The organism is Lascolabacillus sp., from assembly GCF_028696275.1.
GTDB lineage: Bacteria > Bacteroidota > Bacteroidia > Bacteroidales > Dysgonomonadaceae > Proteiniphilum > Proteiniphilum massiliensis.
This window is the reverse complement of the sequence record NZ_JAQVHI010000016.1, coordinates 1-43995: the sequence shown is the minus strand read 5'-3', so window position 1 is coordinate 43995 and position 43995 is coordinate 1. Positions and strand designations below refer to the sequence as shown.

Sequence of the window (43995 nt, the reverse complement as noted above, 5' to 3'; positions counted from 1 at the left end):
AATTCAACTTCAAAAATAAGGTTTGAGAAAGGTTTTATTGAACCTCTGTCCGAAGAACCGTAAGCTAAGTCATAAGGAATATAAAGTTTCCATTTTGAACCTACAGGCATAAGCTGAAGAGCTTCGGTCCATCCTGCAATAACCTGAGTTACTCCGAAAGTTGCAGGCTCACCTCTTTCAACGCTGCTGTCAAAAACAGTACCGTCGATAAGTGTTCCGTGATAATGAACTTTCACTCTGTCGGTATCTGTTGGGATTGCACCTTTTCCTTCTGTAAGAATTTCATACTGCAATCCGCTGGGCAGAGTAACCACTCCTTCTCTTGATCCATTTTCCGACATAAATGCATCACCCTGAGCAATTTCATCCTGATACTGTTCTTTAAGCTCTTCTTCCTGACGCTTCGTCTGTGCTTCCTGAGCTTTCTCCATTTCTGTCTGTATCAAATTATTTGCATCAAGTTTATTGATTGCAAGTTCCTGATTCTTCAATGTTGAGATCAGACCAGCAAGTAACTGATCACTATTTGCTTTTTGATCCGAGTTTTCACCATAGACCATAGAGTTAAACTGTGGCAGAAGCTGCTGTGAAAACTGTACACCTATACTTAATCCATGTGCATAGGGAGATTTTTCATCAAGACTAATAGCCTCTTTCATACCTTTGATGAATTCATTTAATCTTGGTCCGTTAACTTTATTAATTGAATCAATTTTTGCTGCCTTCTCTGCAAGTAAAGCAGCTTTTTCTGTTGAATCTGCCGCAGCGATCCTCAATTGATAATCATACTCAATGTCTGATGTACTTAAAAGAACACCAGCCTGCTCAAGAAATTGTGCTAATCCCTGATCAGCCATTGTAACTCCATAAGCATAAGAAACACTGTCAACAGAATTTTTCAAGGAGGTCTTTGGAGTAGATGCTCCTCCGCAGGAGATCATCATAACCGCCAAAACTGCTAATGCACTAAAAGTGCCTAAAATTGTTTTCTTCATTTTACTTAATATTATTATATGTATTCTTTTTACTATACAATTCCCAATAATTCCACGTCAAATATCAGAGTTGTATTTGGCTCAATTGAACCACCCGCTCCCTGCTTTCCATAGGCAAGATCTGAAGGAATATATAATCTCCATTTTGAGCCAACGGACATAAGCTGAAGTGCTTCAACCCATCCTTTTATGACCTGATTTACTCCAAAAACAGCCGGCTGACCACGCTGTACTGAGCTATCAAATACTGTACCATCAATAAGTGTACCATGGTAGTGGCATTTAACCTTGTCTGTAGCTTTGGGAATTGCACCATCACCTTCGTTAATTACTTCATATTGTAACCCGCTTGGTAATGTTACAACACCTTCTCGCTTTTTATTTTCTTCCAGGAAAGCTTTTCCTGCTTCCAGATTCTTATTCAGCATCTCGTCTTGTTGTTTGGTGAAATAGTCCTGTAATATCTGATTTGCTTCTTGTGGAGACATTGAAGGAGTTTTGTTATCCATGATCTCTGTGAAGGCTTTTACAAAGGAATCAACATCTATATTTTTGAGTCCTGAATTCATTAGGTTTGAGGCCATACTCATACCCAATGCATAACTTAATTTGTCCATTAATATATTTACTTTTCGAATTATCGTACAAAAGTACGATTTAAATTATAAATAGAGTATGTTTAACTCGTAAAATGTTTTGATCTTGGTATAAAAAGCTATATTTGAGGTAAAAAGAGGTAAAAAACTATGAAAAAGAGATTGGTGGTTCTAACTGGTGCAGGTATGAGCGCAGAAAGTGGTATCTCTACTTTCAGAGATTCTGGGGGACTGTGGGATAAATATCCAGTGGAACAGGTTGCAACTCCCGAAGGTTTCAGGGCAAATCCTGAATTGGTACTTAACTTTTATAATATCAGGAGACGTGAACTTCTTTCTGTGAAACCTAATGAGGGACATTATGGACTGGTGGACCTGGAAAAACATTTTGAAGTTAATATTATTACTCAAAACATTGATAATCTGCATGAACAGGCAGGTAGCTCATCTGTTATTCATCTTCATGGCGAATTGATGAAATCACGCTCTACGGCTGATGAGTCGCTAGTCTATGATATTGACCCTGAAAAATGTGAAATTCTTTTAGGTGATACATGCGAGAAGGGTTCTCAGTTACGTCCTCACATAGTTTGGTTTGGAGAGATGGTCCCTATGATGTCAGTCGCTGAAGAAATCACCCGTAAAGCTGATATATTTGTAATTATTGGCACTTCAATGAATGTTTATCCGGCAGCCGGTCTGCTTCATGACGTAAAGTATGACACCCCTGTTTATCTTATTGACCCTAAAGATGTAAATACCGGAAGAAGAGACATACATCATATCAGAATGGGAGCTTCAGAAGGTGTGAAGGAATTAAAGAAAATTCTGTTAACATAAATTGTACTTTAATGTTTCTTTCAACACTCTTTGTTCTTGGATTCTTTTATTTTAAAAGAAGATCATAAGAGCGAAGTAAGTATGAGGTGTGAGTAAGTACTTTTTGAGAGTGCTGTTTTTTTTGTATTTTTGATTTGAAATAGCGGCAACTAAGCCTGCTTAAATTAACTTGATTTGTAGCTTGTGGCAAAAAAAATAGCAGAAACACCAATGATGAAGCAGTTTGTTGAGATAAAGAGTCAACATCCCGACGCTATACTGCTTTTCAGAGTTGGTGATTTTTATGAGACTTTTTCGGATGATGCGATAACAGCATCTGAGATTTTAGGAATAACTCTAACCAGAAGAGCCAATGGTGCTGCACAGTTTGTAGAATTGGCCGGCTTCCCTCATCATGCTCTTGATACTTACTTGCCCAAACTTGTCAGGGCAGGGAAAAGGGTAGCAATTTGTGACCAGCTGGAGGACCCAAAGACAACTAAAAAACTGGTAAAACGGGGTATAACTGAACTGGTTACGCCGGGTGTATCGATAAATGACAATGTTCTAAACCATAAGGAGAATAATTTTCTCTGTGCGATTCACTTTACAAACAATCTTTTAGGTATATCATTCCTTGATATATCAACAGGAGAGTTTCTTACTACTGAAGGTAAAAAGGACAATATTGACAAACTGTTATCAAACTTCTCTCCTAAGGAAATTTTGATTGAGCATTCAAAAAAAAGGAAATTTGAGGAGATATTTGGTTCGGGATGGATGACCTCGGTTCTGGATGACTGGATTTTTACTGAAAATGCAGCTCGTGACAGACTATTGGCGCATTTTAAATCTGCGAGCCTTAAAGGTTTTGGTGTTGAGCAGCTTGAACAAGGTATCATAGCATCTGGAGCTATTTTACATTATATGGATATCACTCAGCATCCAAATATTGAACATATAACATCATTAACCAGAATTGAAGAGGAGAGATTTGTACGTCTTGATAAATTCACGGTAAGAAACCTGGAGCTGCTTTCTCCAATGAATGAAGGTGGTAAAAGTTTGCTGGATATCCTTGACAAGACTATATCTCCAATGGGATCGCGTCTTATGAGACGTTGGGTTGTTTTTCCACTAAAAGATGTTTTGCCAATTAATGATCGTTTAAATATAGTTGAGTACTTTTTTCGTGATCCTGAGTTGAAAAAGTTTCTTGCTCAACAGCTTTCTCTTATTGGAGATCTGGAAAGAATTATCTCTAAAGCGGCTGTTGGCAGAATTAATCCAAGAGAGGTGGTTCAGCTAAAAGTTGCACTGAATGCAATTGATCCTATCCAGCAGGCTTTTGCTGATTCTGACAATAGCAATCTAAGGGAGATGGGTGAATTATTGAATCCATGTCCGGTATTGAGAGAAAAGATAGAAAAGGAGATTGTTTCTGATCCTCCGGCTCTGATCAATAAGGGTGGATTTATAAGAAAAGGGATAAATAAGGATCTTGATGAACTCAGGGATATTGCTTTTTCGGGAAAGGATTATCTTCTGAAATTGCAGCAACGGGAGAGTGAAAGAACGGGAATACCTTCTCTTAAAATTGCATTTAATAATGTATTCGGATATTATATAGAGGTGCGAAATACTCATAAAAGTAAAGTGCCTGCAGATTGGACCAGAAAACAGACATTGGTTAGCGCTGAAAGATATATTACCGAGGAACTGAAAGTGTATGAGGAGAAGATTCTTGGTGCTGAAGAGAAGATAATAGCTCTGGAGAACAAAATATATACAGAGCTGGTTGAAAGTCTGATAGGTTATATTCCTGTTATTCAAAATAATGCAAATATAATTGCTCGTGCTGACTGCCTCCTTTCGTTTGCAAATGTGGCCGAGAGGTATAACTATATTCGTCCTGAGATTAATGAGAGCCTTGTTATTGATATAAAAAAAGGAAGACACCCTGTAATTGAAAGACAGCTTCCTGCAGATGAGCCTTATGTCTCTAATGATGTTTATCTGGATAATGATAATCAACAGATATTAATTATTACAGGACCAAACATGTCTGGTAAATCAGCTTTGCTCCGTCAAACTGCTCTGATTACTCTGATGGCTCAGATAGGATCGTTTGTACCTGCTGAGTCAGCAAAGATAGGTCTGGTTGATAAAATATTTACAAGGGTTGGCGCATCTGACAATATCTCGCTAGGAGAATCTACATTTATGGTGGAAATGAACGAGGCTGCCAATATTATGAATAATCTTTCTGACAGAAGCCTTGTACTTTTTGATGAGCTTGGCAGGGGTACAAGTACTTATGATGGGATATCAATTGCCTGGGCTATTGTAGAGTATATTCACGAGAATCCTAAAGCAAGAGCGAAGACTCTGTTTGCAACACATTATCATGAACTTAATGAGATGGAGAAGTCTTTTAAACGTATCAGGAATTTCAATGTATCGGTAAAAGAGATTGATAATAAAGTTATATTTCTTCGTAAACTGAAGTCCGGGGGAAGTGAGCACAGCTTTGGTATTCATGTTGCCAGGATGGCCGGTATGCCGCAAAGTATTACTAAAAGGGCAGATGCTATACTATCTCAGATGGAGAACTCAAACCGTAAAGGTGATATTAAAAAACCTATAAAGGATTTTGTGGAAAAACAGGAGGGGTATCAACTTAGTTTTTTCCAGCTTGACGACCCGATATTAAGTCAGGTAAGAGATGAGATAATCAATTTGGATGTGAACAATTTAACTCCAATCGATGCACTTAATAAGCTTAATGAAATAAAGAAGATTGTTAAAGGTAAATAAACATTATCTTGAAAGTATTTATAAATTTCATTAATCAATCACAAACAAAATGTAAAGTAATTTGTTTGAATTGTGAAAGAACCAGAACTAAAACTATTTTTTAACGAAAAAATTGACTTATGAAACTAAAAAAATTAATCTTTGCGGGACTGCTTATAGCAGCATTCACAACTACAACATTACAAGCCCAGAGTTATAATACGGCATTTGGTGTGCGTTTGGGATATGACAGCGGATTATCACTAAAACACTTCTTTGCACCTTCTAATGCAGGTGAGTTCATCCTTTCAGCTTCACCACGATGGTTTCAGCTGACAGGTCTTTATGAATATCAACAGCCTGTACCTAATGCACCGGGATTGGACTGGTATGTGGGTCTGGGTGCTCATATTGGAGGTATACACAAACATAAAGACAGTTATAATAGTGCGTTTTTGGTTGGAGCTGATCTGATTGGAGGTTTGGAATATATTTTCCCGAGTGCTCCTTTTAATATTTCTCTCGACTGGAAGCCATCTTTTAACTTCACAAACGATTATAATGATTACTGGTATAGCGGTTTTGCATTGAGTTTGCGATACACTTTCAGATAAAAGTCCTTTTAATGATTATAAAACCGCTTTCAGTTGAGAGCGGTTTTTTTTGTACTTTTGTGTATATGCATAAGACAGAAATAAACAACGAATTTAGTTTATTGGATCAGTTAAACCGGGCACAGCGAGCGGCCGTGGAGTTTTGTGATGGTCCTTCACTGGTGATAGCTGGAGCGGGATCGGGTAAGACACGTGTACTCACTCACAAAATTGCCTATCTGCTTGAATTGGGCTTACCTCCTTACTATATACTTGCACTTACTTTTACCAATAAAGCTGCACGGGAAATGAAATCACGTATTGCTGAACTTGTTGGAGAGAAAAAAGCAAGAAGCCTGTGGATGGGTACCTTTCATTCTATTTTCGCACGTATACTCCGCAAAGAAGCTGATTCAATAGGCTTTCAATCCAATTTCACTATTTTCGACTCGTCTGATTCACATAATCTGGTTAAGCTTATTATTAAAGATATGAATCTTGATGATAAGCAATACAGGCCAGGCCATGTTCACGGACAGATATCAAGAGCAAAGAACAGTTTGATTACTCCAACCATGTATGCAGCAAATACTGAAATTATTCAGTATGACAACAGAGCAAGACAGCCTCAGATTTTTGAGATATATAAGAGATACCAAAATCGCCTGCGCGCTGCCAACAGTATGGATTTTGATGATCTGCTGATGTATACTAACATACTGTTTCGTGATCATAAGGAAATTCTTGATAAATATCGTAATCAGTTTCAGTATATACTTGTAGATGAGTACCAGGACACCAATTTTGCTCAGCACCTGATAGTTAAACAACTTGCTGATGAGCATCATCGTGTGTGCGTAGTGGGTGATGATGCTCAAAGTATTTATTCGTTCCGTGGAGCAAATATTGATAATATATTAAATTTCAAATCCACCTTCCCTGAAACAAAGGTCTTTAAGCTTGAACAGAACTACCGTTCTACTCAAAATATAGTAAATGCAGCAAATAGCCTGATTAAGAAAAACACTGAGCAGATTGCCAAAGATGTGTTTTCTGAAAATGAGGTTGGCGAGAAAATGGAGGTAATCAGCACTTTTTCTGATTTTGAGGAGGGACTTGTTGTTGCAAACAAGATTGCAAGGATGCGGCTGGAGAACCATTCTGCATATAGTGATTTTGCTATTCTCTATCGAACTAATGCTCAATCGAGAATATTTGAAGATTCATTGAGAAAGAAAAATATTCCTTACAGGATTTATGGTGGCAAATCGTTCTATCAACGTAAAGAGATAAAAGATGTGATTGCCTATTTCAGGCTTATAGTAAATCCTTCTGATGAGGAGGCATTTCGTAGAATTATCAACTATCCTGCCAGGGGAATTGGGGATGTTACGGTTGGCAAAGTATCGTCTGCTGCGACACTTCATCAGAAAAGTTTATGGGAGATAATATCTACTCCTATTGATTATAATCTGAATGTGAATTCAGGAACACAGAAAAGACTTAAAGCTTTCTATGACCTCATATGTGAATTTATTGATAAAAATGAATCACTCAATGCATTTGAACTTGCTCAGGAGGTATTAAAAAAGTCAGGCATAGCACATGAAGCATATCAGGACCTTACACCTGAGGGAATGAGCCGCTCACAAAATATCCAAGAACTTCTTAATGCCATTAATGAGTTTGTATCTACAAGGCAGGAGCAAGGAGAAGAGGAGATCGGGTTAGTTGATTTCTTGTCAGAAGTTTCTCTGCTTACTGATCAGGATACTGATAAAGAAGAGGAGGCTGAAAAGGTTACTTTAATGACTGTTCACTCGGCAAAGGGTCTTGAGTTTAATAATGTGTTTGTAGTTGGTATGGAAGAAGATCTTTTCCCATCATCCATGACAAAATCAGAAATTAGAGGACTGGAAGAAGAGCGACGTCTTTTTTATGTTGCTATCACCCGTGCTAGAAAAACCTGCACAATTACATATGCCAGAAGCAGATTCAAAAATGGTCAGACAACTTCGGCTGTCGAAAGCAGGTTTCTGAGAGAGATTGATCCTGCTTATATCTATATGGAATCAAACAGCTCATTTAGTACCGCAACAACAGATAAGGCTGTTGATTTCTGGGGTACGATGCGTGAACAAAGACTGCAACGAGAGAGCAGGACTGATAAAAACATATACTCAGAAAGATCTGACAGGAGCTCATTCAAAGCCGGCCCTAGTACAGGGAGACTAGTTTCTGTACATAACAGCTCATCTTCTATGCCATTATCAAAAGAGGCAAAGGAGCTTGAGGAGGGAGATATAATTGAACATGAAAGATTCGGTCAAGGGGAAGTTACATCTATCGAGATGAGTGGAAATGACCGCCGGGCGATAGTTGAGTTTGAGTCTGCAGGCAGAAAACAGCTGCTGCTTAAGTTCGCAAAATTTAAAATAATAGGGAAAAAGTGAAATAGTCACCTTTTCCCCCCAAATAAAGAAAAACCTAATATCAATAAAGTAGATTAAAGTTCCAAGAGAGCTTTCTCACTATTGCTTCCCCCGAATAGAATATCAGTTGGATTCTCCAGAAGCTCTTTAATTCTTAATAAAAAGCCTACCGAGTCTTTTCCATCAATAACTCTATGGTCATAAGACAATGCAACATACATCATTGGGCGTATAACAACTTGTCCGTCGATCGCTACTGGTCGTTCTATTATATTATGCATACCTAGTATAGCCGACTGTGGCGGATTGATCAGAGGTGTTGACATCATGGATCCAAAAACTCCTCCATTTGTTATTGTAAAAGTACCTCCTGTCATTTCAGGAATAGATAGTTTGCCACTTCGGGCTTTTCCGGCCAGATCAGCGATTGCTTTCTCAATCTCAGCTAAACCAAGACTTTCCACATTGCGTACTACAGGAACCATTAAGCCTTTTGGTGCACTTACTGCAACTGAGATGTCAGTATAATCAAATGTTATAAGATTCTCTCCATCTAACATACTGTTTACATTTGGATGTTCAAGAAGTGCTACCGATGCTGCTTTCATGAAAAAAGACATGATACCAAGTTTTATACCATATTTATCTGTAAACTTGGCCTGATTTCTCTTCCTGATATCCATTATAGGCTTCATATCCACCTCATTGAAGGTGGTTAGCATTGCAGTCTCATTCTTTACTGAAACCAAACGTTCGCTTAGTTTTCTGCGTAAAGAACTTAACCTTTCTGTTTTTGACTCTCTGCTTGCTTGCCTCTTTAACCCGGATGTTAGGGGCTGAGATGTAGCTTCTGTATTATCTTTTGCATTTAATACAGCTTCAACATCTTCTCTTTTTAAACGTTTAAGTCCATTTATTACATCCTCAACCGACAACTCATACTTATCCATTACCTTTTGTGCCAAAGGAGTAATTTTCACCTTTCCTAAATCAGATTGATCAGGAGCTTCACTTTTTTTCGTTTCCGGTTCGGAAGAAATTGCACTCACAGTTAATTTATCCTTTTCGGGAGTTTCTCCAGTCTCTTTGGATTTTACTACTTTAGATGAATCTTCCGTAACAACCGCTTTTACTGAATCAGAAGTCGCTTTTGTACTACCCGGTTCAGGAGAAACAGAGGCTGCAGCAGAGGGTTGTATTGAAGTGTCAATTGTACATGCAACTGAACCTACTTCGAGCATATCCCCTTCCTTTGCTTTAAATGATATCTTACCTGATTCATATGCAACAAGCATAAGAGTTGCTTTGTCTGATTCAAGTTCCGCGATTTCGGTATCTTTTGCAACAATAGCACCATCTTCAACAAGCCAATGGAAAAGCTCTACATGTGTGATTGATTCACCGGGACTGGGGATTTTAACTTCTATAATTGCCATTATTTGGTTTTAGTTTAAATGAGACTAAATATTCTAATGATTTTAATTTAACTCATTATCATGTTACTTTGTTTAAAATTTAAATATTCGCTCCATAATTTATTCAAAAACCTTATCAATGATTTTTGCCTGATTGATTTTATGAAGTGCTGTTAATCCTTCAGCTGTAACCCCGCTTGCAGGCCTGCTTATCACCTGGATATTCTTATCCTCCAGCCTCTGTTTAACATAAAGAGATGCTCCCATGTTTAACGGCTCCTCTTGTACCCATACAAGCTCTGTATCTTCTGGATAGCTATTGATCAGATCTCTAATCTGTTTTTCCGGAAATGGATACAGCTGCTCCAGACGTATAATTGATACATCTCCTGAATTCTTTTCACGACGGGCGTCCTTTAGTTCATAGTAGATTTTGCCGGTACAGAGAATGAGTCTCTTGATTTCAGACTTAGATTGTAACTCTGTATCCTCTATTACTTCCATAAATCGACCTTCTGTGAAGTCTGAAATTGAAGATGTACACTCAGGATGTCTCAACAAGCTCTTTGGAGTAAATACTATAAGAGGAATTCTGAAATCACGATACATTTGCCGGCGTATTACATGAAATAGATTTGCAGGAGTGGTGCAATTGACCACCTGCATATTATTATTACCGCAAAGTGCGAGGAAACGCTCCATTCTTCCGCTTGAGTGCTCTGCCCCCTGCCCTTCATAACCATGAGGTAAAAACATTACCAGTCCTGATTTTAGACCCCATTTTTCCTGTGCTGAACATATATACTGATCTACTATAACCTGTCCGACATTATAAAAATCTCCAAATTGAGCTTCCCATATAGTCAGACCATCCGGAAATGCAAGTGAGTAGCCATATTCAAATCCAAGTATACCATATTCACTTAACATAGAGTTGTATACTCTTACAGGAGCCTGCTCGCCACCCAGGTTTTTCAATGGAAAATATTTTTCTGTACCCTCATCTTCAGTAACTATTTCTGCATGACGATGAGAAAATGTGCCTCTTTCTGAGTCCTGACCACTTAAGCGAACCGGAATCATCTCTTTTGCAAGTGTAGCATAAGCCATTAACTCACCCATTGCCCAATCATAAGAATTGGCCTCTATCATGGAGGCACGTTGAGAAAAGAGTCTGGTTGTCTTATTGAAAAACTGTCTGTCGCCTGGTAAAGTTGTAATGCGTTTTGCCAGATCCAGGAATAGTTCACGTGACACTTTTGTGTTTACCTCTTTTTCGAAGTCTTGTGGTGCCGGTAGACGTAAATGACTGTTTTTATCTGACAAAAAAGGTTGGAAATTTAACTTGTTCGACTTTAAAGAGTCTTCATAAGATTTATCGAGTTTTCTGTGAAAGTCGGATACCATTTTGTCAAAAACTGCTCCTTCAACTACTTTTTCTGATATAAGCCTATCTGCATAGATATCTCTGGGATTCTTATGTTTGGCTATAATATCATATAACTCAGGTTGAGTGAAACGTGGCTCATCCCCCTCATTATGACCATATTTTCTGTATGATAGCAGATCGATAAAAACATCTGTATTGAACTCCTGGCGAAATTCAAGAGCTAATTTAGCTACAAAAACCATTGCTTCAGGATCATCTCCATTAACATGAAATACAGGCGATTGTGTAACTTTTGCAACGTCTGTACAGTATGTACTTGATCTTGCCTGCAGGTAGCTGGTTGTAAACCCTACCTGGTTATTAATAACAATATGAATTGTACCTCCAGTTTTATAACCTCCAAGCCTTGAAAATTGTATAGTTTCATAAACTACACCTTGTCCTGCAATTGCAGCATCTCCGTGAACTACAATTGGCAATACCTCATCATAGTTCAAATTATGATCGTTCTCAAGTTTAGCACGTGCTATTCCCTGAACAACCGGACCAACTGCTTCAAGATGTGAGGGGTTTGGAGCAAGGTTCATAGAGATTTTACGTCCTTCATAATCAATAGTATTACTATATCCAAGATGATATTTAACATCACCATATTTTATCTCTTCATCATAATTTTGTGCATTGAATTCACGAAATACCTGTGAGTATGGCTTTTTCATAATATTGGTAAGCACATTTAATCTTCCACGATGTGCCATCCCAATTACAATGTCATTTACATTATAGTCTCCTCCTCTGGAAATAATAGCTTCAAGTGCAGGTATAATGGATTCTGATCCTTCAAGAGAAAAACGCTTTTGTCCAACAAACTTTTTGTGCATATAATCCTCAAAGCCTGAAGCCTCTATCAGTAAACTAAGGATATGCAATTTCTTTTCATTAGGCAAATCCTCCCTGTTCCTTGAGCTCTCCATCTTCTCCTGAAGCCATTTCACTTTATCAGGATTAGTCATGTATCGATACTCTACACCTATAGAGGCACAATAGGTCTCTTCAAGTAGAGTAATTATATCACGTAGGGTTGCTCTGCCAAGACCAACTTCTTTACCTGCTTCAAAGACTAAATCCAGATCTTTCTCAGAAAGATCAAAGTTTTCTATTGCAAGTGTAGGAGTGTAGCTCCTTCTGGCTCTAACAGGATTGGTTTTGGTAAACAGATGTCCTCTTCTTCGGTAAGCTGTAATAAGACGCATTACATTCAACTCTTTGGGGGAATGCTCTATACCACCATTTTTTTCATTTGGTATTAAAGGGAAGCGGTTTGTAGCTAAGTCAAAGCCTTGAAAAAAATAACGAAAACTTTCATCAACACTTTCAGGCGCTTCTTTGTATTTTTTGTACAAATCTTCTATTGCTTCGATCTCCATAGAATCGAATTCATTTCCGGTATTCATTGGTAAATAAATATTTATTTATATATAAATAGTAAAGGAGGTGAAATTGTTCATTAAAAACAACTAATAGATATAAATTCAATGATAGTTAGATAAATTCAATGATTATTAGACGAAAAAATCGTATATTTGACATTCCAAATAAACTTATCAGTTAAGTAATTAACAAGACAATTAATAAATTTCAAATTTCATGACTAAAAGCGCTTTACAAATTGCGAGGACTAATTATGTCCCTAAAATGCCTGAGGGTCTTAAAGGCAATGTAAAAATAGCAGAAGGTGCTGCTACTGAGTCTGTGGCTGACCAGAAAGAGATAAAGGAGTTATTCCCTAACACATACGGTCTACCAATTGTAACTTTTAAACAGGCAGAGGGCGAAATCGGCGCTTCGGATCCTGTTAATGTAGGTGTTATACTATCGGGAGGACAAGCTCCGGGAGGACATAATGTTATTGCCGGAATTTTTGATGGAATAAAACGTATACACAAAGACAGCAAATTATATGGTTTTATTCTTGGACCTTCCGGTTTAATAGATCATCAGTATAAGGAATTGACAAGCGAGATAATAGATGAATACAGGAATACAGGAGGTTTTGACATTATTGGATCCGGACGTACTAAGCTTGAAACAAAAGAACAGTTCGACAAGGGTCTGATAATTCTTAAGAAACTTGACATAAAAGCACTTGTGATTATTGGAGGAGATGACTCTAATACTAATGCATGTGTATTAGCTGAATACTACAAATCTATTAATGCAGGTGTTCAAGTGCTTGGATGCCCAAAAACAATTGATGGTGACCTGAAAAATGATCAGATTGAAACATCTTTCGGTTTTGATACTGCTTGTAAAGTATATTCTGAATTAATTGGGAATATTCAGCGCGACTGTAACTCAGCACGAAAATATTGGCACTTCATTAAAGTAATGGGGCGATCTGCGTCTCATATCGCATTAGAATGTGCACTTCAGACTCACCCTAATGTTTGTATTATTTCAGAAGAAGTTGAGCAGAAAGGCTTGTCTCTTGATGATATTATTGAATATATAGCCGGTGTCATCGCAAAAAGAGCAGAGAATGGCTTAAACTTCGGTACTGTTATTATTCCTGAAGGTTTAATTGAATTCATCCCGGCGATGAAAAACCTTATTAGCGAACTTAATGATTTCCTCGCTCATAATCAGGAAGAGTTCGACCTTGTACGTCGTTCAGGTAAGCGTGAATATATTATCAGTAAATTATCTCCTGAAAACTCAGAGATATATGCAAGTCTGCCGGAAACTGTAGCTCGTCAGCTTACACTTGACCGCGACCCACATGGTAATGTACAGGTATCTCTTATTGAAACAGAGAAACTGCTTACTGAGATGGTTAGTAAAAAACTTAGCGATTGGGCAAAAGAAGGTAAATATAAAGGTAAATTTGCCAGCATCACTCATTTCTTTGGATATGAAGGCCGTTGCGCAGCTCCTTCAAACTATGATGCCGACTATTGCTATTCATTAGGATATACAGCATCAATGCTTGTAGCATCTGGTAAAACAGGTTATATGTCATCTGTGAAAAATACTACAGCACCTGCAGCTGAATGGGTAGCCGGTGGTGTTCCAATCACTATGATGCTTAATCTTGAACGTCGTCATGGAGAAATGAAGCCTGTAATTCAAAAAGCTTTAGTGAAGCTTGATGGCGCTCCTTTCTTATATTATAAAGAAAAGCGTGAAGAGTGGGCAATTCATACTGATTACGTATATCCTGGTCCAATACAGTACTTTGGTCCTACAGAAGTATGTGATCAACCAAGTAAAACATTACAATTGGAACAGACAGGAAAAATTACTTTCTAATATATATATATAAGTATATTTAAATAATTAGGGCCGCCCCTCACGGGACGGCCCTTTTATTTATTCACTTTGAAAATTTATTCCACATAAATATCGAATCAGAAGAACCTATATCTGTTATCCTCAACTCCCAGCTTACTCTTAAGAGTTTCTAATGCCTGCATTTGTAATCTGTAAGCATTATTATTCAACAGTGATTCTTTCTGCTCTTTGTCGTTATATTCCGCACTTCCTTCAGAACGATCAATAACTTTCGTAACAAATACACCCATATTACCTTCCATAGGTCCTACAACTGTATTAAGAGGCGCAAATGATGACACAGCGTTGATAACAGGCTCATATCCCAAACCAACTATATTCTGTGTTGTAAAGTTTACAAATCTAACTGAATCAACTCTTGAATTCATAGCTTCAGCATAATCTTCTATAGACGCAATGTTCTGCTGTTCTAAATCAGCTATTATTTTGTCAGCCTTTTTCTTATTGATTAACTGCGTTCTGATAATGTCAGCAACTTCTGAAATTGGAGTAGTACCTGACGGAATAACTTCATCTACTCTTGCAACTATTCTTAAATTTGTAAGATCAAATTTTCTGACTGCACCAATCTCCTTCTGATTAACAGCCCATGAAATTACCTGGCGAGAACCTGATATTTGTCCCAAAGAAAAATCATTAGCAGAGAACGACATATTCGGAATGACCATATATCCTGCTTCAGTTGCCAATTGATTGAAGTTTTGTTTAATATCTTCTTTTGAGACAAATTGATTTAACTCGTTATCTATATTATTTGATGTTTTCTCACTAGGCAATACAGGCATATTTATTACTGCAAGCTTGAATTTATTCACAGGTTTTGTTTTTTGTTCTACCTGGAAGATTACTTGCTGTCCTGGCAATGATATCCTAACAGGCTCACCTACCGGTGCATTGAACGCGGCATCAACCATCTCTTTACCAAAAGGAAGAAGATCAATTTCTCTTGCCCATCCCACATCACCTCCGTTAGAACCGGGATTCAGACTATTAGCCACATTTGCAAACGATTCGCCGTTTTTAATAGAGTTATAAATACTATCAACAAATTGTGTTATCACTGAATCTTGTCCTACCATTGTAGATGTTGGTACAGCCATCATACTTAGATATACTGAGTCAGGTGCAACAGTTTTATCAACAAGCTTATAAAGCTGGAATGAATCACCCTCACGTACTGGTCCATATATATCAGAAATATTTGCTGTTCTGGCAAAGTCAAGTTGAGAAGGTGTAAGCAATCTTTCACCCATAAATACATCGCGATATGGGATATCTGAATAATCAGCAACAACAGTTGCAGGATTTACAGCTGATTGTAACTGTTCAAAAGCAGTATGTGACTGTTGCTCTATTGCAGCAAAATCCTCATCACTTGGAACAATCTCTTTAGTAAAATATGATATCTTTACAATTGGAGCTTCAAGCTTAAACGATTTCTTATTTTTATTATAGAAATCTCTAATTTCCTTATCAGTTACTGTTACACTAGAATCAGGTACAGTAAAATAGCTCTTCATAACATATTCGATCTCAGCATTCTGTTGTGATAAATCGAATGTTCTCTTAGCCTCTAAATCATTAACTATAACTGAATTGGAAAGCAGAGAGATATACTTTTCTTCAAGACGTTGTGTTTTAATCATATTCTCAATGAACAGCCATAATGATTTATACTGATCCACTAAAGCTTGTTCCTGAGGATTTGGGTTTGGAGTATTGATAACATTTAAAAACTCGACTAATGCTGTACGGCTGAATATTCCAGTCTGGGGATCCACGAAAAATGGTAACTGTTGTAAAATAGGTGAAACAGACTGACCATATACAAGATCATTTATCTCTTCCTTTGTTACTACTAATCCAAGATCATCAGCCTGATCTTTAAGCAATCTGTCGCGAACCATTTGCTGATAAACTGCCTCACGAATCTGTAATGAAATGTTTTCATCTAGTGAAGATTGTCCGCTGATCATTTTTTGGAATTCCTCAAATTCAGTTATCTTGTTTGAGTATTCTTGTGTTGTTATAACTTCTCCATTAACAACAAAAGCTCTATCCCTTGCTTTTCCTACAAGCAATGATCCGGAACTGAAAAGGTCTCCTAACACAAAGGCTAGCAGTGCTACACCTATAACAATGACCAGCAGCGGTCCTTTATTTCTGATGTTTTGTAAAGTTGCCATCTAAAATCTATTAGTCTGTTTCAATTAACGTTAAAAAATATTTTTATTCAAATCAGGGCACGAAGTTAGTAAAAATAAAGTAGATAACTATATTATTTTTGTCTAAAAAACCACATTTTATTAATTATACTGAAGTTTCAATCTCTTTGCTATTGTCAGTTATCAGGCGGACTACCTCAATTTTACGATCTGTAACTTTCAATATCTTGAAATTATAATCACCTATAACTACATTTTCATAAGTTTTAGGAAAACGCTGAGTATGGTGAAGAAGGTATCCTGCAACTGTTGAGTATTCATCTGACTCAGGTATCTCCAGTCCATAAACCTCGTTGAGATGGTCGATTTCTACGCGTCCCGAAAGTACATACTGACCTTTTGACTCCTTTTTAACAAATTTAGATTTAATGTCATATTCATCCTCGATTTCTCCAAAAATCTCTTCTACAAGATCTTCCATAGTTACAATACCTGAAGTACCCCCAAATTCGTCCACAACAACCGCAATACTTTTACGCTGTAGCATCAGTTCACTCATGAGTTTGCTAGCCTGCATACTTTCTGGAACAAATGAAATAGAAGCAATTTTTTTAGTCCAGTCTTTCGGATTTGTGAAAATCTCCCACATATGAATATACCCTGCAATATCATCAATATCCTCCTTAAATACCAGTATCCTGGAAATGCCGGTCTCAATAAACTTATCTTTTAGAGTATCAATATCTGTATCAATACTAACAGCTACTATATCAGCTCTTGGAACCATACAATCCCTCAGTTTCATCGAGCTGAAATCCAAGGCATTCCTGAATATCTTTACTTCTGAATCCATTTCGCTGATTCTGGAAGGATCATCTATATTTTTTTTCACGAAAGTGTCCAGATCCACTCTGCTGAATGTTTGATCAACAGGCTGAATAAATTTCAAACCAAACAATCTCAGTATTCCTTCAGAAATAAAAATAAAAATATATGCGATCGGAAAAAGCAAGATAAAGAAGAAAAATGATGGTATTGCAAAAGCCTTTATCCATGAACTTGGGTTAATCTTGAATAATGTTCTAGGTATAAGCTCATTAGATATAAGAATAATAAAAGTGGCAAATAAAATTATAAGAATAATACTGATCCAATCCTGAACAAAATAGTTTCTAAAAAAAATCCCGGTAATAAGTATTGTAAAATATACAAACAGGACTAGAGATATAACTTTACCAATTATCAATGTTGCTAAAAATTCTCGGGAATTTCCATAGATTGAATTTAGCATAAAATTATAAACCCCTTTATTTTTCCTGGTAATAGCAAACTGAAGCTTATCTGTTGCAACAAAAGCCATATCTATACCTGAAAAGAATATCGACAAGATAAGAAATGTAATCCACAATACTATTTCTAAAGATATTGTCATCTCTTTATTCCATTAATATAATTGCTTCCTGATCACCAATTTTATTAATATTTGCAGTAGAATCAGTTTTCTCAATTTCAAGAGAGTCTGTTGGTACTGAAGGTTTGTCAACAAAAGGAAGTTTTCCATCGTGAGGCCGAAAAATCCTATAATCAGTCATCTGTTCATTTGACTCAAATCCATAACCTTTAAGTTGTGAATCTTTTCGTTTAATCTCGATATAAGTATTAGAGTAAACCTTTCCATTCTCCATATCCCAAAAGAGTTCTTCACTATTAAACTCTTCACCCTGCATATTCTGAACATGAACGTTACTTCTCAATCTCCATAACTTTTTATCATCAAAGTACCAGGCAGTATCCGCCTCTACTGTAGCTTCAGTAGTAAAATCGGGAGTAAACCTTTCTAAGTATAGACCTTTTGGAAAAAACTGATACGGCTCCTTAGCCTTATCAAATACCATCCATACATCGTAAGAGATTTTATAGCGAGTTACACCTGAGTCTGAAAGCAACTGATATGCAGAGTCAGTAATCATTGTAGGTATTACCTCAGGATCATACTTAAAATCAACAAGATTGTCATTACCATTCTTACAGGAGACGAAATAAAGCAGCATAACAACCAGCCAAAGGGTGGTTGTTATGCGCCTAAATTTTGATATGTTGTGTTGTAACTTCAACACTATATAGATATTTATCTAAGTCTTACTGTAGTATTTTCTCCAATCCAACCAGGAATGAATACTGTTTCACCAGTTTTATAACCCATCATAAATGCAGTCTCAGTATCCAGGAACCTTGCAGAGTAGCTGCTGATAAGGCTATTTGCTTTACTTGCTACACTTGGATCAACTGATCTTGCTTTTTGCAGTTTGTCTACAGCTGCACAGTATACCAAGCCTGCTTTTTCGGTCTCGGGGAAAATATTATTTGCTGAACTTGCATACAACTGAGCTACCAGTATATAAGCATCTCCATTGTTTGGATTATATTCCAGTGCATCATATGCAGCCTGTCTTGCTCTTGCAAAATTGCGCTGGTTTGAGAAGATACTTGCAAGTTGCAACATATACTCTGAAGCTCTAACTTTGTCAGTTTCCAAATTTGCTGCCTCACTGTAATATTTAACTGCTGTTTCGTAGTCTTTATCTCTCAGACTCTTGTTTGCAAGACCTAAAGCAGCATTAGCTGATGGCTCCAGCTTATGCAGATATTCTGAAACAGTAAAATACAAATCAGAATCATTACAACCGATAGAACCCAAAGCATTTACAACTTCACTGAGAAATTCTTTATTAGTTTTGTTAGGTTCCACTTTATCTGCATAATATTCAGTAAGTGTTTTGCAATCTCCTGCTCCACTATTAACAAACGCAGTTTGTATACCTTCCTGAACTATTCCTAAATAGTCAGCACTTCCCTGATCATTAGCAGCTTTTGCATTAGCAATAGCTTTTTCTATATAATCCATTACATTAAAGTAGTCAGAAATATACTGATCCTTTAAAGAATTATCGTTCAGATAAAGACTCAAAGAAGAAAGCATATAATATGAGTAAGCATCAAGAGGATACATTTTATCTTTCAACCCATTTACAGATTCATTTAACCATTCATAAATCTGTTTCTGATCTGCCTGATCACCCATTAATTCCATATAATCATATGTTTTATATGCAATTATTGTCTCTTTCGGATCATCTTTACCAAAATAGGTTATCCTCTTATCATATATTTCCAGAGTCTTATCGAGGTACTCTTTTTTCTTTGCAGCATCAGTCTCTTTCTCATAAAGAGCTTTGAAAATTCTGGGACCGTAAATAAATGTATTCTTACTTGCGGCTGGACAGTTTTCGTAAACTGATGACCATGGTATCAAAGCAGATTCATAAGCTTCAGCTTTAGCTGCAGTTTGCATCAAACTTAGATTAACACGACAATTTACGCTGTCCTCTCCATGACCAAAAGGCGCGTTCACAGGATCGTATCCCGCTTTTTGGGCAATTGCTCCGGCTATTACTGCTATAGCCAAAAAACCAGTTAATAATAATTTTCTCATATTGTTTGATATTTATTGTTGTTGTTTTATTACTGCAACTTGGACAAAATGTTAAAAGAATGGTTTAATATGATTCTTTTTGTCATTTTCCCATTTAATATTCAGTTAATTATATTTTAAACAGTTGCCGAAGTTAAAAAAATAATTCTAAAAACCTGGCAATTTTAATTATTCAAACTGTCGTTTGAAGAACCAAAGTTCATTAACATTCATATTTACAGATATTTTGAACATATCCTGACCCACCATAAATTGGCTATTTGGATCCTGTCTGGAATATCCGAAACCTATATTTAACATAGATAAATGTCCAGTTCTTAAATCGTGAAATGGTAATCCAAGTCCAATATTTATGCCATATTCATTATAACTACCCATTCCTATATTCTGACTGCTTTCGGGATTACTTACACTTACATTAATATAAGAGTTTGAGTATGATATACCTCCCCTGAAGCGTATACGGTTAAAAAAGTTCTGACTATAGGGATCTATCACATACTCTGCACCGGCATTTATACGATAAAGATCGTTATACCTGTTATTGTCCGTCAATCCATCGAGCTGACTTGAATACGCTGAATTCTTCCATAATTGGTATGTTCCATCTACTCCAACTAAAAAATTCTCAGTCTGATAGGTCAACCCTGCTCCAAAAGTCTGTGGAATTTGAAAACCCTCTCCACTCAATGTATCACTACTGATAATTTGAACAGGCTCTAGATCTGGACTTTGATAAGGATCAGAAGTATAGTTCATTACTGAAGAATAGACATCAGCTTTTGTTGTTATTTGAGGAGAATAAACAGCCCCAAAGGTAATCGATTTAGTATTGCTGATATTATAGGAGTATTGAAGTCCCAAATCATATTTCAATTCACGAATCGAGAATCTGTTTTTACCTTCACTGATTAGTGCATTACTCGTAACAGGAGTACTTATCCTGCTATGCGAAAAATTACCAAAAAGATATGATACATTTGCTCCTATTGATAAACTTTTGAAAGGTTCCCATGCAGCACCGAAGTAAACCTGGCTTAGGCCGCCTGTTCCTCTGTATGTTTCTAAGTATTGAATATCAGACAATGAACGTCTGTTTCCAAAATTATATCCCACCTTTGAGTATGGCAGTAAACCCACACTTCCCCCCATATTACGGAATAACGGGAATTGGAGTGCTATATAATCAAGATTTCCATTATAGAAATCGCGACTGTTTACCCCATCGCTCATACTGGATAGTTGAGCTGATACCCCTAAATCGAAAATAAAAGTTAAAGAGTCAAGTTCTGAGTAAGAAGCAGGATTTCCTGGATTAACCTGCTGGCTTCTGCGCAAACCATAGCTGATACCACCCATTGCTTCTGAAGCACCCAAAGCTGGGTTAGACAGAACACCAAATCCATATCTCCCATATGGGGAATTGGAACCTACCTGTTGTGCTAAAATCACTGTGGTAATCGTAAGAAAAGCGATCAGTAAAGGGAAACGTTTTTTCTTAATATTCATTTGTTTAGGTATATCAACCAGCCTCGGTCACTTAGTTTCATAAAAAAATTTGTGGTTACAAAGATGACATATTTTTATGATGTCACCAACAAAACCTTAACAACATCCTGTTAAAAAGATTAAAGTTTAATGATTATAAACTTTTTACACTCAAGTATGATATGATTTTTCGCTATAGGATTAACCCTTTTTATATCCGTTATATGATACTATCTCATTAATTTGCTTTCTCTTTTTTTCTCTTAAGGACTGAGTGCTATATCCAATTGTTATATCCAGCCAAACTCTTTTTGAGTCTGGAATTGAAAGTATCTCACGCATTGCTGGCTCGTTAAACCATCCAAGAATACATGAGCCCAATCCTTCTGCATGAGCTGCTAAAACTATATGTGCTGCAATAACACCCAAATCCATCTGTGCATAATCTTTCTGTTTCACCCATCCGCCAATGCCTGAAGATAGGTTTACTTTTTCCTCAACCAGTACTAAATGCACGGGAGCCTGTTTAGTAAAATGATTCATACCCAGAGCTCGGGCAGAAGTGGCATCAGCCACCCTGTTCTTTATTACCGGATCATCAACAACAATAATATGCCAAGGCTGAGCATTACAAGCAGAAGGAGACAATCTGGCCGTCTCTAAAATACGTTCAATTTTCTCCTTTTCTACCGGTCGGTTTGTGTCATATGCACGAACACTCTGACGTGAAGAGACAAATTCAAGAAAATCAATACTATCCATATTTGTCATTTTTCAACGCTAAGTTATTATTGCTCTATATTAAGATTGAGCAAACGGCTAATATACTTTCCAATTATATCAAATTCAAGATTCACTACACTTCCCACTTTAATTTGATGAAAATTTGTATGTTCGTAAGTGTATGGAATTATAGCAACTTTAAAACTGTTATCAGTAGGCTCAACCACAGTTAAACTTACACCATTTACAGTTACAGAACCTTTATCAACAGTCATATAACCCTTAGCGGCCTTCTCTTTATCAAACTCATATTCAAAAGTAAAGTACCAGCTTCCACCAACCTCTGTCACATCTTTACAAATAGCAGTCTGATCTACATGCCCCTGTACGATATGTCCATCAAGTCGGCCATTCATCATCATACTGCGCTCCAGGTTAACTTTACTACCAACTTCAAGCAGACCAAGGTTTGAAATATCTAAAGTCTCCTTTATAGCTGTCACAGTATAAACGTCACCATCAATAGAAACAACAGTCAGGCATACCCCATTATGAGATATGCTCTGATCAATTTTCAATTCATTTGTAAAAGAACATTTCAGAGATATATTAAGGTTAGATTGATCTTTTTCCAATGCAACAACAGTTGCAGCCTCTTCAACTATTCCAGAAAACATATTAAAAAACAGATTTATTTTATTAGTAAATTATCCCATATTTTTATCTACCAGATAGAAGCACGCTCTTCTGCCGGTACATACATAGGATCCTCAGAATCTATACCAAATGCTTCATACCATGCTTCAATATGAGGTAAAGCTCCATCAACCCTCCATTTTCCAAGAGAGTGCGGATCGATTTGAGTGAGCCTTAGAATCTCAGCATCGCGAACATTTCCTGCCCAAAGTCCGGCATAACTTAAAAAGAAACGTTGTGCTGGAGTGAAGCCATCAATATTTTCATCTTTTTTAGCCTGATCTGTTTTCTGAAAAGCATGATATGCAACCTGAAGACCACCATGGTCGGCAATATTCTCACCCAATGTAAATGTTCCATTAGCATGCACAGTGTCAAGTACCACAATATTATCGAAGAAATCTACCAACACCTTTGCTCTTTCATCAAATCTGGCAGCATCCTCCGCTGTCCACCAGTCGGTAAGATTACCATCTTTATCAAACTTCCTGCCCTGATCATCAAAGCCATGTGTCATTTCATGTCCAATAACAACACCAATTCCACCATAGTTTATAGCATCATCACCATCCATATAGAAAAATGGGGGCTGCAATATTCCCGCGGGGAAGCATATCTCATTTGATGAAGGACTATAATATGCATTTACTGTTTGTGGAGACATATACCATTTTGTACGGTCAACCGGTTTTCCAAGCTCATCCATCATTTCTTCCCATGCAAACTCAGAAGCACGCATAATATTCTGCCAGTATGAATCATCCTTAATCTCAAGTGATGAATAATCTTTCCATTTGTCGGGATACCCAATCTTTACGATAAATGTACCAAGTTTTTCCTGCGCTTTTTCCTTAGTAGCATCACTCATCCATTCCAGCTGACTAATACGTTCGCCAAGAGATATTTTCAGGTTCTCAACGAGATTAAGCATCCTCTCTTTTGCTTCAGCAGGAAAATACTTCTCAACATACAGTTGTCCAACTGCCTCACCCATTGCACCATTAACTGCATCTATGGTTCTTCTCCAACGAGGGCGTAGCTCTTTACTTCCACTCATTGTTCTACCATAAAACTCGAAATTGGCATTTACAAAATCATCACTCAAATAATTTGCAGCTGAATTTATAACTTTCCAGCTAAGATAATCTTTCAGCACCTCAATCGGTTCTCTTTCAATTATGGCAATTGCAGCTTTCACCGGTTCAATCTGAGAAACATTTAGGCTATCAATACCGGCAGCGCCTAGTTCATCAAAATATATATTCCATGCAAATGGTGCAACCTGATTATCAAGTTCTGAGACCAATAGCTTATGGTAATTAAGTTCCGGTAAGCGACGCATCTCTTTTGTCACATGCGCACCTGCAAGCTCAGTTTCAATTTTCATCACATTAGCAGCTGCTTTTTTAGCGTCTGCTTCACTATAACCTGTATTCTGGAATTGTGTCTCCATCAACTTTATATAAGCTGCACGAAGATTTTGTGAATGCTCATTCTGCAAAAGATAGTAATCCCTGTCGCCCATTCCAATACCGGATTGATATATATGAACAATATTCATACTGCTGTTTTTATCGTCCGGACCAACAGAAAAGCCGAAGAATGGATTTGAAACCACTTTTGAAAGTTGCGCAGACACTCTTATTATATCCTCTTTACTCACTACATCTGCAATTTTCTGTAACAATGGTCTAATTGGCTCAGCACCATCGCTATTCAATTTTACACTATCCATTCCTATAGAATATAAGTCTCCCACCTTCTGAGCATTGGTGCCATTCTCATAATCCTGTCCACTCAAGTCCTGAATCAGGGCCTGAATCTGGTGTTGATTCTCTTCACGTAGTTTGTCAAAAGATCCGTAACGCGCATACTCATCGGGTATAGGATTTGCTTTTTGCCATCCTCCTGTAGCATATTGATAAAAACTTTCACCCGGGCTAACTGTTGTGTCCATATCAGAGATATTAAGACCTTGAGTCATACCGGTTTTACCTTGTTCAGTGCAGCCTATTGTAGTCATTATAAAAAAAACTGTAATTGGGAATAATAATCGTTTCATGTGATGAATATTTGAATTCAATTATTTAATGTGCAAAAATACAAAATATATTTCAATTACTGTCAGATGGTTAGAACCAGCACAGTAATGTACCTCAAATCAGAAGATATTCAGGATTGTCAAAGATATTTAGCTTTACTCAAAGCCTCTTTTATCATTAAAGCAGTCTTATCGCTAACCGGTACAAGTGGTAATCGCAATCTGTTTTTAATTATACCTTTTTGACTCAGAATTGATTTCACACCTGCTGGATTTCCTTCTATAAAAATAAGGTGAAAAAGCTCATTAAAATCCTCCTCCATTTTATTTCTGGCATTAATAGAATCACCTTTAAGTGCACAATCCACTAGCCATGACATTTCCTTTGGAAAAGCATTCCCGAAAACAGAAATAACACCTATCCCTCCCATATCAATTACTGCAGTTGTTACAGCATCATCTCCTGAAATTACAGAAAAACCTTTAGGGGACCCTTTTAAAATTTCTTCAATCTGATCCAGTTTACCAGATGCCTCTTTTATTGCGATCACTTTACTACAATCATTTGCAATTCTTAGAGTAGTTTCAGAAGTCATATTCACACCTGTTCTGCCAGGCACATTATATAAGATCAGAGGCAGAGGTGATGCTTCCGAGAGGGCTTTATAATGCTGATAAAGTCCCTCTTGTGTAGGTTTATTATAATAAGGAGTTACCGAAAGTATTGCACTAATACCACTAAAGTCAGACCTTTTCAGTTCCTCAACAAGTGCTAAAGTATTATTACCTCCTACACCCAAAACAATCGGGACTCTTCCGTCAACTTTTTTAACTATGAATCTAGATACCTCTTTTTTCTCATCTTTAGAGAGTGTGGGAGTTTCAGCAGTTGTGCCAAGAGCCACAATATAATCTGTTCCATTATCCAACTGATAATCAATTAAGCGGGATAAAGCTTCATAATCGATCGAACCATCATCATTAAAAGGAGTGATCATGGCTACTCCCAAGCCTTTCAAGTTTACTTCTGTCATGAAATGATAGATTTTACTTACAGTTTTATTACGTATCACCTGTTTTAAAAACAAAATGATCCAGAAATACAAAGGTACACAATTTTCAAAACGCACACTAAAAACAGATCGATTTTGTTGTCACTATTACAATTACATATATGAATTCACATATTTAAGTTTAATCCTGTATTGTCCTAATTTTTGTTTACATAAATCTCAATAATGAATAAGCCTAATTAAGGCTATAAATACACTTAGTCCAAAGATCACTTATAGATACCTTATACATAGCTTATCTGCACATAAGGTATGTATAAGGAATCTTCGGCTGAAGTATACCCGATATTACTCTAAATTTTGAGTCATAGTAATATTATATATCAACCTATTAATGTTATCTTTGTGATAACCTGTAACTACTATATTATGCAATTTACTCCTGAAAAATACCGTGTTCCTGATATTCCAATGCAGCCGTTTATTGATGCGGAGGAGATATGGCAATACCTGAATAATACTTCTTGTTCGGCTGATAAGGTAAAGGATATAATTGATAAGTCACTGTCAAAAGAAAGATTAAACCTGGAGGAAGTCGCAACTCTTATTAATGCAACTGATACTGACTTAATAGAGCAAATTAAAGAGGGAGCCAAACTGCTGAAGCAAAATATATATGGAAACAGAATAGTTCTATTTGCTCCTCTTTATGTTGGAAACAGATGTTCAAATAACTGCGACTATTGTGGGTTCAGAGCCTCCAATAAGGCTCAGGTACGAAAAACTCTAACTAATGATGAACTAATAAAAGAGGTTGAAGCACTTGAGGATGAGGGTCAGAAGAGACTAATCCTTGTTTTCGGTGAACATGCTGAATACTCTCCGGAGTTTATAGCAGATTCGGTTAGGACTGCGTACAGTGTGAAAAAAGGAAATGGGGAAATCCGACGCCTGAATATTAATGCAGCACCTCTGGATATTGAGGGATATAAAATAGTAAAAAAGTCCGGAATTGGGACATATCAGGTTTTTCAGGAAACATATCATCCCGAAATATATAAAAAGCACCACACATCAGGCAGAAAGGCTGATTATAACTGGCGTTTGACTGCCTTAGACCGGGCACAAGAGGCTGGAATTGATGATGTGGGAATAGGAGCCTTGATAGGTTTGTACGATTGGCGTTTTGAGGTTATGGGACTTGTGAGGCATACTAATCACCTTGAGGCCTGTTATAATATTGGTCCTCATACTATCTCATTTCCTAGGATTAAGGATGCATCAAACTTAAATATTGAGTCCAATTATTTTATCTCTGATGAGGACTTTGTCAGGTTGGTTGCTATTCTCAGATTAGCTGTTCCATATACCGGTATGATACTTACCGCGAGAGAGCCTGCTATAGTAAGAGATGAGATTATACAATATGGTATTTCACAAATAGATGGTGGATCCAAAATAGAGCTAGGCAGCTATTCATTCAAAGGAAATAGTCATAACATTGATAGAAGTCAGTTCCAAATCAGTGATGATCGCCCATTAAATGATATAATAGATGAGCTGCTTGAACAAGATATGATCCCATCATTCTGCACTGCATGCTACAGGTTAGGAAGAACAGGAGAGCATTTTATGGAATTTTCTGTTCCAGGATTCATTAAAAGATTCTGCACACCTAATGCAATCTTAACCCTGGCCGAATATCTGTTTGATTATGCACCCGAGCAGACAAGATTAAAAGGCATGATGGTGATTGAAAACAATTTAAAATCATTGAGTGCAAATTTAGAAAAAGAGGTAAAAGAAAAAATTAGCAGAATTGAAATGGGAGAGAGAGACCTGTATTTTTAAAGGTTTTGACAATTTCCCTCTAAAATAATTATATGATATTTAAATGTTAAGGCATAAGGCATTATCTGAAAATTGTTAATTAAATCATGAGCGTAACAAATCTTCATTTAGGAATTTTCGGTCGCACAAACACAGGCAAGAGCTCATTAATAAATATGCTGACCGATCAGGATATCTCAATTGTTTCTGAAAAAAAGGGGACGACTACCGACCCAGTAAAAAAAACAGTAGAAATATTTGGAATTGGTCCGGCCACCATAATAGACACAGCAGGAGTTGATGATTTGGGTGAAATCGGGCATCTGAAGATTCAAAAATCACTAGAAGTTATCCGCAGGGTTGATTGCGCAATACTCCTGATTGCCGGGAATCAGTTCGGTGATTATGAGGTAAGACTGATTGATCAGTTTAAAGAGCATGATGTACCCTATATTATTGTTCATAATAAAAATGATATAAGCAAAATAGCAGCAATTACAAAAAATGCAATCAAATGGCACACAAATGCTGAAATTATAGATATAAGCACCCTCAATTCAACTGATAGAGACCTGTTGATCAATTCACTTAAGAAGATTATACCTGAAACAGTATACAAGAACTTAACACTTATAGGAGACCTTGTAAAGCCAAAAGATTTAATCCTGATCATTATAGCAATAGACAGTGAAGCTCCAGAAGGTCGTTTGATTTATCCACAGAATCTAACTATACGTGATGCTATTGATAATCATTGCATCACGGTAGTTTTACGAGAAGATGAAATTGAAGATTTCTTAAAGAGTGGATTAACACCTGCACTGGTAATCACGGATAGCCAGATTTTCAAATCTGTAACAGAGAAGCTGCCTGAAAACATCCCTTTAACCAGCTTCAGTATACTTTTTGCAAGATTAAAGGGGAACCTGATTGCTTATTTAAGGGGAACGCCTTGTATCTCAAACCTTAAGGATGGGGATAATGTCTTGATACTGGAGAGCTGCACACATCAGACAAGTTGTGATGATATCGGCAGAGTAAAAATACCAAAGAAACTAAAAGAATTCACAGGGAAGAGACTAAACTTCAAGATAATTTCGGGTCTGTCTCCTTTGCCTGAAAATATTGATGATTTTGCTCTGGTTATACAGTGCGGAGGATGTATGGTAACACGTAAACAGTTGTCAAACAGAATAAACCCCTTCATCAAAAGAGGAATTCCGGTTACCAATTATGGAATGGCTCTGGCATATGTAAACGGAGTGTTTGAGAGAGTAGTATCAATTTTCAGAAAGTTTTACGAGTATGATAGAAACAATCCTAAACTACCCTTTATCGAGGGATAGATTGATTGATCTTTTATCCTCTTCAGGTGAGGAAGAGAAAGCTTTGTTTGATTACTCCACTGCGACCAAACTTAAAAACGTTGGCAATGAAGTTTATTTGCGTGGATTAATTGAACTATCAAACATTTGCGATAAGGATTGTTTTTATTGTGGAATCAGAAAATCAAACAACAACATTACCCGGTTTACTCTAAAATATGAAGAGGTAATAGAGTCAGTCAAATATGCTTATGAAAAGGGTTACGGATCAATTGTCATTCAATCGGGAGAGAGATCATCAAGATCATTTTCAGATAAGATTGACAAGATAATCAGAGAATCAAAAAAAATCACCAATAACAATATAGGTATTACACTTTCCTGTGGTGAGCAGAGCGAGGAGACATACCTCAGGTGGTTTGAAAGTGGTGCTGACCGATACCTGCTGCGTATTGAGACCTCTTCTGAAGAGCTATATAAAAAGCTTCACCCTAAAGATACACTACATAATTATACAAATCGTAGAAATGCTCTGGAGCTATTACGAAAAACAGGTTATCAGCTGGGAACCGGAGTAATGATTGGTCTGCCGTTTCAAACAACAGAAATGCTTGCAGATGATCTTATTTTCATGAGGGATTTAAATATCGACATGTGTGGAATGGGGCCTTACATTGAACATACAAAAACTCCTTTATATGAATTCAGGGAACAATTACCTATTACTACTGTTCGATTGGGTCTTGCATTAAAAATGATTTCACTCTTAAGGATATTAATGCCAGATATTAATATTGCTGCAACCACTGCACTCAAAGTTTTAGACCAAAAGGCAACTGAAAAAGCTATAGCAATAGGAGCAAATGTAATAATGCCCAACATCACTCCTTTATTTTATAGAAAAGAATATCTCCTATACGAAAACAGATCAGAGCCTCTATTTAGTTTTGAAGATGAACTTGCCCTTCTGGAAAAAAGATTAGAGACTATTTCTCATAGGATAGGCTATAATAAACAGGGAAATTCAAAGCATTATACTAAAAACTGGTCAAGATGTATACCAGAATAGGATATCAGCTATTTCCTATACTCATCTAAAATTGCTTTAACTCCATCAGGAGAGACTCTGCCAAAAACTCTTTCCCCAACTAATACCACAGGCGAGAGTCCACAAGCTCCAACACATCGGAGACAGTTAATTGAAAACTTCCCATCAGAGGTTGTTTCACCTACTTTAATATTCAACTCTTTCTTGAACTCCTCAAGTACTTTTTCAGCACCGCGAACATAGCAGGCTGTACCTGTACATATTGATATTGGATGTTCTCCCTTAGGTATCATGGAGAAGAACGAATAAAATGTGACAACACCATACACCTGTGCTACAGAGATATGCAGATTATGTGCAATTACATCCTGCACCTCTGCCGGCAGGTAACCAAACTCATGCTGTGCCTCATGTAATATGTTTATTAATTCAAGTGGCTCGTTATCAAACATGTTACATATATTGTTTATCTTGTCGACCTTCTCCTTTGAGAGATTAACTCTAACCTCCACATTATCTGTTCCGGTCACTTTTTCCATGAAGCTGTATACTTCCGGATTAACTTTAATATTCTGACTCATAATATTTACATATTTTGTTTATATCTCACCATTCAAATGAAGAGTAACCTCATTACTTTTAGGAAAATATTCAGTGTGAAGCAAACTGTGTGCTTTGTGGCTGCCCGGTTCGCCCAGAAACTCATTATAAAGTTTGATTATTGAAGGATTCTCGTGCGATTTACGAATTATTTTCCTCTTATCCTCAGAGTAAATAGCTGCTGCACGTCTATTCAGAATTTCGCTTTTGCCATGATGATATGGCTGACCTCCGCCACCAATACACCCACCCGGGCAGGCCATGATCTCTATTGCATGATATTTGGATGTTCCTGCCCTAACCTCATTCAAAAGTTTGCGAGCATTACCCAAACCATGAGCAATACCTATATTAAGTTCAAGTCCGCCAAAATCAACCTTCGCAGAGCGTATCCCCTCCATGCCACGCAAATTATCAAATTCAACCTTCTCAAGTTTTTTCCCTGTATAAAGTTCATATGCAGTTCTGCAGGCAGCCTCAATTACTCCTCCTGTATTACCGAAAATGACCCCTGCACCGGTGGATTCACCCAGAGGATCATCAAAATCTGAATCAGGCAGATTCAGGAAATCTATATTAGCTTCCTTAATAAAAGCAGCCAGTTCACGGGTAGAGATTGAATAATCAACATCCTGATTTCCATCCACCTTAAACTCATCTCTCTGACACTCATATTTTTTAGCAATACATGGCATTATTGAAACCACTATAAGATCTTTTCTGCTTACACCTATCTTATCTGCGAAGTAGGTTTTGGCAATCGCTCCAAACATTTGTTGAGGAGATTTAGCAGTTGAAGGAACATCCAGCAGATCAGGAAAATTATGTTCAAAAAAGTTTACCCATCCGGGACAACAGGATGTAAGTATGGGTAAACGAACATTGGTATCTCCCGACATAAATGCCTTCAGGCGCTGTAACAGCTCTGTTCCCTCTTCCATTATGGTAAGATCAGCGCTAAAATCTGTATCAAATACATAATCAAAGCCAAGCTCTTTTAATGCTGACACCATCTTACCGGTAACCAAAGTGCCTGGCTTTAACCCAAACTCCTCTCCGAGAGCTGCTCTGACAGCAGGTGCAGTCTGCACAATTACTGTTTTTGATGAATCACTAAGAGCACGAATTATATCATTTGTATGATCAACCTCTGTAAGTGCACCTGTAGGGCAAACAGAAAGACACTGGCCACAATAAGTGCATGGTGAATCTTCCAGATTCATCTCGAAAGCTGGAGCTACAGCTGACATGAAACCACGGTTTACAGCTGAAAGTGCACCAACTGTTTGTATATCGTTGCACATCATTTCGCATCTGCGGCACATTATACATTTATCTATATCCCTGATAATTGAAGGTGATGTATCTTTTCTGTATCTGGATTGTTCTCCCTCATATGGCAGACTTCTGATATTGAATTGTGTAGCCAGGCTTTGCAGTTCACACTGTCCCGACTTTGCACATACAAGGCAGTCAAACGGGTGGTCTGAAATAATCAATTTTAAAACAGTAGTTCGGGCATTAAGCACTCTTATATTATGGGTATTTATAACCATCCCCTCCTGTGCTTCTGTTATACATGAGGGGGCCAGATTTTTACGTCCTTCAACCTCAACTACACATATCCTGCATCCACCGGGTTTATTCTCAATACCCATATCACACAGTTCGAAATGACATAGTGTAGGTATCTCTACTCCAGCCTTCCTGGCTGCCTTAAGAATAGTTGTACCTTCTTCAACCTGTACTTTTTTCTTATCTATGGTAAGTTCAATCATATCTTTCTATTTTTTGATACAGTTAAAATCATTAAGCCATCTCCACAGACACTCTTGGATAGTCACTTCTAAGGCTGATGGCATCAAATTTGCATTTTTCCATGCAAGCTCCACATTTAATACATATTTCCTGATTTATTACATGCACCTCTTTCTTTTCACCACTAATTGCATGTGTAGGACATGCCCTCTTACAAGCAAGACATCCTATGCACTCCTCTGGTGAAATGATATAGAAAAGCAGACTAGTGCATTTACCTGCACGACATTTTTTATCAAATACATGTTCATTATACTCCTCCACGAAATTCTCCATGGTAGAAAGAACAGGGTTGGGTGAAGTCTGTCCTAATCCGCATAAAGATGTATCCTTAATTACATAGCTAAGATTTTTGAGTTTTTCTAAATCCTCCTGTGTCCCTTTTCCTTCAGTTATCCTTCTGAGTGTCTCGAACATGCGCTTATTGCCTATACGACATGGAGCACATTTTCCACAAGATTCGTCAACAATAAATTCCAGGTAAAATTTAGCTACCGACACCATGCAATCATCTTCATCGAGAACAATCATTCCTCCCGAACCCATCATAGAACCTGATGCTGTAAGACTTTCATAGTCAATAGGAATATCCAGATGTTTTTCTGTCAGACATCCGCCTGAAGGTCCGCCTGTTTGTACCGCTTTAAATTTCTTGCCATTTTTAATACCACCACCTATTTCATAAATAATCTCACGCAAAGTGATACCCATTGGCACCTCTATCAAACCTACGTTATTGATCTTTCCGGCAAGTGCAAAAACTTTGGTTCCCTTTGATTTTTCTGTTCCTATAGAAGAGAACCACTCTGCTCCTTTTAGAATTATTGCAGGAATGTTTGCGAAAGTCTCCACATTATTCACGTTGGTTGGCTTGCCCAGATATCCGCTTTGTGCAGGAAAAGGAGGTTTATTTGAAGGTTCGCCCCTTTTCCCTTCCATTGAGTGTATCAAAGCTGTTTCTTCTCCACAAACAAAAGCTCCGGCACCATATTTTAAAGAGACATCAAAACAAAAATCAGTACCAAATATATTATCACCTAACAAGCCATACTCATGAGCCTGAGCTATAGCAATTTTCAGTCTCTTTACTGCAAGAGGATATTCAGCACGAATATAAACCAACCCTTTTGTGGCGCCTATGCAATATCCACAAATAGCCATCGCTTCTATGATAGAATGCGGATCACCCTCAAGAATAGAACGATCCATAAAAGCTCCAGGATCACCCTCGTCAGCATTACATACCACATACTTCTGATCGGAAACATTTTTTTTGGCAATATCCCATTTCAGTCCCGTTGGGAAACCAGCTCCACCACGACCTCTCAGGCCTGATGATTTAATAATATTTATTGTCTCTTCCTGTCCCAGCTCAGTGATTACCTTCCCCAATGCCTGATATGCATCACGTGCAATTGCTTCATCAATATTCTCAGGGTCGATTGTTCCACAATTTCTAAGGGCTACACGAATTTGCTTTTGGTAAAATCCCATATGCTTTGAATCAGGCAAATGCTCTCCCGATTCAGGATCTGTATAAAGCAGCCGATATACTTTCCTTCCTTTAATGATATGCTCATCTATAATCTCTTTAGCATCTGAAGGTTTGACATGAGTGTAAAAGGTATTATCAGGCAGAACTTTCACTATTGGTCCTTTTTCACAAAAACCAAAACATCCGGTACGAATAATCTGTACATCACCACCAAGTCCTTTTCTACTGACCTCATCTAGCAACATCTCATAGACCAGATTACTTTCTGAAGAACTGCATCCGGTGCCTGCACAGACTAAAATATGTATTTTATACTTACTCATATACAGCTGTTTAAGATTTTATGGTATTATAATTCTGAGGAATGATGCCATCTACCAGCTCACCCTCTTTTATATAATGTTCAATTATTTCATCTGCCTTACTGACAGTTACATAACCAAACACAATAGGATCTCTTCCCGGCAGTGTAACTTCAACTGTTGGCTCTGCATAGCAATATCCCATACAGCCGGTCTGTGTAACAATTGCACGAATTGATCTTTTATCGAGCTCATCTACAAAGTACTCCATGACTTCTTTTGCACCTGAGGCTATTCCACATGTAGCCATAGCAACTTTCACTTGCACAAAGGATCCGGGATTTTCAGCACTATCCCTTAATCTAATCCTGTTTAGCATCTCCTCCTGTTTTTTCTTAAGGTCGGCTAATGTTTTTATTTCACTCATATACTTAAAGTTTACAGGTTAATTTACAGACATTTATATCTTCGATGTTTTTCCTATTTTAATTTCAGCATAAAAGGCTTTTTTCAGATCTGCAGAGAATCAACTGCTCCAGTTTATCTTTTATATATGATTTAATCAGACCGGATACTCCTTGCTGTTGAGAGTCTATTCCCTCTTCTATTAGCTCTGTACTATCAATAATAAACTCCTCTTTATCAATTTTGTATGAAAATCTAATCCTTAATAGAGGATTTGCTATCAGCAACATTGTCAGGTAACCAGGTATATCACCTATAGGCAGACAGTCAGGATTATCTGTACGATATGTTGCTTCGACAGTAGTTCCAACTCCACTTTCAGAAGTAACAGTAAGATGGCCACCACACTGTTCGCACGTCATCTTAAGCAGAGGGATTCCAAGTCCTACTTTTCTTGTAGTTCTGGTTGTAAAAAAGGGATCACTCAATCTGTTCAGCTCTTTAGTACTCATCCCCTTACCATCATCTATGATTCTGAATATTAAAACATTGCTATCGTTATCCTCGAAGAAGCTGATACAAATGTTTTTCGCACCAGCTCTTATAGAGTTTTGTGCAATATCCATCATATGCATCGCCATATCTACCATTCCAAAACAGCTTATACTTGATAATCAACTGATTCTCATCATATAAAATATCAAAATTATTGTTTGTTGAATAGCAATTTGAAGCATTCCCAGTTTGCCGATTCCATCTTAAACATGTTATAAGCTACAGCAATATCATCAGTATAGTGCGCATCAGAGTTTTGAAGAAAAAACTCTCCTTTCAGTTCAGGGTGCTTTTCTGTAAAATCATCCACTGTAGTTCTCTTAGAAACTTCCAGTGCATCATAGTCAAGATCTTTTGGTATAAAACCGAGTTGACTGAAAAGAGAGTTTACAGGACGATCTATATGTGCAGGCACAAATAATCCTCCCAATTTATGTACCACTTTTGCCAAAGTATCAATACTATCCATTATACCGATAAACAGAGAGCGCTCTTCTTCGTATATGATAACATCATTCTCATCAACTGCTACCTGATATCCAAATTTATCAGGATCATTTTTTATATTTGCAATCCGGCTGTCAAGATATTTCTGAAAATCATCTAGTGCCCACAGATGAGGAAAGTAGCATAGGCAGTGTACCTCTTCAATGGTGTTTACTTCACAACCGGGTATCACAAATAATCCTTTTCTGTTGCCAAGCTCTACACAAACACTCACGTTATGCGTACTGTTATGATCTGTTATTGCAATTATCTGCAAATTTCTCTCAATAGCGATGTTTATAATGTTTCGCGGACTCATGTCTACATCACCACAAGGAGATAGACATGTATGAATATGCAGATCAGCATTAAAATAACCCATAACAGTTCCACACTTTACAGTAGTTACTCTATATCATACAAACTGCAATACAGTTTACCCGCAGTTTCAAATGCAGGCAAACTTGAGTAGAGAACAACAACCCCTTCCGACTCTGCACTTTCTAGAACATCCATTTCAACTCCTCTCTCATTTACAATTATTATTGCACTCAGCTCTTTTAAACTGGCTACTGCAATAATATTTCTATGAGCCTGAGATGTTATCCATATCATATCCTCACGAGCTTTGCCCATTACTTCACTTAGCAAGTCGGACACATATGCTCCTTTTGGGACCCTGCTAAGCAGATTTTTACTGGCTTTGCATTCTAACCCCAACTTATTTACAAGATATTTAAGATCCTTTACCATATGATCTGATCTAATATAATTTATCTAATCTACCTTTACCCCATATCTTTTCAATTACTGTAAAAGCCTGATCAGGACTAAGTTTATAATTTTTCTCCATTATACGCTGAACAAACACACAGTGAGATATTGTGGCTTTATCTTTTATAATATCCTCAGCAAGATTTCTGCAACTCGGTGCACCGCATGCTCCGCAGTCGAATCCGGGCAGGTATGACTCTAACCGATTAATTCGCTGCAATTTAATCAATGCCTTCTCCATATCGTCGTCAAGCAACAGACCATCTCTAGGATAAACCGGGTCAACACCAGAAGATTCATGAAGTTTTTCACTGTAATCCAATAATGAATTGAATACTTTTCCCCTGTTGACTGATTTCAGATTCTCCAATCTTTTTTGTCTCTGTTCTAATCTTTCTACTGTCAGGAAACGGTTGCCTGGACATAGGATACCGCCGGCGCAACCCTGATCACAAGCTCTCATCTCGAGAAAATCGATATCTTTTATATGTCCAGATTCAAGCTTCTCAAGAAACTCTATTACATTCTCTATTCCATCGATAGCAAGATTTCTGCCTGCGTAATATTTTTTCTCGGTTCCTGAAAGTGACCATTGCACGGAATCAGGACTCATATTTGCTGCTGTTTTGTGCTTCCCGGAGTTCTTTTCTCCAATCAGTATCACAGAAATACGATTGTAAACTTCTGTCATGTTTATCGTACTATCAATTGCAGACTTATCTTCACCAACCGGAGAGAGTGCTGCCACTATCTTTGCTGCACAAGGAGTGATGTAATAGATATGGATACTGGAATCTACTTTAACTAAATTTTTCTTTGATTCCCTGAGATATATAGCTGCAATATCATGCGGAGCCTTGAGCCTGATAATATTGTGTGTAAGAGAAGGATATTTTACCTGAATCAAGCGTACCACCGCTGGGCAAAATGAACTTATCAGAGGGCGTTGCAACTCATCTGATTTAAGTTTCATATACTCTTCCTTTATAAAGTCAACAGCCTGTTCAACCTCAAACACATCATCAAATCCCAGCTGTTTAATCGCATCCATAACCTGAGTTGCTGAGTACTCAGATGAAAACTGACCAATAAATACTGATGGAACGAGAGCTATTTTATAGCCTGATTTTTCTGCAGATTTAAGTCCGTCATCCTTAGCATACACAGCCCTTTGCGGACATACCCTGTAGCACTCTCCACAATCAATACATCTTTCTGGCTGAATTAATGCGTGCCCTTTAACAATACGGATTGCCTGTGTAGAACAAACACGCATACAGTGTGAACAGCCGATACATTTATTTATATCGATCTGAATCGAATGCGTATAGTTCCTGTCTTTCATAGTCTTAAAACAAAACTTTTATTTCGAGTCTTGTGCCTGTTCCGGGTAAAGATGAAAGCAACATTTCGTCGCAGTTTTTTTTTATGTTTGGTAAACCCATGCCTGCACCAAAACCCATTTGCCTCACCTCTTCAGAAGCGGTAGAAAAACCCTCCTGCATAGCTTTTTCAATATCCTCAATTCCGGGACCTTCATCTACAAAAACTACATTTATATAGTCGGGTCTAAGATCTACTTCCATAGTACCCTTGTAAGCGTGTGCAACCACATTCATCTCAGCTTCGTAAAGAGCAATTGCTATACGACGTACTTTATCCGGGGATATATTAAACTGTTTAATAATACTTTTTACCTCAGTACTGGCACGACCACCTTCGCTGAAGTCCCCACCCTTGATAAAGTATTGCATTTTCATTAATAAACAGGTTTTAAACCATTCTTATATAATAATCCTGATATTTCATAAACTGTTGCCTGAGTAGATATAATTGAGATTCTGCTTTTAGTTGCCAGCTCTATCATTTCGTCCGACACCTTTTTATCTCTTGCAATTATCAGGCATGACAAGTTTGATATTTCTGCTGTTCGTATTGTCTGTATTGTTGAGAGTCCTGTTATTAAAACAGTGTTTTCCATTGGAAATCTAAGTACATCACTCATCAAGTCTGAAGCAAATGCTTTAGTGTAATCTGATGAATTCTGAGATTCATTTATAATTCTACCTTCAACTATGTCGCATATCGTTTGCAACTTCATGTTTTCTTATTATTAGACAAGATAGGTTGTTTACAGTATAACTGCTCAAATGTAATAAATTAAGACGAATTAAAGAAATATTTCCTTAATTTTATCGTCTTAACTATGTTAAATAAGAAAACTATATTAAATCACTACTTATCAGCATATTAAAATGCATAAATTAATCCATTATCTGTTAATAATTATTTTTTAATTCTACTCTTTTGATTTGTAGAGTTTATAAAAAGTATACTTTAGTAAATTATTTTGTACTTTTGTATGATTTTTATTTAGTTATGCACAATTTAGAACTTAGTGAACAGGAGATAATTCGCAGGCAGAGTCTGGATGAATTAAGAGAGTTGGGTATAGAACCTTATCCGGCATCAGGTTTTGATGTTGACTCATACTCCATCGATATAAAAAATGAATTTGAGGATGATTCTGATCGCCGTAATGTAAAAATTGCAGGTAGAATAATGAGTCGCCGTATAATGGGTAAAGCCTCTTTTGTTGAACTTATGGATTCAAAAGGGCGTATTCAGGTATACATAACACGTGATGATATATGCCCGGATGAAAATAAGGAGCTATACAACACTGTATTTAAAAAGTTGCTTGATATTGGAGATTTCATTGGCATAGAGGGTTTTGTTTTCCGTACAAAAACGGGAGAAATTTCAGTTCATGCAGAAAAACTTACGGTATTATCAAAGTCTTTGAGGCCACTTCCTGTTGTTAAAATGAAGGATGGTGTGGCTTTTGATAAATTTACCGATCCTGAATTACGTTATCGTCAGAGATATGTAGATCTTCTTGTGAATGAAGATGTTAAAGATATCTTCACAAAGCGCACAAAAATATTTGATGCGATGCGTGAATTTTTTAACAATGAGGGTTATCTTGAGGTAGATACTCCTGTATTACAGAGTATCCCCGGTGGAGCTGCTGCGAGACCATTTATAACTCACCTTAATGCTCTTGATATTGATCTATATTTACGTATTGCAAATGAGCTGTATCTGAAACGACTAATAGTTGGTGGTTTTGAAGGGGTTTATGAATTCTCAAGAAACTTCCGAAATGAGGGTATGGACCGTACTCACAACCCTGAGTTTACTGTAATGGAGATATATGTATCATACAAAGATTACAGATGGATGATGGAGTTCACCGAACAGATGCTTGAGCATGTTGCCCTTAAAGTTCTTGGTACTACAAAAGTAAAGGTTGGTGAAAATGAAATCGACTTTAAAGCTCCCTATAAAAGGGTTACAATGATTGATGCAATTAAGGATCATACCGGTATTGACATAAGTGGTTTGGATGAGGACCAATTGCGAGAAGTTTGCAAAAAGCTTGGTGTGGAGCAAGATGAAACAATGGGTAAAGGTAAACTTATTGATGAGATTTTCGGAGAAAAAGCAGAAGGTAAATATATCCAGCCAACATTTATTATTGATTACCCCATTGAGATGTCACCTCTTTGTAAAAGGCATCGGGACAATCCTGAGTTAACTGAAAGGTTTGAGCTGATGGTAAACGGCAAGGAGCTTGCAAATGCATATACCGAATTAAATGACCCGATTGATCAGAGAAAACGTTTTGAAGAGCAACTCAAACTCTCTGAAAAAGGAGATGATGAGGCAATGTTCATTGATCAGGATTTCTTAAGAGCACTTGAGTATGGCATGCCTCCTACTTCCGGTATGGGTATAGGTATGGACAGACTAACAATGTTACTGACCGGACAGGTTTCTATTCAGGAGGTTCTGCTTTTCCCACTCATGCGTCCTGAAAAAAGAGTAAAAAGAGATACAGTCTCTGATTTTATAAAAATTGGTATTCCTGAAGAGTGGGTGCAACTAGTACAGAAGGCAGGTTATACACAAATTAGTGATCTTATCGATTTAAATCCAAACAAACTTCACCAGGAAGTTTGCGGCTTGAATAAAAAAATGAAGCTGGAACTAAATAATCCTTCTCCGGAAGAGGTTAAAACATGGGTAGCAAACGCTTCCGGACAGGAGTAATCCAACTTGCTGAAATAAAATAGAAATGGATTCAATAGGTAAAATCTGTATCCTGGGTGGAGGAACTTGGGGAACGGCATTAGCAAAAATGGTGCTGATGAACCAGAAACATATAAATTGGTTTATCCGTCGAGATGATCAGATTGAAGGTTTTTATAAACTCGGACACAATCCGAGCTATTTGACTAATGTCAAGTTCAATTTGGCTCAGATCACATTCTACTCAAATCTCGAAAGAGCAATAAAAGACTCTGACACAGTAATCATTGCAATCCCTTCTCCTTATGTAAAGCAATATTTCAGACGCATATGGAACAGCACATTCAGAGGTAAGTTCATGGTATCAGCATTGAAAGGAATTATTCCTAACGATAATATGGTTATGAGTGAATATCTGGCTGATAATTTTAAGATTCCAACTGAGAATATTGGAGTGCTTTCCGGTCCATGTCATGCTGAAGAAGTAGCATTGGAGAGACTTTCATTTCTTACTGCAGCAAGTAAGGATATTGAGAAAGCAAATCTTTTGTCAGAATCCATATCTTCCAGAATTCTAAAAACACGTACTTCAAATGATGTGGTTGGGATTGAGCTGGCTGCAGTTTTGAAAAATATCTACGCAATAGCTTCTGGTATTTGTCAGGGATTACTTTATGGAGATAACTTCCAGGCTGTACTGATGAGTAACTGTGCAAAAGAGATGTCGCTCTTTCTGAATACAGTTGTTCCAATTGAACGTAATATTACTGATCAGCATTATCTTGGTGATATGCTTGTTACAAGTTATTCGCAATTCAGCAGAAACAGGACACTTGGAACTATGATTGGAAAAGGTTATTCAGTTAAAACGGCTCAGCTTGAAATGGAAATGATCGCTGAGGGTTACTATGGAGCTAAGTGTATACATGAAATGAACAACCGTTTTAAGGTTAATATACCAATTGTTGAAACTGTTTATAAAATTCTGTATGAGCGACTTGAACCTAAGAGTGCCATAAAAAATCTTATAGACTTCTTTTAATGATTTTCTGTTACATTGTATTCAAACTTAAATAACATATAAATATATGGATAGCATTCAAATTAACATTAAAAATCTTGCCGGAATTGTTTCAGAAGAAGAGATTCTAAGAAAATCAGAGCTAGCTACTTCAGCAAACAATGCATTGCATGATGGTACTCGGGAAGGTAGTGATTTCCTTGGTTGGGTTGACCTGCCATCTTCAATTACAGAGGAGGAGTTTCGTGACATCGAAGAAGCAGCTACAGTTTTACGCACTCATTGTGATGTAGTTGTGGTTGTAGGTATTGGGGGCAGCTATCTCGGTGCCCGTGCAGTTATAGATGCGTTAACAAACTCATTCGATTGGTTACAGCCGGAAAAGAAACGCAAGAACCCAGTTATATTGTATGCGGGAAATAATATTAGTGAGGACTACCTGTCTGAAATGATTGATTATCTTGAAAATAAGGAGTTTGGTATAATCAATATTTCAAAATCAGGTACAACTACAGAACCGGCAATCGCTTTCAGGTTACTAAAGAATTTACTTGAGAAAAAAGTTGGTAATGAAGAGTCGAAAAAACGTATAGTTGCAATTACCGATGCTACGAAAGGAGCTCTCCGCACTTTAGCCGATAGTGAAGGATATAAAACATTTATCATTCCTGATAATATTGGTGGTCGTTATTCTGTTTTAACTCCCGTAGGTTTGCTGCCGATAGCAGTTGCAGGAATAAATATCAGAAAATTGGTTACAGGTGCTGCAGAGATAGAGAAGGCAACTGATAAAACAGTATCATTTGATTATAATCTACCTGCTATTTATGCAGTAATCCGTAATGAGTTGTACAGAAGAGGCAAGAAAATTGAGATTCTTGTTAATTATCATCCTAAACTTCATTTTCTTGCTGAGTGGTGGAAACAACTTTTTGGAGAAAGTGAGGGAAAGGATCAGATGGGAATATTTCCGGCAGCTGTTGACTTTACAGCTGACCTCCATTCTATGGGCCAATGGATTCAGGAAGGAGAACGCACTATTTTTGAAACTGTAATATCTATTAAAGAGCCTAATAAGAAAGTGCTTGTACCTCATGATGAGGTTAACCTGGATGGATTGAACTATCTGAAAGGCAAGAGAATTGACGAGGTTAATAAAATGGCAGAATTGGGAACACGATTAGCTCATGTGGATGGTGGAGTTCCTAATATTTTAATTGAAATCCCAGAGCTAAATGAAAAATATATAGGTCAGCTTATTTACTTCTTTGAAAAAGCTTGTGGCATAAGTGGCTATCTGCTGGGGGTAAATCCTTTCAACCAGCCCGGTGTTGAAGCATATAAAAGCAATATGTTTGCATTGCTGGAGAAACCGGGATATGAAGAAGCAACAAAGTCTATTAAATCGAAACTTTAATTGAATAATACAGACTTTAATTGACATAAAGAGGGGGAATGAAACATAGCGAAACTCATTCCCCCTTTTAATATACTATTCCGAAACCTCGCGAAAGGTTTTTTTCGCTCTATCCTTATATCCATAATATTAAATTACAACACTTTAACTTTAGCGACAAAAATATTATGTTTTTAAACATGTTTTCGAAGCTTTCGATGGTTTCGGATTGTTTTACTTTTGCATACATCCTAAAGCTATATAATATGGCAAGCATACAGACTACATCATTTGACACTATACATGAGATTTACCAACAACCTGAAATGTGGAGACAGACTTATCAAATACTTTTAGATAAGGAAAAAGAGATTTCTGAGTTCATGACCAGTTACTACAACGAAGAAACTACCATTATACTTACCGGTGCGGGTACATCATCTTTTATTGGAAATATACTGGAATTCGTAATGCCAAAGTATGGCTTTTATAGCGTAAAATCAGTTCCAACAACTGATATTACTACCCATCCAGAGGCTATTTTTAATAAAAATAAAAAATATATACTTGTCTCATTTGCCAGATCAGGGAATAGTCCTGAGAGCCTGGCTGCTGTTAATATTGCCGACTCAATATGTCATAACAATATTGCACATATAATCATTACCTGTAACGAGAATGGCAAACTGGTTAAAGAATATGCAGAAGATAACAGGCTGATATTGATTTTACCTCCTGAGACTAATGATAAGGGACTTGCAATGACGAGCAGTTTCTCTTCAATGCTTTTGGCTTCAATGCTTCTTTTTGATGTTAAGAAAATAGTGAATAAAAAGGAG

Annotated in this window: 35 protein-coding genes; 12 read left to right on the top strand and 23 right to left on the bottom strand. The window is 37.2% G+C overall.

Annotated elements, in window-relative coordinates; translation table 11 throughout:
- Positions 1-995: BamJ family beta-barrel-assembly machinery protein (gene bamJ / locus PHO43_RS05870; protein WP_288011624.1), on the bottom strand; the 995-nt coding region annotated here is incomplete at its 3' end.
- 32 nt (positions 996-1027) lie between these two features.
- Positions 1028-1612 (bottom strand): BamJ family beta-barrel-assembly machinery protein, encoded by a 585-nt coding sequence (gene bamJ, locus PHO43_RS05865; RefSeq protein WP_045090696.1) that lies wholly within the window; start codon positions 1610-1612, stop codon positions 1028-1030.
- A gap of 129 nt (positions 1613-1741) precedes the next feature.
- On the opposite strand from bamJ (PHO43_RS05865), the gene PHO43_RS05860 reads away from it, so the two are divergent.
- From PHO43_RS05860 to PHO43_RS05845, 4 genes are all read left to right on the top strand, one after another.
- Positions 1742-2431, top strand: coding sequence for an SIR2 family NAD-dependent protein deacylase (locus PHO43_RS05860; RefSeq protein ID WP_045090695.1), 690 nt, complete (start codon positions 1742-1744; stop codon positions 2429-2431).
- Positions 2432-2641: 210 nt separating this feature from the next.
- Complete coding sequence (mutS, locus tag PHO43_RS05855) at positions 2642-5227, top strand: DNA mismatch repair protein MutS (RefSeq protein WP_197272072.1); 2586 nt, start codon at positions 2642-2644, stop codon at positions 5225-5227.
- Between the two features lie 119 nt (positions 5228-5346).
- A complete protein-coding gene (locus PHO43_RS05850; protein ID WP_045090693.1) occupies positions 5347-5820 on the top strand; it encodes a hypothetical protein in 474 nt (157 codons plus the stop codon).
- Positions 5821-5885: 65 nt separating this feature from the next.
- The gene (locus PHO43_RS05845) at positions 5886-8252 is read left to right on the top strand and encodes an ATP-dependent helicase (RefSeq protein ID WP_045091061.1); all 2367 of its coding nucleotides are present in this window, start codon (positions 5886-5888) and stop codon (positions 8250-8252) included.
- Positions 8253-8305: 53 nt separating this feature from the next.
- Here the strand turns inward: PHO43_RS05845 and odhB are convergent, their stop codons facing one another.
- Together odhB and PHO43_RS05835 are read right to left on the bottom strand one after the other, a co-directional pair.
- The gene (odhB, locus tag PHO43_RS05840) at positions 8306-9667 is read right to left on the bottom strand and encodes a 2-oxoglutarate dehydrogenase complex dihydrolipoyllysine-residue succinyltransferase (protein WP_045090692.1); all 1362 of its coding nucleotides are present in this window, start codon (positions 9665-9667) and stop codon (positions 8306-8308) included.
- 99 nt (positions 9668-9766) lie between these two features.
- Entirely contained in the window at positions 9767-12490 is a 2724-nt protein-coding gene (locus tag PHO43_RS05835) for a 2-oxoglutarate dehydrogenase E1 component (RefSeq protein WP_288011621.1), read from the bottom strand.
- Between the two features lie 193 nt (positions 12491-12683).
- Between PHO43_RS05835 and PHO43_RS05830 the strand changes: the two genes are divergently transcribed.
- The gene (locus tag PHO43_RS05830) at positions 12684-14345 is read left to right on the top strand and encodes a diphosphate--fructose-6-phosphate 1-phosphotransferase (protein WP_045090690.1); all 1662 of its coding nucleotides are present in this window, start codon (positions 12684-12686) and stop codon (positions 14343-14345) included.
- A 98-nt stretch (positions 14346-14443) separates the two neighbouring features.
- On the opposite strand, the gene PHO43_RS05825 is transcribed toward PHO43_RS05830, so the two are convergent.
- The 9 genes from PHO43_RS05825 to dapA all read right to left on the bottom strand — a co-directional run bounded on the left by PHO43_RS05825 (position 14444) and on the right by dapA (position 26027).
- Complete coding sequence (locus PHO43_RS05825) at positions 14444-16573, bottom strand: peptidylprolyl isomerase (RefSeq protein ID WP_288011619.1); 2130 nt, start codon at positions 16571-16573, stop codon at positions 14444-14446.
- Positions 16574-16697: 124 nt separating this feature from the next.
- Positions 16698-17984, bottom strand: a complete 1287-nt coding sequence (locus PHO43_RS05820) for a hemolysin family protein (protein WP_288011617.1) — start codon at positions 17982-17984, stop codon at positions 16698-16700.
- Positions 17985-17988: 4 nt separating this feature from the next.
- Positions 17989-18669 (bottom strand): LPS export ABC transporter periplasmic protein LptC, encoded by a 681-nt coding sequence (gene lptC / locus PHO43_RS05815; RefSeq protein ID WP_288011615.1) that lies wholly within the window; start codon positions 18667-18669, stop codon positions 17989-17991.
- Positions 18670-18680: 11 nt separating this feature from the next.
- Positions 18681-20045: a tetratricopeptide repeat protein gene (locus PHO43_RS05810; RefSeq protein WP_045090686.1), complete on the bottom strand. Its 1365-nt coding sequence runs from the start codon at positions 20043-20045 to the stop codon at positions 18681-18683.
- Positions 20046-20213: 168 nt separating this feature from the next.
- A complete protein-coding gene (gene bamG / locus PHO43_RS05805; protein ID WP_288011613.1) occupies positions 20214-21554 on the bottom strand; it encodes a BamG family beta-barrel-assembly machinery protein in 1341 nt (446 codons plus the stop codon).
- A gap of 180 nt (positions 21555-21734) precedes the next feature.
- The gene (locus tag PHO43_RS05800) at positions 21735-22295 is read right to left on the bottom strand and encodes a nitroreductase family protein (RefSeq protein WP_045090684.1); all 561 of its coding nucleotides are present in this window, start codon (positions 22293-22295) and stop codon (positions 21735-21737) included.
- A 26-nt stretch (positions 22296-22321) separates the two neighbouring features.
- Positions 22322-22933, bottom strand: coding sequence for a riboflavin synthase (locus tag PHO43_RS05795; RefSeq protein WP_053826944.1), 612 nt, complete (start codon positions 22931-22933; stop codon positions 22322-22324).
- Positions 22934-22980: 47 nt separating this feature from the next.
- A complete protein-coding gene (locus PHO43_RS05790) occupies positions 22981-25014 on the bottom strand; it encodes a M13 family metallopeptidase (RefSeq protein WP_288011610.1) in 2034 nt (677 codons plus the stop codon).
- 119 nt (positions 25015-25133) lie between these two features.
- Entirely contained in the window at positions 25134-26027 is an 894-nt protein-coding gene (gene dapA, locus PHO43_RS05785) for a 4-hydroxy-tetrahydrodipicolinate synthase (RefSeq protein WP_288011608.1), read from the bottom strand.
- Between the two features lie 408 nt (positions 26028-26435).
- Here dapA and hydG point away from each other — a divergent pair, with 408 nt between their 5' ends.
- The 3 genes from hydG (at position 26436) to hydE (ending at position 30230) form a co-directional block, all read left to right on the top strand.
- Positions 26436-27857 carry a [FeFe] hydrogenase H-cluster radical SAM maturase HydG gene (hydG, locus tag PHO43_RS05780; protein ID WP_045090680.1) on the top strand — a complete coding sequence of 474 codons (1422 nt, stop codon included), beginning with the start codon at positions 26436-26438 and terminating at the stop codon, positions 27855-27857.
- Positions 27858-27943: 86 nt separating this feature from the next.
- Complete coding sequence (gene hydF, locus PHO43_RS05775) at positions 27944-29182, top strand: [FeFe] hydrogenase H-cluster maturation GTPase HydF (protein WP_288011606.1); 1239 nt, start codon at positions 27944-27946, stop codon at positions 29180-29182.
- Positions 29142-30230: a [FeFe] hydrogenase H-cluster radical SAM maturase HydE gene (gene hydE / locus PHO43_RS05770; RefSeq protein ID WP_288011604.1), complete on the top strand. Its 1089-nt coding sequence runs from the start codon at positions 29142-29144 to the stop codon at positions 30228-30230. The genes hydF and hydE overlap by 41 nt, the downstream gene beginning before the upstream one ends.
- An 8-nt stretch (positions 30231-30238) precedes the next feature.
- Here hydE and nuoE read toward each other — a convergent pair whose 3' ends face one another.
- The 10 genes from nuoE to PHO43_RS05720 all read right to left on the bottom strand — a co-directional run bounded on the left by nuoE (position 30239) and on the right by PHO43_RS05720 (position 38745).
- Positions 30239-30748: an NADH-quinone oxidoreductase subunit NuoE gene (gene nuoE, locus PHO43_RS05765; RefSeq protein WP_045091060.1), complete on the bottom strand. Its 510-nt coding sequence runs from the start codon at positions 30746-30748 to the stop codon at positions 30239-30241.
- Positions 30749-30808: 60 nt separating this feature from the next.
- On the bottom strand, positions 30809-32587 hold the full coding sequence (locus tag PHO43_RS05760) for an NADH-dependent [FeFe] hydrogenase, group A6 (RefSeq protein ID WP_045090677.1): 1779 nt from the start codon (positions 32585-32587) through the stop codon (positions 30809-30811).
- Positions 32588-32618: 31 nt separating this feature from the next.
- Entirely contained in the window at positions 32619-34445 is a 1827-nt protein-coding gene (gene nuoF, locus PHO43_RS05755) for an NADH-quinone oxidoreductase subunit NuoF (protein WP_288011602.1), read from the bottom strand.
- 10 nt (positions 34446-34455) lie between these two features.
- A complete protein-coding gene (locus PHO43_RS05750; protein ID WP_053826950.1) occupies positions 34456-34851 on the bottom strand; it encodes a (2Fe-2S) ferredoxin domain-containing protein in 396 nt (131 codons plus the stop codon).
- 64 nt (positions 34852-34915) lie between these two features.
- Positions 34916-35479 (bottom strand): ATP-binding protein, encoded by a 564-nt coding sequence (locus PHO43_RS05745; protein ID WP_045090674.1) that lies wholly within the window; start codon positions 35477-35479, stop codon positions 34916-34918.
- Positions 35480-35535: 56 nt separating this feature from the next.
- A complete protein-coding gene (locus PHO43_RS05740; RefSeq protein ID WP_045090673.1) occupies positions 35536-36252 on the bottom strand; it encodes a PHP domain-containing protein in 717 nt (238 codons plus the stop codon).
- Positions 36253-36275: 23 nt separating this feature from the next.
- Entirely contained in the window at positions 36276-36623 is a 348-nt protein-coding gene (locus PHO43_RS05735) for a hypothetical protein (RefSeq protein ID WP_074010755.1), read from the bottom strand.
- 10 nt (positions 36624-36633) lie between these two features.
- Positions 36634-37989, bottom strand: a complete 1356-nt coding sequence (locus PHO43_RS05730; RefSeq protein ID WP_045090672.1) for a [Fe-Fe] hydrogenase large subunit C-terminal domain-containing protein — start codon at positions 37987-37989, stop codon at positions 36634-36636.
- Positions 37990-37993: 4 nt separating this feature from the next.
- Positions 37994-38404, bottom strand: coding sequence for an ATP-binding protein (locus tag PHO43_RS05725; protein ID WP_053826953.1), 411 nt, complete (start codon positions 38402-38404; stop codon positions 37994-37996).
- The gene (locus PHO43_RS05720; protein ID WP_045090670.1) at positions 38404-38745 is read right to left on the bottom strand and encodes a DRTGG domain-containing protein; all 342 of its coding nucleotides are present in this window, start codon (positions 38743-38745) and stop codon (positions 38404-38406) included. The genes PHO43_RS05725 and PHO43_RS05720 overlap by 1 nt, the downstream gene beginning before the upstream one ends.
- A gap of 278 nt (positions 38746-39023) precedes the next feature.
- On the opposite strand from PHO43_RS05720, the gene lysS reads away from it, so the two are divergent.
- The 4 genes from lysS to PHO43_RS05700 form a co-directional block, all read left to right on the top strand.
- Positions 39024-40760, top strand: a complete 1737-nt coding sequence (gene lysS, locus PHO43_RS05715; RefSeq protein ID WP_045090669.1) for a lysine--tRNA ligase — start codon at positions 39024-39026, stop codon at positions 40758-40760.
- Between the two features lie 25 nt (positions 40761-40785).
- Positions 40786-41781, top strand: a complete 996-nt coding sequence (locus PHO43_RS05710; RefSeq protein ID WP_045090668.1) for an NAD(P)H-dependent glycerol-3-phosphate dehydrogenase — start codon at positions 40786-40788, stop codon at positions 41779-41781.
- A gap of 46 nt (positions 41782-41827) precedes the next feature.
- Entirely contained in the window at positions 41828-43177 is a 1350-nt protein-coding gene (locus PHO43_RS05705; RefSeq protein WP_288011598.1) for a glucose-6-phosphate isomerase, read from the top strand.
- Positions 43178-43422: 245 nt separating this feature from the next.
- Positions 43423-43995, top strand: a 573-nt coding sequence (locus PHO43_RS05700) for an SIS domain-containing protein (RefSeq protein ID WP_288011596.1), incomplete at its 3' end; no start/stop codon positions are given.

What these genes read in the sequence shown, in the direction of transcription:
- PHO43_RS05750 (WP_053826950.1), bottom strand. Translation starts at nt 34,851, where the DNA reads ATGAGTGAAATAAAAACATTAGCCGACCTTAAGAAAAAACAGGAGGAG.
- PHO43_RS05795 (WP_053826944.1), bottom strand. Translation starts at nt 22,933, where the DNA reads ATGTTTTCTGGAATAGTTGAAGAGGCTGCAACTGTTGTTGCATTGGAA.
- PHO43_RS05830 (WP_045090690.1), top strand. Translation starts at nt 12,684, where the DNA reads ATGACTAAAAGCGCTTTACAAATTGCGAGGACTAATTATGTCCCTAAA.
- PHO43_RS05810 (WP_045090686.1), bottom strand. Translation starts at nt 20,045, where the DNA reads ATGAGAAAATTATTATTAACTGGTTTTTTGGCTATAGCAGTAATAGCC.
- PHO43_RS05860 (WP_045090695.1), top strand. Translation starts at nt 1,742, where the DNA reads ATGAAAAAGAGATTGGTGGTTCTAACTGGTGCAGGTATGAGCGCAGAA.
- PHO43_RS05835 (WP_288011621.1), bottom strand. Translation starts at nt 12,490, where the DNA reads ATGAATACCGGAAATGAATTCGATTCTATGGAGATCGAAGCAATAGAA.
- odhB (WP_045090692.1), bottom strand. Translation starts at nt 9,667, where the DNA reads ATGGCAATTATAGAAGTTAAAATCCCCAGTCCCGGTGAATCAATCACA.
- hydF (WP_288011606.1), top strand. Translation starts at nt 27,944, where the DNA reads ATGAGCGTAACAAATCTTCATTTAGGAATTTTCGGTCGCACAAACACA.
- lysS (WP_045090669.1), top strand. Translation starts at nt 39,024, where the DNA reads ATGCACAATTTAGAACTTAGTGAACAGGAGATAATTCGCAGGCAGAGT.
- PHO43_RS05745 (WP_045090674.1), bottom strand. Translation starts at nt 35,479, where the DNA reads ATGGTAGATATGGCGATGCATATGATGGATATTGCACAAAACTCTATA.
- PHO43_RS05730 (WP_045090672.1), bottom strand. Translation starts at nt 37,989, where the DNA reads ATGAAAGACAGGAACTATACGCATTCGATTCAGATCGATATAAATAAA.
- bamJ (WP_045090696.1), bottom strand. Translation starts at nt 1,612, where the DNA reads ATGGACAAATTAAGTTATGCATTGGGTATGAGTATGGCCTCAAACCTA.
- PHO43_RS05705 (WP_288011598.1), top strand. Translation starts at nt 41,828, where the DNA reads ATGGATAGCATTCAAATTAACATTAAAAATCTTGCCGGAATTGTTTCA.
- bamG (WP_288011613.1), bottom strand. Translation starts at nt 21,554, where the DNA reads ATGAATATTAAGAAAAAACGTTTCCCTTTACTGATCGCTTTTCTTACG.
- PHO43_RS05710 (WP_045090668.1), top strand. Translation starts at nt 40,786, where the DNA reads ATGGATTCAATAGGTAAAATCTGTATCCTGGGTGGAGGAACTTGGGGA.
- nuoF (WP_288011602.1), bottom strand. Translation starts at nt 34,445, where the DNA reads ATGAGTAAGTATAAAATACATATTTTAGTCTGTGCAGGCACCGGATGC.
- hydE (WP_288011604.1), top strand. Translation starts at nt 29,142, where the DNA reads ATGATAGAAACAATCCTAAACTACCCTTTATCGAGGGATAGATTGATT.
- dapA (WP_288011608.1), bottom strand. Translation starts at nt 26,027, where the DNA reads ATGACAGAAGTAAACTTGAAAGGCTTGGGAGTAGCCATGATCACTCCT.
- PHO43_RS05850 (WP_045090693.1), top strand. Translation starts at nt 5,347, where the DNA reads ATGAAACTAAAAAAATTAATCTTTGCGGGACTGCTTATAGCAGCATTC.
- PHO43_RS05790 (WP_288011610.1), bottom strand. Translation starts at nt 25,014, where the DNA reads ATGAAACGATTATTATTCCCAATTACAGTTTTTTTTATAATGACTACA.
- PHO43_RS05800 (WP_045090684.1), bottom strand. Translation starts at nt 22,295, where the DNA reads ATGGATAGTATTGATTTTCTTGAATTTGTCTCTTCACGTCAGAGTGTT.
- PHO43_RS05740 (WP_045090673.1), bottom strand. Translation starts at nt 36,252, where the DNA reads ATGGGTTATTTTAATGCTGATCTGCATATTCATACATGTCTATCTCCT.
- PHO43_RS05825 (WP_288011619.1), bottom strand. Translation starts at nt 16,573, where the DNA reads ATGGCAACTTTACAAAACATCAGAAATAAAGGACCGCTGCTGGTCATT.
- PHO43_RS05735 (WP_074010755.1), bottom strand. Translation starts at nt 36,623, where the DNA reads ATGGTAAAGGATCTTAAATATCTTGTAAATAAGTTGGGGTTAGAATGC.
- PHO43_RS05845 (WP_045091061.1), top strand. Translation starts at nt 5,886, where the DNA reads ATGCATAAGACAGAAATAAACAACGAATTTAGTTTATTGGATCAGTTA.
- PHO43_RS05720 (WP_045090670.1), bottom strand. Translation starts at nt 38,745, where the DNA reads ATGAAGTTGCAAACGATATGCGACATAGTTGAAGGTAGAATTATAAAT.
- nuoE (WP_045091060.1), bottom strand. Translation starts at nt 30,748, where the DNA reads ATGGAAAAAGTGACCGGAACAGATAATGTGGAGGTTAGAGTTAATCTC.
- PHO43_RS05760 (WP_045090677.1), bottom strand. Translation starts at nt 32,587, where the DNA reads ATGATTGAACTTACCATAGATAAGAAAAAAGTACAGGTTGAAGAAGGT.
- mutS (WP_197272072.1), top strand. Translation starts at nt 2,642, where the DNA reads ATGATGAAGCAGTTTGTTGAGATAAAGAGTCAACATCCCGACGCTATA.
- hydG (WP_045090680.1), top strand. Translation starts at nt 26,436, where the DNA reads ATGCAATTTACTCCTGAAAAATACCGTGTTCCTGATATTCCAATGCAG.
- PHO43_RS05725 (WP_053826953.1), bottom strand. Translation starts at nt 38,404, where the DNA reads ATGAAAATGCAATACTTTATCAAGGGTGGGGACTTCAGCGAAGGTGGT.
- PHO43_RS05820 (WP_288011617.1), bottom strand. Translation starts at nt 17,984, where the DNA reads ATGACAATATCTTTAGAAATAGTATTGTGGATTACATTTCTTATCTTG.